This is a genomic window from Streptacidiphilus neutrinimicus, assembly GCF_000787815.1.
Classification (GTDB): Bacteria; Actinomycetota; Actinomycetes; order Streptomycetales; family Streptomycetaceae; genus Streptacidiphilus; species Streptacidiphilus neutrinimicus.
Window position 1 is genome coordinate 36,399 of record NZ_BBPO01000003.1, and the last position, 56,066, is coordinate 92,464.

Here is a 56,066-nt window from a genome sequence, read left to right on the forward strand (position 1 = left end):
GCCGTCGTTCTCGTCGTAGTTGAGGAACAGGACGGTGGAGTTGAACACGTCCGGGTTCGCGGCGAGGGCCTGGATGACCAGGTTGACGAAGTGCGCGCCGTTCTCCGGCGGCCCGTCGGGGTGCTCGGAGAAGAGTTGGTTCGAGACCACCCAGCTGACCTGCGGGAGCGTGTTGTTGAGCGAGTCGGACTTGATCGCGTTGGCGATGTCGTCCGGCGTCGAGCCGGTCGACGGCACCGACCCCATGCCGTTCTGCGCCAGCGGGCTCGAACTCGGCGCGCTGGTGAACTGGTTGAAGTAGGCCAGCGCGTTGTCGCCGAAGTTGTCGCTGGCGTTCTGGTAGACCTTCCAGCTCACGCCGGCGTTCTGCAGCGCCTCGGCGTAGGTCTGCCACTTGAGGCCGGACTCGGAGCCGCCGTCGTAGGCGGCGCCGCCCGCGGTGCCGGAGGGGTCGATCCAACCCGACCAGAGGTAGGTGCGGTTGGGGCCGGTGGCCGACAGGATCGAGCAGTGGTACGCGTCGCAGATGGTGTAGGCGTCGGCCAGCGCGTAGTGGAACGGGATGTCCGAGCGGTTCATGAAGCCCAGGGTCCGCACGGAGTTCTTGGCGGAGACCCAGTTGTCCATCTTGCCGTTGTTCCAGGCGGAGTGCTGCGTCGACCAGGAGTGGTCGAGCGAGCCGTCGCACTGGGCCAGCGTCTCGCCGCTGCTGCCCCACCACCAGGTGCTGGTGGCGCTGAGCTGCCACGGGTACTGGCGACCGCTGCCGTTCGGCTGGTCGAAGACGTTGTAGCCGCCGGGCAGCTGGATCGTCGCGCGGTCGCCGAACCCGCGGACACCCTTGAGCGCGCCGAAGTAGTGGTCGAAGCTGCGGTTCTCCTGCATGAGCACGACGACGTGCTTGACGTCGGTGATGGTGCCTGTGGTGGCTGCGGCCGCGTTGGTCGCGGTGCCGGGCAGCGAGTCCAGGCCCAGCGCCGCGCCGAGGGCGGCGGCGGAGCCGAGGAAGGTACGGCGAGTGACGGGCGCCACGTGAGTCCTCCGGGGCGAGAAGGTTCGACGAGGGGACTGTCCGGCAGTCGGATGACGACTGGCGGGTAACAAAGTGGCAGGGGGGTGAAACAAAGCGAACGGTTGGACCAGACTCGTTATCGAACGGTGATGTTCAGGTCCGGTCCTGCCTCCGTGCTCCGAGGTATCGCAGCCCCTGGAGCAGCGCCGCGCGCGGGCCCGGATGCAGGGAGCCCGCCCATGCGGGCGGGGCCGTCTCGGCGCGCAGACGGCACCGACAGGCGAGGACGAACCCCAGCTCAGTCGCCGTCAGATAGCCGACCGTGCTGCGCTCTTCGCGGGTCGAGGCGCTCAGGGGCTCCGCGAGGTGCTCCACCCGCGCCCGCCTGGGCGCGTCGCTCGGCTGCCCGTTCCACCACGCCCGGAATCCACCTGCCATGTCGTCCCCCCACGACACCTGACGGCCCGTCGCGCACCGACGGGTCACGTGCTTCACCGTCGTTGTGCGACGGACGAGGAAGGCGTCTCCGGGTTCGGCGTCTCGGGGTTCGGCAGGTTGGGACCCGCCGTCTCACGGGGACGGCGTGAGGTGCGCCCCCCGCTCGAACTGTGCGACGGCCAGGGGCATCAGCGACGCGACGGCGGCGCTGTCCGGGCGCGACACCGGAAACGTGGACAGCACGACCAGGAAGTGCCCCACTCGCACGACGCTCGCGTCCGCGAACCGTTCCACGCCCGGCTCGGCCTTGTACGTCTGGCGCGCGTGCACGACCAGGCTGTCGTCGCCGAGGGAGGGGCCGCTCGTGACGGAGAACAGCGTCGTGGTCCCGTCCGCGGACGCCTGCCTCGCACAGCGGCGGGCGAGCGCGCGGATCGTGGAGACGGCCGAGACGGCGTCATGGCCGGCGAAGGCGTAGAGCGTCTCGGTGGCGCTCGCGCCGCGGCTCTGCGCGACCCGAGCCGAGGCGGAGGCGCCCGCGGCGGTCGCGCTGTCGTCGACGACGTCCTCCCCGAGCAGCACTTGGCAGCCCGGCGGCGGCGTCACCCCGGCAGGGCTGCCGGGCGCGGGGTTCACGGCCGCCTGCTGGACGGTCCAGCCGTGCGGGAGTTTCCCGGGCAGCAGTCCGCCGCGCAGGGACGCGGCGGAGAGCGGCGGGGTGGCCCGCGACTTCGCCACCGCCACCGGCCCGGTGGGCCCGCCACCGCATCCGGCGAGCGCGCCGAGCGCCCCCAGCGCCAGCACGGCAGTTCCGGCCGTGATCCCTCTGGCTCCCGTGCCTGCGGCCATCCCGCCTCCCGGTCGAAGAATCCGGGCAGGTTACCAGGCCCGGCCCGCACCCACTCCCTCCGCCGGCGGTCGCACCGGGCGCCGGACCGCGCGGTGCGGGCCCCCGCCTTTGCGGCGCGGCCCGGATTCTCAGGAAGTTCCTGCGGAGCCGGAGGGGAGGCTCGCTGTCCCTTCCCTGGAAGGTTTGCGATACTCCGAAGGATGGACGGTCAAGGGCTGAGGCTCCTGCGCGCGGCGGTGTTCGCCGCGCTGTCCGTCATGCTTCCGATCGGGGCGCGGCTCGTGGTGACCGGTGAGCCGGTGCCCGTGGACGTCGCGCTGCTGGCCTTCGGCGGGTGTCTGCTCGCCGCGCTGGTCGTCTTCAGGGGCGAGCGGCGCTACTGGGCGATCGCCCTGACGCTCGTCCCCCTGCAGGTCGCGATGAATGCCCTGTTCAACGCGGGACAGCAGAGCTGTCCGCCCGGCCCCGGCGCGGCGCCGGGGCTGCCGGGGTGGGGCGTGATCGCCTGTGGCGGCGGCAACATCCGTCCCGGCCTGCTCGGCATCACCGAGCAGGCGCCACGCGCGTTGATCGCGCTCACCGGCGGGCAGGCGCTGCTGCTGCTGGCCCTGCACCTGCTGCTCGCGCTCGCCGCCGCCTGGTGGCTGCGACGCGGCGAGGCCGCGCTGTTCGGCCTGCTCGCCACCGTCGCGCTCACGATCCGCCCGCGCGTCCGCGCGCTCCTGCTCCGCCTCGCCGCTCCGCTGTTCGCGCCGGCCGCGCCCCCGTGCCCACCGGCGGTCAGTCGCCGGCCCAAGGTGCTCGGCCCGCAGGAGTCGCTGCCCCGGACGGCTCCGCGTCGCGGCCCGCCGTCCCTGGCCTGGGCCCGCTGAGCCGCAGCACACCCCACCGAGCCTGAGAGCTCCCGGCCGCTCGACGCGGCCATGCCGTGCTGTCCGCCCCTCCGGGCCCGTTCCCTCACCTCTCTTCTCCCTGCAGCACGACCCGTGTGAGGACGGCCATGAGCACCAGCAAGAACAACACCAGGAACCAGAACCAGAACGCGAGCAGGAACCAGGCCGACGCCCGTGAGCGGATGCGCTCCGCCCGTGCGGCCGAGGAGGAGCGCCGCCAGCGGCTGCGTCGCGTGGGCATCGGCGCGGGCGTCGCGGCGGCGATCGCCGTGATCGCGGTCGGTGCGGTCGTCGTGAGCAACCTCGGCGGCTCGTCCTCCGGCAAGAGCGGGGCCTCCGGCGGCAACGCCGCCGCTGCCGGGCAGAAGCTCGTCGTGCCCGCGCACGTCTCCGGCAGCGACGACACCGTGATCGTCTACGGCAACCCGAGCGCCAAGCACACCCTGGACGTCTACGAGGACTTCCGCTGCCCGATCTGCGACAAGCTGGAGAAGACCGACGGTCCGACCATCCAGCAGCTCGCCGACAACGGCACGTACAAGATCCAGTACCACATGGCGACGTTCCTGGACGACAACCTCCGCGGCACCGGCTCGATGGACGCGCTCCAGGTCGCGGGCGCCGCCCTGAACGACGGCGGTGTGGCCAAGTTCAAGGCGTTCCACGACGTCCTCTACGCCAACCAGCCGGAGGAGACCACGGACGGCTTCGGCAACCTGAACACCCTGCTGGACCTGGCGAAGAAGGTGCCGGGCCTGGTCACCCCGCAGTTCACCAAGGACGTGCAGGACCGCGTCTACGCCCCTTGGGCGCAGAAGGTCTCCGACGCGTTCAACGCCAGCGGCGTCCAGGGCACGCCGACGCTGAAGCTCGACGGCAAGCAGATCAACGTCTTCGACAGCCAGGGCAGCCCGATCAGCCCGAACGCCTACACCGCGCTGATCCAGCAGACCACCGGGGCGAAGTGATGGCCGACAAGGGGGTGTTGGACCCGATGATCCCGCCGGACGCACAGGCGGCCGTGGAGCCGGAGCCGGAGTCGGCCCAGGGCTGGGCGGCGACCCGCGTCGCCGCCTCGCGCGGCTACGCGCTGCTGCTGGTCATCGCCGGAGCGATCGCCCTGGCGGCGGCGACGGTGCTGACCGTCGAGAAGATCAAGCTGCTGGAGAACCCGCACTACAACCCCAGCTGCAACATCAACCCGATCATCAGCTGCGGCTCCGTCATGCGCACCGCCCAGGCCTCGGCCTTCGGCTTCCCCAACTCCCTGATCGGACTGGGCGCCTTCTCGGTCGTGGTCACGATCGGCGTGGTGGCGCTGACCGGCGTCCGCTTGCCCCGCTGGTTCTGGCTCGGCCTGCAGGCGGGCACCGTCTTCGGGATCTGCTTCATCGGCTGGCTGATCGACCAGACGCTCTACTCCATCGGCGCGGTCTGCCCGTACTGCATGGTCGTCTGGACGACGATGATCCTGCTCTTCTGGTACACCACCGTCCACAACCTCCGCACCGGCACCATCCCCCTCCCACCCGGCGGCCGCGACCGCGTCACCGCCCTTTCCGGCTGGTACTGGCTGCTCCCCTTCGCGGGCTACCTCACCATCGCCCTGCTGGTCCTGGACCGCTTCTGGTACTACTGGCACACCCTGCTCTGACAGCAGTTCTGCGCCCGCCTTCCCGGTCCTCTTCTTCGGCGGACCAGGAAGGCGGTCACCGGAAGCGGAGGCAGCCGGTGGAGTGACGAGTTGGAGCCTGAGGACGGGGGACTCATGATCGATAGGTGGGTGATCCGACGGGTGGAAGGCGGCTGAGGGATGGTGCAGGGCGAGGTCCTGGGGGGAGATGTGGGGGAGCATCCCGGGGTCGGGTTTCTGCGGCAGGCGCACGCGGAGGCGGTGGAGCGGGCGCGGGCGGCGAGTGAGCCGGCGTTGCTGCTGTGGCCCACGCATCCGGTGGAGTTCCTGTTGGCCGGGCAGGAGGTGACCACGCCGGAGACGCGGGCCGCCGAGGCGCACATCCGGTTGCACATGCCGGAGGCGGCGCTACGGCGGGTGGAGGCGGAGCGCGCGATCCTCGCGGACCACGCGGACGTCGACGGCCGCTGTGCCGTCTGCGCGGAGCCGGGCGCGGGCGGGCGGCTCGGGTGGCCGTGTCCGACGGTGCTCGGGTTGGCGCGGGCGTGGGGTTGGCCCGGGGCGGACGCGCCGACTGCCTGAGCTCAGCCGGTGGGTGCGTCCAGGAAGTTCAGCACGAGCGGGCCGGCGACCTCGTGGAACTCCTCGAAGTACGCGTGGCGCGCGTCGGGGATCAGGTGCATCCGGGCGTTCGGGATGCGCTCCGCGAGGAGCGGGGCGTTGGCGGTCGGATTGAAGGCGTCCGCCGTGCCGTGGACGACGAGCGTGGGCGCGGTGATGTCCGGCAGTACGTCCCAGGCGTCGTGGCGGCGGCTCGCGGTGAGGTGGCGGCCGCGGGCGTACGCGGGCATCCGAGAATCGCCCGTCGTGCCGTAGGGGCCGGGGTGGGTGGCGAGCCAGGCGGGCGTGTACATCAGGTCGAGCAAGGCGGCGCGGGCCGCGCGGTGGTCGCGCGAGGCGAGCGCCGTGCTGACGGACCGGTCTCGCTCGAAGCCGTGCAGGCCGCCCGGCGAGGTGCAGCCCAGCACGAGTCGGCGCACCCGCTCCGGGTGCCGCGCCGCGAGCCACTGGGCGACCCGGCCGCCCATCGAGGTGCCGTAGACGTCCGCGCGGTCGATCCCGAGCGCGTCCAGGACGGCCACGACGTCCTCGGCGAAGCCCGGCGTGCTGTAGGGCACGTCGGGCTTGTCGCTGTCCCCGGTGCCGCGGTAGTCGAGCGTGACGGTCGTCCGCGCGGCGTCGAAGTCCGCGCGGACGCTGTCCCACCAGTGGTGGCTGTTCGACTGGCCGGAGAGCAGGACGAGCGGGACGCGCTCGCCCGCCTGCTCCGCGCCGTCGCCGTGGACCTGGTAGGCGATGCGGGTCCCGTCGGGCGCGGTCGCGTGCGGCATGGGTGGGGGCTCTCCGGGCTCGGGTCGGACGCGGGGCGGGCTCGGGCTCGGGCTCAGACGGTCTTCGGGGCGGCCTGCTGGACGACCTCGAAGGACCAGAGGGTGGAGCCGGTCGCGGCGGGCCTCGGCGCGCCGCCGCCCTCGCCCTGCGGACGGCCGCCCTGACCGCCCCCGGCGTGCGCGGCCTGCATCGGACCGGACATCCAGTTCTGGTAGTCCTCCTCGCTCCGCCAACGCGTGTACACCAGGTACTGGTCGGTGCCCTCGACGGGGCGCAGCAGCTCGAACCACTCGAAGCCGTCGGAGCTCTCCACCGCGCCCGCGCGGGACGCGAATCGCTGCTCCAGGGTGGCGCGCATCTCCGTCGGGACGGTGAGCGCGTTGATCTTGACGATGCTCATGGCCCCATCTTGCCAGGCCGGTCCGGCCGAACCGCCGAGGCCGACGCCTGGCGGGGCGTCACCCCAGGCCTTGTCAGGCCGGGCGGACGTCCCGCCTGTTGGACGTACGAGAAGCCGGGCCGGTTCCCGTCGCGCGTGACGCGCGTGACGCGCGTCACGCCTTCGCGGCGGAGGCCGCTGCGGCCCCGAGCCGGGCCGCTAGAGTCCTGAGCCGTGGCAACTGGTCTTCCTCAGGACCACGCCGCGCTGCTGGCTCGGTCGACCGCGCGGCCGTGGCGAGGGCCGCGAAGGCGGTGAGGCCGTCGCCGACCTGGTCACGGACGGGCCGCCACCGAGGCTGCCGCCGTGGCCGCAGCCGCCGGTTCCGGGGTGGGGCTGAGCGGGGCCTCCTCCGCCGTCGGCACGCGCAGCGCGAGACGGCCGCGCGGGCCGTGCCGCAGCATCGTCCCCGCCTGAACGAGCGTCAGCACCGTGAGCGCCTGCAACAGGCCGCTCTGCGCCCAGGCGGGCCAGTGCACGGCGGGCAGCGACTCGTGGGCGAGCAGGACCAGCAGCAGTCCGCGTCCCACGATCGCGGCGGCGCTGATGCGCAGCGCTTCCCGACGCGGGTGGTCGTTGCGCGCGATCCCGTGCAGCAGCCACAGCGTCACCGCCAGAAGGGTTGACGTCACGGCGACCAGCGTGCCGGTGCGGTGCGGTGCGCCCGCGAGCAGCAGAGCGGCGCCCGCCGTCCAGCAGGCCGCGCTGAACCGGCAGGTCCAGACGCGTCCGTGCCGCACCAGGAAGGTGCGCTTGCCGAAGAGCGCGTCGCCGCGCACGTCGCGGAAGTCCTTCAGCAGGATCCGGCCGACGAAGCCGACGTAGAGGCCGGCGAGGAGCAGGCCGTCGCCGAAGTGGGCCGTCGGGTGCGCGGCCAGCCGTCCGACGAGGTAGGGCACCGCGACGTAGCAGGCCGGCAGCACCAGGGCGGCGACCGCGCCGCGCGCGGAGAGCCGGACCGGCGGCAGCGAGTACGCGGCGCTGACCGCGAGCCCGGCCGCCACCGCGAGGCCGGGCCCCCACCCGAGCGACGCCGCCGACCCGAGGGCCATGACGCTCGCGACAACGGCCACCGCCGTCAACTCCCGCCGCAGGCCCCGCCCGTCGCCGATGCCTGCTCCGGGTCGCTCGCTGCGGACGAGGCCGTCGGCCAGTGGGCGGCTCGGGTCGCCGGCCAGGTTCACCCGGTCGATGCGCTCGTCGGCCAGGTCGTTGACCGCCACCGAGAAGAGCAGGAACGCCGCGACCGGCACCAGGACCCGGCCGAGCAGCAGCCGGTCCTCGCCGTGCCCGGTCGCGGTCAGGCCGAGCGCGGCGTAGACGGCGAGGAGGACGAAGACGGGCGGACGGCTCAGGGCGAACAGCAGCCGCAGCCGGGCCGTCAGGTCGGCGCGCGTCAACGCCGGGCGCGTCAGATCCCGCCGGGCCCTCATTTGTTCGCCGCCCACTGGTGCATGCCGACGTAGACCAGCACGATCCAGCCGACCACGGCCAGACCGCCGACGACCAACGCCACCGTGAGGAGCACCCCCATCACGATCCCGAAGACCTCCCAGCCCGAGCGCGGGGAGGAGTTCCGGACGGGCTTGCCCGGGTCGGTGTGCCAGCCGGAGACGGGCCGTGGGTCTTGGCTGCCCGGTGGGGGTAGGTGATCGTGCATCAGCGCCTCCCGTGTCGATATCCCGGGCAGCATGGCGTGGATCCTCCAGATGGCGCATGAGTACGGGTACTCACCTTTTCGGAGCGGCACGGCAGCACGGGCAGCCGGGGCAGGCCCGGCACGCCCGCTCAGCCGAGCGCGTCGACGCGGCGGGTCGGGCGGCCTGCGACGACGGTGGGCAGGACCACGCCGGTCGACGGGCGCCCCGCTGCGGGCTCGGGTGGATGGCGGCCTTCTCCCGCCTGGAGTCTCCGCGCGTTGACTGGGCGGTTACTGACTGGACATCAGGAGTTTCGCAGGGCCGCCTTCTAGTCCCCACGGGCTGGTGGTGTCATGTACGCAACTCGCCACCATCACAGCCATCCCACAGGGAAACGGAGTCCCCCATGCCCGCCGCCATCCGCCGCCTGCTCATATCCTCCGCCGCACTCGCCCTCACCGCGGGCGGGTTCGTCTTCGGAACCGGCTCCGCCCACGCCGCGGCCACCTGCTCCCAGGCGTACCTGCCGCTGCCGGACCCGAGCTGCACGCCGGGCGCGACCAACCCGGACGTCACGCAGGCCACCATCGGCTCCACCATCTGCGTCTCCGGCTGGACGGCGACCATCCGTCCGTCGACCTCGTACACCAACGCGCTGAAGAAGCAGCAGATCGCCGAGTACGGCTACAGCGACACCAGCATGGCCGACTACGAGGAGGACCACTTCATCCCGCTGGAGCTCGGCGGCGACCCGCGCGACCCGAACAACCTCTGGCCCGAGCCGCGCTACGCCACCGGAGGCACCAGCGAGACGTCCTTCAGCAAGGACTCGGTGGAGACCAGGCTCAAGACGGCGGTCTGCCACGGGACCGTCAGCCTCGCGGCTGCGCAGGACGCCATCGCCACGGACTGGACCACGGCCCTGCAGAGCCTCGGTCTCGGCTGAACCCGAGGTCTGAACCCGGTTCCACCGGTCGGCCGCGTCAGCAGCCGGGGGCCCTCGTCTGGCCGGGCTGGGGGCTCTGCAGCAGTGGAACTCCGCCCGGCCAGGTGAGCTGGACGGTCGACGTGGTGCCGTCCCCGTTCACGCGGACGACCGGCACCGGCCGGTCGAGGGGGTTGCCGCCGGGGCCGAGGGCGATCCACCCGCTGGCGCCGGGGATCATGTGCGTGCAGTTCATCTGGTCCAGGACGCCGACCTGGGACTCCGGATCGGTCAGCAGCATCGCGTCGTTGCGCGCCGCCGACACGGCCGCGGCCACGGCGTCGTGGGTCAGCATGGCGTGACCGCTGCTCAGGTCGTTCGCGTCGAAGGCGAGCGGCGTCGCGTGGTCGTCCGGGGCGAGCCGCTGATGCGTGCAGCCGTCGGGCTGCCCGGTGAAGGCCGCCCGGAACTGGTCGAAGTTCTGCGTGGCGGCCGCAGAGCAGCCGATCTGCTGCCACTCGTCGGGGCTCGACAGGGCCGTGTAGAAGAGGGAGATCTTCTGGGCGGCGATCGCCTGGTCGACCGTCGGGTCGCCGATCTCCGTCGCGGCGTCGTCGCCGGAGATGACGGCCAGGTTCCTCAGGCCGCACGTCCCCTGCTGCACCCAGGTCTCCACGAAGGCGTCGAGGTCGTCCCCGCGGCCCGCGAAGTAGACGAGCGAGGGCGCGGCCTGGCACAGGTTGGCGTGCATGAGCGTGAACTGCTGGACGAGGTAGTCGTGTCGGCTCACCCCCGATGAGAGGTTCCGGTCGGTCGGGGGCGGCGAGGTGAAGGGCAGCTTCGTGAGGGTCCGGCCCGGGGCCGGAAGGTCCCTCCCGGCGGCCGTCACCAGAGTGGAGACGTAGTCGTCCTGCGAGGCGTTGTCCTCGACGATCGCGATCGAGGCGGGCGAGGGGCGCATCCCGGCCACGAAGGCGGCCGCCGCCTTCACCGACTCGGAGTTGGTGGTGGACACCCGGAAGAAGTCGCGGGTCGGGCCGCCCCCCATGTCCTGCGGCTGGGTGTTCATGTCGTCGCCGGTGACCGTCGCCCCGATGACGGGCAGGTGCGCGTTGTCGGAGAGCCAGGCGGCGGCGGCCCGCGTCTCGTCGGTGCTCTGCCCGAGACCGGTGACCGCGGTGATGTGCTGGGCCTTGGCGTTGGCGGCGATCAGCCGCACCGCGCTCGGCCAGGAGCCGTACTGGCTGCCCATGTTGCCCAGGACGAGCTTGACGGGGAGGTCGCGGCTGCCGAAGGCGGCGGTGTGGTTCGCCCGCCACGCCGCGGTGAGCGCCCCCTCGACGACGGGGTAGAGGGCGTCGTAGGTGACGGTGTCGACCCCCGCCACCGGCGAGAAGTCGAGCAGCAGCACCACGGTCACGTACGACGAGCCGGTCACCTGCGCGTCGGCCTGGTTCACCTGGGCCCGCAGGGCCTGCAGCCGCGCGGGCTCCTGCTTCGCGAACGGGCCGCCGTCCAGGTCGACGCCGACGCACGAGAGCGGCGAGTTCACCAGCTCCATGCCGCGGCCGCAGGCGATCGGGGCCGAGTCCACGGCGTCGGCGATCCGCAGCCCGGCGAAGACCAGGGCGGCCGTCGCCAGCAGCGCGACGACGGCGGACAGGACGGGGTGCTTCCAGATGATCGGTAAGCGGGGCTGCACGGGAGGCATGAGGGGCTCCGTAACGACGGGAGGTTCGGCCGCGCACAGGCGTCGACCGGGGTGACCGGAAAGGGACCGAGCGAGGGCCAAGCGGGGACCGAGCGAGGGCCAAGCGGGGACCGGGCCAGGACCGGGCCAGGACCGGTCAGTGCGAGAACCGGGCGGCCGCCTGCAGCAGCGCGTCCACGTCGGACTGGGTCGACCGGCCGGCGAGACCGCGGAAGGCCTGGGCGATCTGCTCGTCCCAGTAGCCGTCGGCCTCGGTCAGCGGGTCGTTGTAGAGCCAGAGCAGCAGCACCAGCTTCGCCGTCGGCGCCTCGACGTCGCTGCGCCAGCGCGGTTGGTCCACCAGCCGTTCGTAGGACGACCGCAGCGTCTCGTGGAGCGGCAGCGCCGTGGGCGCCGAGGTGACGTACCACAGCCGCTCGACCCAGGCGGAGTGCCGGTCCTGGTCGAAGGTGGCGGCCATGACGCGCGCCACCGCGTCGAACTGATGCAGCGCCAGGTCGTGAAAGAGCTGTCTGTCGGGGGTCGGGTCCTGTGGTCGCAGCCGCTGGAACGCGCGCCGCCAGGTGTCGTTCGGGGCGGACGGCCAAGTGGCGGCGCCCGGAGGGTTCGGGCCTGGCGGGCTGTCGGCGGCGGCGAGCCCGGTCAGCAGGCACGCGCGCAGCCACGGATGGAGGACGGGACGCCGGACGTGGCGCGTGCGCGACTCCGTCGCCGTCGGCGTGACCGCGCTGATCCATAGGTGCTTCCGCAGCGACTGCAGGGTGCCGTTCAGGCCGGGGACCTCGGCCGGCAGCCGGGTGTCCTCCACCGCGCGCGGGTCCGTCAGGTAGACCGCGGCGGCCACTGTGTCCGGCAGGTTGACCCAGTGCCGGTCCGGGACGTCGATCTCGCCGGAGAGGTGCGCCAGCCCGTGCCGCCACAGCGGCGCGACGGCGCCCTCGTGGTCGGTGTTCCGCAGCATCAGCGCCCCGAAAGGGCGTGAGCTGAGCGGGCGGGAGTGCGCTGCAGCGTGCAGCTCGGCGTCCTGGGCCAGCGCGTTCTCGAAGGCGTCCTGTCCGCGCTGGTGGCCCGCGCACAGAAGGTCGGCCGCCTCCTCCGCGGTGCCGCCGGCCCGGCCGGCCCGCTGAGCTCCCGGCGCTCCGGCGTGGTGCGCGCCGTCGAGCCACACCGGCAGCCAGGCGCCGACGCCGGAGCCCGGTCCGGAGCGGCGTCCGTCACCGGCGCCGCTCGCGGCAGGGGATTCCCAGTGGGAGCGGCTGACCTCGGAGAAGGTCGGGATTGCGGCGCGGTGGGCGCCGGGGGAGGCCGCGGTCCACGGCTCGAGCCAGTGGTGCCGCCACTCGTCCTGCCACTGGTTGAAGGCGGCGACCACCAGCAGCGGGTCGTGGCCCGCAGGGGTGGTCGCGTTGTCTGCTGTGGAGGCGGAGGAGGCCTGGGCGCGCCGCTGCCGGGCGGCGCCGAGCGCCGCGAGGAAGGCGCGGCCGGACTCGGTCTGGGCGTTGTCGACGAGCAGGACCCAGGCGTGCTCGTGCCGGATCCGTCCGTGCCGTTCGGACGGCTCGGCCGGGATGCGGCAGTGGCAGCTGACCGGGATGGTGCCCTTGCCCGCGTTGGCCTCCAGATCGGCGAGCAGCGCGTCCATCAGCTCCGCCGCGGCGTCCTTGGGCCTTGCCTGGCTGAGCGCGATCAGCGCGTCGATCGGGTCGGCGGACTCCGCCGAGCGGGTGCGGCCGTGGTAGCCGATCCCCTTGCGCACCCCGAGGAGTGACGCCTTCTGGGAGAGCAGCCTGGTGAGGGCCTTGGCGGTGTCGCGGGCGGGCGGCACGACCTTGGCGAGCCCGGGCAGCGTGGACGAGGTGAGGTCGGCCGCGACGTCCAGCCCCTGCTGGGCGGTCTGGGCGGTGCGGGCGGCGGCCCGCCCGGCCCGGGTGCTGTCCGCGTACTCCTGGATCCGGGTGCTCATCTCCGCCAGGGCCCGCGTGCGGTCCGCGGGCAGCGCCGGCAAGTCGCGTGCGAGATAGGCGAGTCGAAAGCGGTGGAAGCTCGGTGGCTGCTTCAGGTGCTGCCAGGCGCGGGTCATGTCGAAGGCGATCCTGTTGGCCGCCACCGGAATGACGTCGTCGCCCTTCGGCAGCGTGGCGCAGTCGAGGATGCTGTGCACGACGCTGCCGCCGCACTCCCGCGAGAGCGTCCGTAACACGGCGGTCTTGCCGGAGCCGCGCGGGGCGAGCAGGGCGACGAACGGATCCGGCCGTTGTCGCCCCTCCCGCTGCCACATCGTCCGGTTGAGGAACTCCTCCGCAGCGCGCTGCGCGGTGACGCTCACCCTGGCTCTCCCCCTCGTCGGCAGATCGGCCGACGCTGCGATCTCAGCGGTGCATCGCGCGCGAAGTTAGCACGGGCCAAAGGCATCTGACAGGTCATTGGCCAAGATCGAGGGAGCGGCCGATGATCTCCTTCATGATCTCCGTGGTGCCGGCGTAGATCCGGGTGACCCGGCTGTCCTGCCAGGCCCGGGCGATCGGATACTCGAGCATGTAGCCGTAGCCACCGTGGAGTTGGACGCACGCGTCGACGACCCGCCCCTGCAGCTCGGTGCACCACCACTTGGCCTTGGCCGCGTCCACGACGGTCAGCTCACCGTCGCCGAGCGCGAGGACGCAGCGGTCGAGGTAGTGCTGGGCGATCTCGATCTCGGTGGCGATCTCCGCCAGGCGGTGCTTGACCACCTGCTGGGCGCCGATCGGCTTGCCGAAGGCCTTGCGCTCGCGGACGTAGGCAACCGTCCACTCGAACGCCGCGGTCGCCTGGGCCAGGCCGGAGACGGCCACGGAGATCCGCTCCTGCGGCAGGTTGCGGGTGAGACCGAAGAAGCCCTCGCCCTCGCGGCCGATCAGGTTGGCCACGGGCACGCGGGCGCCGGTGAAGACCAGCTCCGCGGTGTCCTGGGCGTGCAGGCCGACCTTCTCCAGTTTCCGGCCGCGCTCGAAGCCGGGGGCGCCGCGCTCGACGACGATCAGGCTGAGGCCCCGGTGCGGGTGCTCGCCGGTGCGGACGGCGACGACGACGAGGTCGGCGTTGACGCCGTTGGTGATGAACGTCTTCGCGCCGTCGATCACGTAGTGGTCGCCGTCGCGGACCGCCTTGGTGCGGATGCCCGCGAGGTCCGACCCGGTGCCTGGCTCGGTCATGGCGACGGCGGTGACGAGCTCGCCGGCGGCGATGCCCGGCAGCCAACGGGCCTTCTGCTCCTCGGTGGTGAGGTCCAGGAAGTAGGGCATGCAGACGTCGGCGTGCAGCGCCGGACCGAGGATCGCGGGGGAGACCCCGAGCCGGGCGGCCTCCTCCTGCAGCACCACGTTGTAGCGGAAGTCGGCGACGCCCGCCCCGCCGAACCGCTCGGGCACCGCGATCCCGAACGCGCCCAGGGCGCCGAGGCCGGTGAACAGTTCGCGCGGCACGATGCCGGCCCGGTCCCACTCGGCGTAACGCGGCACGACCTCCTTGTCCAGGAAGGCGCGCACGCTCTCGCGGTAGGCCTGGTGCTCGTCGTCGAACAGGATGCGCTTCATGCTCTCTCCGGGCGGTCGTCTGTCGTTCGGCGGGGACGGACAGGGTGGTGGGACGCCGGGTCGGTGCGGGCCCCGGCGATACGCAGCGCGAAGCGCGCGTACTGGTCGGCGACCTGTTCGCGCCCGTAGCTCTGGTCCGGGCCGAACCAGTGCGCGACCTGCACGCCGAGGGCGCTGATCGCGGTGGCGGCCAGCGGGAGGTCCTCGACCGCGAACTCGCCTCGCCGAGACCCGCGCTCGAGGACGTCCAGCAGCAGGCGACGACAGTCGGCGCGCAACTGGAGTGACGGTGCGGCCAGTTCGGGCGAGAGCGCGTGCAGCTCGCTGTTGGTGACTACGGCCAGCAGCGGGAAGTCGGTGTGCAGCAGCACGTGGGCGCGCACCAGTGCAGTCAGGCCGGCGGCGGCGTCCTCGTCCCCGGTCCGGACGACGGCCTCGGTCAGGCGGTCGTGCAGCTCCTGGTGCCCGATCCGGACCAGCTCGGCCAGCACGTGCTCCTTGGAGGGGTAGTGCGCGTACAGGGTGGCCGAGTTGATGCCCACGACGCACGCGATCTGCCGGATCGAGGTGCCGGCGAAGCCGGCCTTGGCGAAGAGCTCCAGGCCGGCCCGGAGGACGCGTCCCTTGGTGCCCGGCGGCGTGACGCCGGCCGGCAGCACGGCCGCCACCGCGACCACGCGCCGGTACTCCCAGCCGGGAGAGTCCACGTCGTCTCCGTTCCCACCGATCGATCGGTTGACACGGTAGCGCGGAAGTCGGATGGTAACGGGCGAACAGCAGAACCAATCAATCGATTGGTTGGAACGCGTCCACGGGAACCGCGACGAAGGAGTCCGCGTGCCAAGGAAGCTCCGCTCTCTGCTCCGCCCCTCGCTCCGCCCCTTGCTCCGCCCCGCGCGCCACCCCCGCTTCCGCTCCTTGGGGAGAGGCATGCGGGGGGCGGCCGCCGTCCTCGCGGCGGCGGCCCTCGCCACGCTCGGCCTGGCCGCGCCCGCGCGGGCCGAGGCGCCGCCGTTGCCGCGACTGAACATCACCGCCGACTACGCCACCGGCGTCTCCTCCGGCGGCTTCATGGCCACGCAGCTCCAGGTCGCCTACTCGGGCACCTTCCGCGGCGTCGGCGTGATCGCCGCCGGTCCCTACGACTGCGGCCAGGGCAACGTCATCCGGTTCGCCACCTGCGACCTCGGACTCGGCGTCGGCACGCTCGAACAGCAGGCCGAGACGTGGGCGTCGCAGGGCCTGATCGATCCGCTCGCCAACCTCGACGGGCTGCCCGTCTACACCTACCACGGCGTCCTGGACCCGATCGTCAACCCGCTGGTCTCCGCGGCGGGCGTCGACTTCTACCGGCACTTCGGTGCGGTGACGACCACCCACGACTGGGACCCGGCCGGCCACTCCTGGCCCACCCCCGACGGCGTCGTGCCCTGCCCGCTGACCTCTCCGCCGTTCCTCAACGACTGCGGCGACGACCCGGAGGGCGAGATGCTCACCGCCTGGCTCGGCCAGGTGAACCCGCCCAACACCGGCGCCCCGCGCGGGACGCTCGTGCACTTCGACCAGAACGCCTACGTACCCGGCGGCTACGGTCCCTTCCTGTCCATGGACACGACCGGCCAGCTCTACGTCCCGCCCCCGTGCGCCTCCGGCGCGCCGTGCCGTCTGGTCGTCGCGCTGCACGGCTGCCTCTCCGCGCAGCAACTGCTCGGCACGGCCTTCGCCGACCGCGGGAACCTGGACACCTACGCCGACACCAACGACCTGGTGATCCTCTACCCGCAGGCGATCTCGAGCCTCCTGCCCGTCAACCCGCAGGGCTGCTGGGACTGGTTCGGCTACGACGGCTCGGACTACGCGGTCAAGTCCGCCCCGCAGATGCGCGCCGTCGTTGCGATGGTCCACGCCCTCGGCGGCTGAGGCGCGCCGTCGTCACCTGTCGGAGGGGTGCGGACCGGCGGCGCGCGGTCGGCCGCGGGCAGTTGAACGGTGACCCGTATCAACGCTCCACCGACGATCGCGCCCTCGCCGGCCTCACCTCCCACCTGCGCTCGGTCCAGTCCACCGCCGGCGCCGGCTTCGGCTTCACCTGGCCCGCGGCCCTCCCCATGGTCCGGATCGACCAGATCCTGGTCCGCGGCGTGACACCGTACAGCTCCCGGGTCCTCCCGGCCGACGGCAGCGACCACCTCCCGGTGACGGCGTCCATCGGCCTGTGAACCCGCCGCGGGGCGCCACCGCTAGCGACTCCAGGTGACGACGTCGTCGAGGTCGGCGCGGGAGGTGCGGAAGGAGTTGACGGGGGCGGTGGGGTCGGCGTAGCCGAAGGAGATGCCCAGGACGACGCGGCGGTTGTCCGGGATACCGAAGTGCTCGCGGATGAAGGGGGAGTAGGACGCGAGCGCGGCCTGCGGGGCGGCGGCCAGGCCGAGGCTCTGGGCGCCGAGGAGGAAGGTGTTGACGTAGAGGCCGCAGTCGACCGCGCCGTAGACGCCGAGGTCGGCCTCGGTGGTGACGACGGCGACGTGGGGGGCGTCGAAGAACGTGAAGTTGCGCAGCATCTGCTGCACGCGTCCCTCGGCGTCCTCCTTGGTGATCCCGACGCTGTCGTAGAGCTGGAAACCGCACGCGCGGCGGCGGTCGCGGTAGACGCCCGCGTACTGCGCCGGGAAGGCGAAGTCCGCGGCGGGCTGTTGGGACAGGACGTGCTCGCTCAGGGCCGCTCGGAACCGCTCCGTGCTCCGGCCGCTGGTGACGACGACCTGCCAGGGCTGCGTGTTGCACCACGAGGGGGTGCGCTGGGCCAAGGTCAGCAGGCGTTCGATCCGCTCCTGCGGGACCTCCTCGGCGAGGAACTTCCGACAGGTCCAGCGGTCGTCGAGCAGACGGGACAGAATCGCGAACGCCTCGGTCGTGGACGCCTCCGACATCGACGCGTCGGCGGAGGGGTGGCTCATGTCTTCTCCACGTGGTCTCGGTGCGAGCCCCGGCCTCGGGACGTCCGGTCGCACCGGGACTGTACCGGGACCCGTGAAGGACGGCTCCGACCGCAACGGCCTACGGCTGCACGCTCGATCGGGACCGGCCCGCACGAGCGGCGAGGGTGTCGACGAGGCGTTGGAGCGAGCTGCCGAGGCCCCAGCGGGAGGCGAGGGACTCCAGGGCCATCGGATCGAGCGGCTCGGCGGGGAGGGCCGGGTCGACGTCCGGGAGGGGGAGGTCGGTGGCGACCCGGACGACCTGGGGGGCGACGGCGAGGTAGGCGGTGGCGTCGACGATGCGCTTGCGCTGCGTGGGGGTGAGCTTGGCGGCCGGGTCGACGGCGGCGGCCTGGATGCCGGCGAGGTCGCCGAACTCGGCGAGCAGCTTGGCGGCCGTCTTCTCGCCGACGCCGGGGACGCCGGGGAGGCCGTCGCTCGGGTCGCCGCGCAGCGCGGCGAGATCGGCGTACTGCGCGCCGTTGACCGCGTACTTCTCCATCAGCAGGGTGTCGTCGGTCAGTTGCAGGGTGCCGACGCCCTTGAGCGGATACAGGACGCGCACCTGGCGGGCGTCGTCGACGAGCTGGAAGAGGTCCCGGTCGCCGGTGACGACGTCGACGGGGCCGGTGGCGTGTGCGGCGAAGGAGCCGATGACGTCGTCGGCCTCGTAGCCGGGGACGCCGACCCGGGCGATGCCGAGGGCGTCCAGGACGGCGGAGATGACGGGGATCTGCGGCGAGAGGCTGTCGGGCGTCTCCTCCTCGCCGGCCTCCGCGAGGGCCGGGTCCTCGGCGACGCGGTGGGTCTTGTAGCTGGGGATGAGGTCGACCCGCCACTGGGGGCGCCAGTCGGCGTCCATGCAGGCCACGAGCTGGTCGGGGGCGTGGTCGGCGACCAGCCGGGCGATGAAGTCGAGCAGACCGCGCACCGCGTTGACCGGCTCGCCCTGCGGTGACTGGACCGAGTCCGGCACGCCGAAGTAGGCGCGGTAGTAGAGGCTCGCGGAGTCCAGCAGCATCAGCGTGGGGGCGGTGGTGGCGCCGGGCGCGGTTCGGCTCATGGGCTTCATCTTGCCGCACCCCACCGACAGGACCGTGTCGGACGCGGCCTGAGCCGCTGATGGGCGACCGTCGCGCCGCCGCCGAGCCGCCGCCGAGCCGCCGCTGGCCGCCGCAGAGCCGCTGAGCCGTCGAGTCGTCGAGTCGTCGAGCCGCCGCGCGGCTGTCGCTGAGCTCGCCCGCTTGACACCGTGCGGAGGCCGGAGCACTATCGGGCGCATCGCAGTGTAAACAGTGTTCACTTTGTCGCATCCCGAATCCGGAGGGCCCGCGATGGCCTGGAACGCAGCCGACGTCCCCGACCAGACCGGCAGGGTGGCCGTCGTCACCGGTGCCAACAGCGGCCTGGGGCTGGAGACGGCCAAGGTGCTGGCGGCCCGTGGCGCCACGGTCGTGCTCGCCTGCCGCGACCCGAAGCGCGCCGCCGCCGCGGCCGAGGTCGTCGGCGCGCAGGGCGGCGGCAAGGCGCAGCTGCTCGCACTCGACCTGGCCTCTCTGGCCTCCGTCCGTGACGCGGCCGCCGAGCTGCGCGAGCGCTTCGACCGGATCGACCTGCTCGTCGACAACGCCGGGGTGATGTTCCCGCCCTACGGCAGGACCGCCGACGGCTTCGAGCTCCAGCTCGGCACCAACCACCTGGGCCACTTCGCCTTTACCGGCCTGGTGCTGGACCGGCTGCTGGAGGTGCCCGGCTCGCGCGTCGTCGTCGTGGCGAGCCTCGCGCACCAGTTCGCGCGCGGCGGGGTGAACTTCGACGACCTGCAGTCCGAGCGCGGCTACAACCGCATCACCGCCTACGGCCGGTCCAAGCTGGCCAACCTGCTCTTCGCCTACGAGCTGCAGCGCCGCCTCGACGCCGCGGGCGCACGGACCGTCGCCGTCGCCGCGCACCCCGGCTACTCCAGCACCGAGCTGACCCGCCATCTGCCCGTGTGGATGCAGCCCGCCAACCGGGTCCTGGTTGAGCCGTTCCTCGCACAGCCCGCCGAGCAGGGCGCGCTGCCGCCCCTGCGCGCCGCGACGGACCCGCAGGCGCAGGGCGGGCAGTACTACGGCCCGAGCGGCTTCCAGCAGATGCGCGGCGCGCCGAAGCTGGTGCGCTCCACCCCCGCCTCCTACGACACCGCCGCACAGCGGCGGCTGTGGGCGGTGTCGCAGGAGCTCACCGGGGTCGCCTTACCGGTCTGACCCGCCTCGGGTGGAGGGCCGGGTGGAGCGCCAGGTGGACGGCCGGGTGAACGGCCGTCAGACCAGCTCGGGGCGCTGCCACTCCTCGCCCAGCACGTGGTGGGCGAGGAAGGCCAGCACCGTGCTGTACCAGACCTTGGCGTTGTTGGGCTTGAGCACCCAGTGGCCCTCGTCGGGGAAGTACAGGAACTTCGCCGGGACCTCGAACCGGGTCAGGTCGCTCCAGAGCGCGATCCCCTCGTTGATCGGGACCCGGTAGTCCTTGTCGCCGTGCACCACCAGCATCGGCGTGCGGATCTTCGCGGCGGGGCGGTGCGGCGAGGAGTCCTCGTAGCGCTGACGCCGCGTCAGCGGATCGCCGAAGTGACGCCGCCAGTAGAAGGGCGCGTCGGTGGTGCCGGCGAAGCCGTCCAGGTTCCACAGGCTCGCGTGGGTCACGATGGCCTTGAACCGGTCCGTCTGCGTGGCGATCCAGTTGGCCATGTAGCCGCCGAACGAGCCGCCCATCATCGCCGTGCGGCTCGCGTCCACGTCCTCGCGCGCGAGGGCCGCGTCGGTCAGCGTCATGACGTCCCGGTAGGGGACGCCGCCCCAGTCGCCCCAGCCGCGGGCGTGCATCCGCGGGCCGTAGCCGGTGGACAGGGCCGGGTCCGGCAGCAGCACCGCGTAACCGGCCGCGGCGGCGACCCACGGGTTCCAGCGCCAGGTCCAGGCGTTCCAGCTCATCTGCGGGCCACCGTGGACCCAGAGCAGGAACGGCGCGGGTTCCTCGGCACGGGCCCGCTCCGGCAGGACGAGCCAGGCGCGCAGCGGGTGCCCGTCCTCGGCCGTGGTCTCCACCTCGACCAGGCGTCCCGGCACGGTGCCGACGTCGCCCGGCGCGCGCAGCGTCGTCGGGGTCTGGTCCTGCAGGGCGGCGTCCAGACGCACCGGCGTCGGCGGGGAGTCGATCGCGCTGCGCAGCGCGAACAGGGTCGAACCGTCGGGGGAGACGCGGAGGTTGGTGTAGGCCCCGGACGTGTCCGTGGCGGTCAGCCGGGTGAGCGCGCCGTCGGCGGTGTCGAGCCGGAAGATCGGCGAGCGGCCCAGCTCGTCGGCGACGAAGTACACGACCGTGTCGCCCGGGACGGGCGAGACGGTGACGCCGGCGGGCCAGTTGTCGAAGCCCGGCGCGGCGTCGCGGCCGAGGTCCTGCGCGTCGGTCACGTCCGGGACGAGCCAGAGGGTGCCGTCGCTGCTGACGTCCCAGCCGCCGGGCGTGAAGCGTCGGCACAACAGCGAACGGGAGTCGGCGGTGAAGACCGGGTCGGCGAACTCCACGTCGGGGGAGCCGATCCGGCGCAGCTCCTTGCCGGTGGCCGCGTCGGCGACCACGATCGACTGGCAGAACTCGCCGGCCGGGTAGGGCGTCAGGACGGTGTAGGCGACCAGCGACCCGTCGGGCGAGACGGTCACACTCGGCTCGTAGGGCTCCGTGGGACCGCAGTCGACGACGGGCACGGCGACGGTCCCGGACGCGTCGGCGGCGGCGTCGAGGTCGGCGCCGGAGAGCGCGAAGGCGTGCGGGGTGTCCGGACCGAGGTCGTGGTCCCAGTAGCGCACCTGCGCGGTCTCGTGCAGGACCGCCGAGACCTTCGCCTCCGTGCGCGCCTTGCGCAGCTTCGCGTCGCCCTCGGCGTCCGCGGCGCCCGGCAGCAGACCGGAGACGACGGCGAGCCGGTCGGCCGCGCGGGCGGCGGCGAAGGCGGCGACGCCGCCCGGGCGGGTCAACAGCCGGCGTGCCTCGCCGCCGTCCGAGGGCAGCGCCCACAGCGCCGCCTCGCCGTCCTCCGGCTCGTCCTTGCCGGGATCCGAGACGGGCCGCGCGGAGAGAAAGAGCAGCGCGCCGTCGGCGCGGAAGGCCGGCGCGGACTCGCCCTTCGCCGACCTGGTCAGCCGCCGCGCGGGCCGCTCGCCCTGCGGGTCGACCTCCCACAGCGCGGAGACGGAGCGGGTGCGGTCGGCGGAGAGCTCGGCGACGGAGACGACGAGCCGGCTCCCGTCGGGCGAGAGGTCGAACCCGCCGACGCGGGGGACGGCGAGGAAGGCGTCGAGCGAGTGGAACGGCGTGGCGGGGCCGGTCGGGCTGGACGGTGACTGCGACTGCGTCGTCGCACGGTCGGTGCTGTTGGTCGTCGGCATGCGGACAGTCTCGTCCGCCCGGACCGGCCTGGCGAGGGGGTGGGCGACGATCAGCGTCCGGTGGCCGCGGCTCTGGCCGCGGCCACCAGGGCCTGGGCGAGTCGCGGGTCGTCGTCCTGCTCCGGGTGCCACTGGACGGCGAGGAGGAAGGGCCCGTCGGGGGCGGTGGACTCCAGGGCCTCGACGGTGCCGTCCGGGGCGTGGGCGGAGACCCGCAGGCCCGTGCCGAGCGTCGCGACGCTCTGGTGGTGGTAGGTCGGGACGTCGAGCTTCTCGGTGCCGAGGATCTCGGCGGTCAGGGTGCCGGGAACGGCGGAGACGATGTGGCGGCCGTACACGCCGGGGACGGGCGAGTGGTCCTTGCTGCCGCCCAGCACGTCGGGCAGATGCTGCGTCAGGGTTCCGCCGAGCGCGACGTTGAGCAGCTGCATGCCTCGGCAGATGCCGAGCAGCGGCACGCGCTGGTCGATGGCGGCGTGGATCAGCGCGGACTCCCAGGCGTCACGGGCGAGGGAGTCGGCGTCCGGAGTCTGCGTGTGCGGATCGGCGACGGCGCGGTAGCGCGCGGGCGCGACGTCCGGTCCGCCGGCGATGACGACTCCGTCGAGCCGTGAGACCGCCTCGGCTGCGGCGTCAGGCGCCTCGTCCGGCGGCAGCATCGCCACGAGCCCCCCTCCCGCCCGCACCAGCGCGGCGTACTGCCGCGGCAGCAGCTCCGCGGGGGCGTCGTGCCAGACGCCCCAGGAGGCGTGCGAGACATACGTGGTGACACCGATCAGGGGGCGTGACACGAGAGGACCTCCGAGGTCGGGAGTGTGCGGTCGGGACGTTGCAACCTGTCAGGGGCGCGGGGGTGTGCCCCTGAGGAAGTGCGACTGGCCGCGGGTCATGACAGGAACCCGCGGAGCAGAGCGGCGGTGCCGGCGAGGTGTTCGTGCATGGCGGCGCGGGCGCGGGGTGCGTCGCCGGAGAGGATGGCGTCGACGAGTTCCTCGTGCTGGAGCTGGGAGTGCTGGAGGTTCGGGGGCAGCAGGGGGATGCAGTCCAGCAGGTCGTTGACGGTCGCGCGGACGGCCGCGTACTGCGCGGCGACGGACGGGCTGCCGCTGAGCTCGGCGATGGCGAGGTGGAGGCGGGTGTCCAGGCGGCGGTACTCCTCCAGGGTCGCCGCGCCGGTCTCGGCGAGGAGCTGCCGCAGGCGGTCCGCCTCCGCGCCGCCGGGCGTCCGCTCCGCGCAGAGTTCGGCCGCGCCCAGCTCCAGGACCTGACGGAACAGCAGCGTGTCCTCCAGGCGGTCGCCGAGCTCCTCCACCCGGCGGCGCAGCTCCTCGCCCCCGCTCGCCGCCGCGGGCGAGGGCGCGGGGGCGAGGACGAACGCGCCGCCGTAGCGGCCGCGACGGACCTCCAGGACGCCTGCGTCCTGCAGCACCTTGAGGGCTTCGCGCAGCGTCACCCGGCTGATCTGGAGGCGATCGGCGAGCTCGCGCTCGGGCGGCAGGCGGTCGCCGACCGGCACCAGGCCGAGCCGGATCAGCTGCAGCACCTTCTCGACCGTCTCCTCGAAGGTGTTGCCGGAGCGGACCGGGCGCAGCACCGCGGCGTACGGATCGGCGTGCAGATCCGCCTCGCCGCCCGTCCCGGCGCCAGCCTCGTTCGACGCGCCATTTTCGATCATGGCACCCCCTTCCCTTCCAATGGTACAAGGCCATACCTTTAAAGCGCCCGACCCGGTCCAGATGCACCCGGAGGCACTACTCATGACTTCTCACGCGCCCGCCCGCCGGGGACTGCTGAGCCTCGACGCGCTGCGCGATCTCATCGCGTCAGGAGAGATCCACACCGTAGCCGTGGCCTTCACGGACATGCAGGGCAGGCTGCAGGGCAAGCGGTTCGCGGCCGGCCACTTCCTCGACGAGGTGGTCGCGCACGGCACTGAGGGCTGCGCCTACCTGCTCGCCGTCGACGTGGAGCTCAACACCGTCGACGGCTACGCGATGGCCTCCTGGGAGAGCGGCTACGGCGACTTCGTCCTCCAGCCCGACTTCCGCACGCTGCGCCGCCTGCCCTGGCAGCCGGGCACCGCGCTGGTCACAGCCGATCTGGCCTGGGAGGACGGCACGCCCGTGCCCGCCTCGCCGCGTCAGATCCTGCGGCAGCAGCTGGACCGGCTCGCCGAGCTCGGGCTGACCGCGTGGGCCGGGACGGAGCTCGAGTTCATCGTCTTCCGCGACACCTACGAGGAGGCCTGGGAGCGCGGCTACCGCGGGCTGACCCCGGCCAACCAGTACAACGCCGACTACTCACTGCTCGCCACCGCCCGGATCGAGCCGCTGCTGGCCCGGATCCGCAACGAGATGGGCGCCGCCGGGATGGTCGTCGAGTCGGCGAAGGGGGAGTGCAACCTCGGCCAGCACGAGATCGCCTTCCGCTACGACGACGCGCTGACCACCTGCGACCAGCACAGCGTCTACAAGACCGGCGCCAAGGAGATCGCCTCCCAGGAGGGCGTGGCGCTGACCTTCATGGCGAAGTACAACGAGCGCGAGGGCAACAGCTGCCACGTCCACCTCTCGCTGCGCGACGCCGAGGGCCGTGCCGCCTTCGCCGACGGACAGGGCCACATGAGCGACCTCATGCGGCACTTCCTGGCCGGCCAGCTTGCCGCCATGCGCGAGCTGACGCTGCTGTACGCGCCCAACATCAACTCCTACAAGCGGTTCCGCCCCGGCTCCTTCGCCCCGACCGCGGTGGCCTGGGGCCGCGACAACCGCACCTGTTCGCTCCGCGTCGTCGGCCACGGGCCCTCGCTGCGCTTCGAGAACCGGGCGCCCGGCGGCGACGTCAACCCCTACCTCGCCGTCGCCGCGATGATCGCCGCCGGCCTGCACGGCGTCGAGCAGCGCCTCGAACTGCCCGAGCCCTGCGCCGGCAACGCCTACGAGGCCGACTACGCCCACCTGCCGACCACCCTGCGGGAGGCGGCCGAGCTGTGGGCGGCGAGCGAGCTGGCCAAGGCGGCCTTCGGACCCGAGGTCGTCCAGCACTACGCCAACATGGCGCAGATCGAGCAGGACGCCTACGACACCGCTGTCACCGACTGGGAGCGCTACCGCTCCTTCGAGCGCATGTGAGCCGTGAAAACATGACTGACGTTCTCTCTGATGTTCTGCGGGTATTGAATCCCGCCACTGAGGAGCTTGTCGCCGAAATCCCGGCCACTTCACCCGAACAGGTGGACGCCGCGGTCGAACGCGCCGCGAAGGCCCAGGAAAGCTGGGTCTCCTTCGCCCCCGGCGACCGCGCCCGGCTGCTCCGGCGCTTCGCCGACGGCGTCGACGCCGCCGTGGACGAGCTCGCGGACCTGGAGGTCACCGAGGCCGGGCACACCCTCGGCAATGCCCGCTGGGAGGCGGGCAACGCTCGTGACCTGCTCGAATACGCGGCCGGCGGCATCGAGCGGCTGATGGGCCGGCAGATCCCGGTGGCCGGTGGCCTCGACGTCACCTTCCACGAGCCGATCGGCGTCGTCGGCGTCATCGCGCCGTGGAACTTCCCGATGCCCATCGCCGCCTGGGGCGTCGCCCCGGCGCTCGCGGCCGGGAACGCCGTCCTGCTGAAACCCGCTGAGACGACCCCGCTCACCGCGCTGAAGCTGGAGCGCATCGCGCTGGACGCCGGCCTGCCCGAGGGCCTGTTCCAGGTGCTGCCCGGCCACGGCCGGATCACCGGGCAGGCCATCGTCGACCACCCGGACGTCCGCAAGATCGTCTTCACCGGGTCCACGGGCGTCGGCAAGCAGATCATGGCCCGCTGCGCCGACAAGCTGAAGCGGGTCACCCTCGAACTCGGCGGCAAGAGCCCCAACATCGTCTTCGCCGACGCCGACCTGGCTCGCGCCGCCGCCACCGCGCCCATGTCCTTCCTGGACAACAGCGGCCAGGACTGCTGCGCCCGCACCCGCATCCTGGTCCAGCGCGAGGTCTACGAGGACTTCCTGGCCCTGGTCGCCCCGGCGATCGAGGCCGTCCGCGTCGGCGACCCGCGCGACGCCGCCACCGAGATGGGTCCGCTCATCTCCGCCGTCCAGCGCGAGCGCGTCCGCTCCTACCTGACCGAGGACGTGCCCGTCCTCGCCCAGGGCAGCGCCCCCGAGGGCCCCGGCTTCTGGCAGGCCCCCACGCTGCTCGCGCCGACGGACCCCTCCAGCCGCGCCGCCACCGAGGAGATCTTCGGCCCGGTCGCCGTCGTGCTGCCGTTCACCGACGAGGCCGACGCCCTGCGCCTGGCCAACGCCACCCGCTACGGCCTCTCCGGCTCGCTGTGGACCCGTGACATCGGCCGCGCGCTGCGCATGGCCCGTGGCGTCAACGCGGGCAACCTGTCGGTCAACTCGCACAGCTCCGTGCGCTACTGGACACCCTTCGGCGGCTTCGGCGAGTCGGGGCTCGGCCGCGAGCTCGGCCCGGACGCGCTCGCGCACTTCACCGAGACCAAGAACGTCTTCATCAGCACCGAGGAGTAGGAGAGCCGTGACCACCGAGAACACTGAAGAGGTCGTCTGCCGTCGGCTGGTGGGCCGCACCGCGGTCGTGACCGGCGCCGGGTCCGGCATCGGTCTCGCCACCGCCCGCCGCCTGGCGTCCGAGGGCGCGAACGTGGTCTGCGCCGACGTCGACGAGACGGCGGGCAAGGCCGCGGCCGAGGAGGTCGGCGGGCTCTTCGTCCAGGTCGACGTCACCGACGCGGAGCAGGTCGAGGCGCTGTTCAAGGCCGCCTTCGACACCTACGGCAGCGTGGACATCGCGTTCAACAACGCCGGCATCTCGCCGCCCGACGACGACTCCATCCTCACCACCGGCCTCGACGCCTGGCGCCGGGTCCAGGAGGTCAACCTCACCTCCGTCTACCTCTGCTGCAAGGCAGCGCTGCCGTACATGCAGCGGCAGGGCAAGGGCTCGATCATCAACACCGCCAGCTTCGTGGCCAAGATGGGCGCGGCCACCTCGCAGATCTCCTACACCGCCTCCAAGGGCGGCGTGCTGGCGATGTCCCGTGAGCTGGGCGTGCAGTTCGCCCGCGAGGGCATCCGCGTCAACGCGCTCTGCCCGGGGCCGGTCAACACCCCGCTGCTGCAGGAGCTGTTCGCCAAGGACCCGGAGCGCGCAGCGCGCCGCCTGGTGCACATCCCCGTCGGCCGCTTCGCCCACGCCGAGGAGATCGCGGCCGCGGTCGCCTTCCTGGCCAGCGACGACTCCGCGTTCATCACCGCGGCGGAGTTCCTCGTCGACGGCGGCATCTCCGGCGCGTACGTGACGCCGCTGTAGGCCTGACCTGCCCCTTCGCCCGCCCTGGGACGGTGGTTGGAATCGCCGCCGTCCCAGGCTCGGCAAAAGAGGGGTAAGAGGCCACGGCATGGTGGGGTGGCTTCGGCGGCCACGGCGACGGATGGGGGGCTGAGCGACCGTCATGCAGCGCCACGTGTCGACCCCCGCCCGGACTGGCAGCGGATCGTCGAGGAGCAGGGCCTGGTCTACCCCCTCACGCGCTACCCCGACGACAGCCTGCGCCCGTACTGGGTCGAGTCCGCGTACCACTCCTTTCCTTCTCCCTGGCCGAGGTCGAGGCGATGGAGGAGACGGTCGAGGAACTGCACGAGCTGTGCCTCCAGGCCGCCGAGCACCTCGTCGCGAACGACCGCTTCCGCGAGCTCGGCATCACCGACCCCACCTGGCCGCGCTAGTGCGCCGCTCCCGGTGGGAGCGCGACCGGCAGCCGAGCCTCTACGGCCGGTTCGACCTGCGCTACGACGGCACCGGGCCGGCCAAGCTGCTGGAGTACAACGCCGACACCCCGACCAGTCACCCAAAACCTGCTCCCGGCACGGCTCGACGGCCCCGGCGACATGCTCCGCCACGTCGCGAGGCCGCTGCTGGGCCGCGAGCGCGGGCGTGCTGATCACCGACGGGGCCGGCGCGGCACCGCAGCCGGACGAGGGCGAGCGGTAGTGCTGGCAGGAGTTCGCGCCGCTGCCCGACTTCGACGGCAACCGCACCGTGCTCGGCGCGTGGGTCGTCGACGGCCGGGCTCGGCATCCGCGAGTCCGCGGGGCTGGTCACGGGCGAGTACGCGCGCTTCCTCCCGCCCGTCGTTCTCGACCGGACCGACAGCGCAGGCTGATCGGATGCTTATCGCGTTGCGGGTACGGTGCCGGGTGTGAGTGAGACTGCGCCCCCGCCTGCTGGTTGGTACCCGGACCCCAAGCCCGCCGACCCGGACAATCCGGGCAAACGCTGGTGGAACGGCTCCGAATGGACTGTCAGTACCCGTACCGACGACACCACGGTGTTCATCTCCGGCGAGCCCCCGGCCGCCAAGCGCGTGCGCCGTCCCGGCCCGCTGCTGGTCGGCGCGGTGGCGGCGGTCGTCGGCCTGGGCGTCGGCTCGCTCGTCACCTACTTCGCCATGGACGGCGACGGTCAGAGCGGCACGGCCGCCGGCAGCCGCTCGTTCGCCGGCGGCGGCGGTCAGAACGGCGGCGACGGGCTGAACCCCTTCGGCGGCAGCGGTGGCCACGGTGGCACCGGCGGGTCGAACGGCGGCGGCGGCCAGAACGGCGGCGGCTCCGGCTCCGGGTCCAACCTCGCGGTGGACGTCGCCGACGGCGTCAGCGTCCCGCTCCCGAGCGGCTGGACCGGCGGTACCACCACCGACGGCCACGCCTCCGGCTCCTACGGCAGCTACACCTGCGCCGGCTCCGGCGGCAGCTCGGGTGGCAGTTCGAGCGGCAACACCTGCTCGTACGCGGGTGCGAACACCGAGACCCTGAAGACCCCCGTGAGCACCGGGGTCCAGGCGGCGGCCGAACAGGACATCACCGCGGCCGTCAAGGAGTCCTACGGCGACGTGACCGGCCACCAGGTGCTCCAGGAGAAGGCCGTCACGGTGGCGGGCCGCTCGGGTTACCTGGTCCGCTGGCAGGTCGACGCCAAGGTCGGCAACAACGGCACGGTGGAGACGGTGGTCTTCCCGGACAAGGCCGGCGACAAGCTGATCGCCCTGCACCTCGGCTTCGACATCGCGAACAAGGCGCCGAGCGTCTCCGTCATGGACCAGATCGTCTCCGGCGTCGCCGACTTCTCCGGCGGTTCCCTCCGCGGTGGTCAGGCCCCCGGCACCAGCTGAGCCCCCTTGGACGGTGACCGGTCTTCGACGGTGACCGGTCCACCCGGACAGCCTCGCCGGACTGGCGGTCCTGCGCGGGCCGCCGGAGGCTGGCAGGTGCGCGCGCCATTCGGAGGCTGACGCGTGGCGTGACACCGCCGTCCGTGCTCCGGTGGGGCCGGCCGTGCGCGTCGCGGTACCTCACCGAGGAGGTTCACGATGGCAGCCACATCGAGCGACGCGGGGTCCAGGCCCTCGGGCCGGGGCGGCGGCGCGCCCGCCGTAGCCGCCGTCTTCGCGGGCATCCTGCTTCTGCTCAACGGGATCCTGGGCGTCCTGCAAGGTGCGAGCGCCGTCTCCAAGGACAAGGTCTACCTGGCCACGGCCCGCTACCTGTACCAGTTCGACCTGACCGGCTGGGGCTGGGTGCAGATCGGCCTGGGCATCGTCGCCGTCCTGGTCGGCGCGGGACTGCTCGCCCACCAGGCGTGGGCCCGCTGGGCGGGCGTCGTCATCGCCGCGCTCAGCCTGGTCGGCCAGTTCCTGTGGCTTCCGTACTACCCTTTCTGGGCCGTCGTCGTGATGGCGATCGACATCTTCATCATCTGGGGTCTGACCAGGCCCACCGCGTATCGCGACTTCTGACCGCCCCGACGCCGGGCACCGCCCCGCGGGTCGCGTAGGCTCGCGGGGTGGAGCGCAAGAACATCCCTGACCCGGGGTTCGCGGGTGACGACGGTTCGGCAGACCCTCAGCTGGCGGCGGCGCTCGCGGCGTACGCGTCCGAGCGGACGCCTGAGAACGAGGAGCGGGTGCTCGCGCTGCTCGCGAGCGCCCGGCTGATGGTCCCCATCGTCGCGGTCCTCGGCGAGGTCGAGACGGACGAGCGCGGTCTGAGGCACGAGAAGACCAGTGACATGGCCGTCCCCACGATCCAGGCCCCCGACGGCCGCAAGGGGCTTCCCGCGTTCACCTCGCTGGCGGCGCTGGCCGCGTGGCGCGCGGACGCGCGCCCCGCACCCGTCCCCGCGCCCCAGGCCGTCCAGGCGGCCTGGTCGGAGCAGGCGGACGCGCTGCTGATCGACCTGGCCGGGCCGGTCTTCTTCGAGCTGAGCGGCGCGGCGCTGCGGGCGGTCGCGGAGGGCCGCGCCCATGTCGCCGCGGTGCGCGACCCGGGCGTCGCAGACGAGCTGCGCGCGATCCTCGGCAAGCACGGGGTGGTCCTGCGCGCGCATCTGCTCGCAAGCGAGCAGGCGGACGCCCAACTGGTCCTCATCGTCGCCCCGGACGCCACCCCCGACGCCCTCCAGGCCGTCGCCGCGAGCCTCACCGAGAGCGAGCTGCTCCGCATCCGCCTCGACCGAGGCCTCGACCTGGCGGTCGTCGCCCCGGGCGGCAACGAGCCCGCCGCGCCTTTGTACATGCGGTGACCACCAGGGGCGCGGCGCTCTGCCCACACGCCGCTCCGCCGCGTGGGCGCGGGAACCACCCGGTGCGGATGGTCCCGCACATCCGCACATGGAGGACCATCTGCTCATCGGTGGCTTGTCGCGCAGTTCCGCGCGCCCGAGGTGGCGCAACTCGGTGCGGGAGCGCATCGGACCCGGTCGCGCCCAGGCGGCGGAGCCGCACATCGGCAGAGCCTCGCGCCCCTGGATGGTGCAGTCAGCTGTAGACGGGGCCGGTGAACTTCTCGCCGGGGCCGGCGCCCGGGGCGTCGGGGACGAGGGAGGCCTCGCGGAAGGCCAGCTGGAGGCTCTTGAGGCCGTCCCGCAGGGGCGCCGCGTGGAAGTTGCTGATCTCCGGCGCGCCCGCGGTGACCAGGCCGGCCAGCGCGGTGATGAGCTTGCGGGCCTCGTCGAGGTCCTTGTGCGCCTCGCCGTCCTCCGCGAGTCCCAGGTTGACCGCGGCGGCGCTCATCAGGTGGACGGCGACGGTCGTGATGACCTCGACGGCGGGGACGTCGGCGATGTCGCGCGTGAGGTCGTCGAAGTCGGGGGAGGGGGTCGCGTCGCTCATGGGTCTCATTCCAGAAGAACTGATGTCTCCCCGCAGTCTGCCGGAACCACCCCCGCGAGCGGGAATTCTGCGGTAGCGCGCGACGCTGCTATGCTTGCAAGCTGAGACCGGCCAGGTACCGCTCTGCCGTCCATACGGCTGACGCAGTCCCGGCCCGCAAGTGGAGGCTCCGACTTCCCACCCGCATCGACCTCACGGTCGTCGGGTCAATGGTCCAGACGATGTGGTTCGTCGTGCCGCCCTAGCGGCCGCCGCTCCGCACCGTCGGTTGTGCCATGGAGCTCCGCCTGCGCGTCATGCGGGGCTTTTTTCGTGCCCGCGGTGCACTGTCACAGGTACCGCGGCACGAATGAAGCTCTGTGTGGCGGTACCCAGCCAGCGAACGCGGCTGCCACCCGGCAGGCCGCGGGGTGCAACCGAGGAGGATCCATCAGCACCGAGCCCCGCATCAACGACCGGATTCGCGTCCCCGAGGTGCGACTCGTCGGTCCTAGCGGCGAGCAGGTCGGCATTGTGCCGCTTGCCAAGGCGCTTGAGCTCGCGCAGGAGTACGACCTCGACCTGGTCGAGGTCGCTGCCACCGCACGCCCGCCGGTGTGCAAGCTCATGGACTACGGCAAGTTCAAGTACGAGTCGGCCATGAAGGCCCGTGAGGCGCGCAAGAACCAGGCGCACACGGTGATCAAGGAGATGAAGCTCCGGCCGAAGATCGACCCGCACGACTACGAGACCAAGAAGGGTCACGTCGTTCGGTTCCTCAAGCAGGGCGACAAGGTCAAGATCACGATCATGTTCCGTGGCCGTGAGCAGTCCCGCCCCGAGCTGGGCTTCCGACTGCTGCAGCGTCTGGCGGAGGACGTGCAGGACCTCGGCTTCGTCGAGTCCTCGCCGAAGCAGGACGGCCGCAACATGATCATGGTTCTCGGTCCCCACAAGAAGAAGACCGAGGCCATGGCCGAGGCCCGCGAGGCGCAGGCCGCCCGCAAGGCCGCGGCGCAGGCCGGCGTCACCCCGCGTCGCCAGGGCGGCGGCGACGACGAGGCGACCGACGCGGTCGACGCGGTCGAGACTGCCGACGAGGCCGTCGAGGCCCCGGTGGAGGAGCAGCCCGAGGCTGCGGACGCCACCGAGACGCCGGCTTCGGCCGGCACGGAGGCCGCGGCCGGCTGATCGCCGGACGCGCCTGCACCACCCGGCTCTCCGAGTGCCCACCCGGAGAGTCCCTGTCAGAAACGAAGCGCTCCCGCTCGGGCCGCCGCACGGCGGAACGGGCGGGAGCGGACCGACGAGGAGAGTACGGCGACATGCCGAAGAACAAGACGCACTCCGGTGCCAGCAAGCGCTTCAAGCTCACCGGCTCCGGCAAGGTCCTGCGCCAGCGCGCCGGTCGCCGTCACCTGCTCGAGCACAAGTCGTCGACGCTGACCCGCCGTCTGGCCGGCACCGTCGAGGCTGCCCCCGCCGACGCGAAGAAGATCAAGAAGCTTCTCGGCAAGTGATCGTGGCCCCTCGGGGCTTCCTGATCCTTTTCGACCACATTCGTAACCGGACCGTGTGACATCGACCGCGGTCCCTTTGAAGGAGTAATAACGTGGCACGCGTCAAGCGGGCAGTGAACGCCCACAAGAAGCGCCGGGTCATCCTCGAGCTGGCGAGCGGTTACCGCGGCCAGCGCTCGCGCCTTTACCGCAAGGCGAAGGAGCAGGTCACCCACTCGTTCGTCTACAACTACAACGACCGCAAGAAGCGCAAGGGCGACTTCCGTCAGCTCTGGATCCAGCGCATCAACGCGGCCGCCCGCGCGAACGGCATGACCTACAACCGCCTGATCCAGGGCCTGAAGGCTGCCAACATCGAGATCGACCGCAAGATGCTGGCCGAGCTGGCCGTCAACGACTCCGCCGCGTTCGAGGCGCTGGTCGAGGCCGCCCGCAAGGCGCTTCCCGCCGACGTCAACGCGCCGAAGGCCGACGCCGCCGCCTGAGCTGCGGTAGCGCAGTAGCACCTCCCACCCGCGGGGTGGAAGCAACCGGGCCCGCAGGGGGTGACCCCCTGCGGGCCCGACCCGTTCTATGGCTGAACCCCTCAGGCCCCGGAGTGATGATCACCGCGATGTCCCTGCCGCACCCGTCGTCCCAGCCCGAGCTCACCTCCCTGCGCTCGCCCCGGGTCAACGCCGCCCGGCGGCTCTCCCGCCGGGCCCAGCGCGGCAAGGAGCGGCGCTTCCTCGCCGAGGGGCCGCAGGCCGTGCGCGAGGCCGTGGACTTCGGCACCCTGCCGGACGGCAGCCACTCCGTCGTGGAGATCTACGCCACCCTGGAGGCGGCCGAGCGCCACGCCGACCTGCTGAGCCGGGCCCGCGCCGAGCGGGTGCCCGTGCTGACCGCGACCGACGAGGTCATCGCCGCGGTGTGCGACACGGTGACGCCGCAGGGCATCGTCGCCATCTGCCGCTTCGTCGACACCTCCTTCGAGGACGTCCTCGCCGCCAAGCCCCGGCTGGTCGCCCTGCTCGCCAACGTCCGCGACCCCGGCAACGCGGGCACGGTGCTGCGGACCGCGGACGCGGCGGGCGCGGACGCCGTCGTGCTGACCGACGCCTCCGTGGACCTCTACAACCCCAAGGCCGTGCGCGCCTCCGTCGGCAGCCTCTACCACCTGCCGGTGGCCGTCGGCGTGCCCGTCGAGCAGGCCGTCGCCGGGCTGCGCGAGGCGGGCATCCGGGTCCTGGCCGCCGACGGCGCGGGGGAGCGCGACCTCGACGCGGAGCTGGACGAGGGCACCCTCGGCGCCCCGACCGCGTGGCTCTTCGGCAACGAGGCCTGGGGCCTGCCGGAGACCACCCGCGAGCTGGCGGACGAGGTGGTGCGGGTCCCGATCCACGGCCACGCCGAGTCGCTGAACCTCGCCACGGCCGCTGCCGTCTGTCTCTACGCCTCCGCGCGCGCCCAGCGTGCGCCCGGAGGGTGTCGCGCCTGACTGCCGCGGGCAGTGCCGTTTTCGCTAGGGTCTGTATTCGAGCCCCCGCCAGGCCCGGGCCGCCTGGCACGGCCATCCGCTGCGTTGTCGAATCGCCCGAGTACATCCGGTACGAGGCCGATCCTCCGCCTTGCGGTTGACCGCGCCATACGGCCCGGACTGATCTGGCGCGGGCTCGAGGACAGACCCTAGGGTGACCATTCCGGGGGTCGGGGGAGGAGGCGAGACGATGAAGAGTCAGTTCCCGCGGCAGCGTGTCGCGTCCGAGAGCGGCTCCCCCGTCTCGCTCGACCCGGACGAGCTGCCCGACGGACTGGTGATCGCCGACGAGACCGGCTGCGTGGTCGTCTTCAACGCCGCCGCGGCGCGGGTCACCGGCCTGTCCGCGGAGAGCGTCCTCGGCCGGCCGTTGGACGAGGCCCTGCCGTTGGAGGATCTGGAGGGCCGCCGCTGGTGGCAGCTCACCGACCCCTACGGCGGACTCGACATCCGGACCCGCCAGCCCGAGCGCAACCTGCTGCTGCCCGGCCCCGGCGGCCGGGAGGTGCTCGTCTCCGTGCGCTACGTCCGGGAGGGGCGCGGGCCGGTGCAGCGCGTCGTCGTCGCGCTGCGGGGCACCGAGGCCCGGCGGCGGACCGAGCGCAGCCACGCGGAGCTGATCGCCACCGTCGCCCACGAGCTGCGCTCGCCGCTGACGAGCGTCAAGGGCTTCACCGCGACCCTGCTGCAGAAGTGGGAGCGGTTCACCGAGGACCAGAAGAAGCTGATGCTCGAGACGGTCGACGCGGACGCGAACCGCGTCACCCGTCTGATCGCGGAACTGCTGGACATCTCGCGCATCGACTCCGGCCGCCTGGAGGTGCGCCGCCAGCCCGTCCGGCTGGACGCCGCGGTCCGGCGCCATGTCGACGGGCTCGTCGCCGCAGGCGTTCCGGAGGAACGTTTCGCAGTGCGGGTCGGCGAGCCGCTGCCGCTGCTGTGGGCGGACGCGGACAAGATCGACCAGGTGCTGGGGAACCTGCTGGAAAATGCCGTGCGGCACGGCGAGGGCACTGTCACCATCGAGGTCGACCCCGCCAAGTCCGAGGAGGCGACCGGCCGGGTGCGCGAAGGGACGGCGGTGACGGTGAGCGACCAGGGGCCAGGCATCCCCGAGGAGTCGATCCCGCGCGTCTTCACCCGCTTCTGGCGCGGCAGCAAGCGCGGCGGCACGGGCCTTGGCCTCTACATCGTCAAGGGCATCGTCGAGGCGCACGGCGGAACGATCCGCGTCGACCGCGGGCCCGAGGGTGGGGCGAGTTTCCGATTTATTCTGCCGCCCGGGATTCCTGAGGTTCTGGCGTAATCCACCGGCGCGCGCACGGCCCTGCACGGACGGCGAACCGTCCGACTTCGGCAACCCATTAGACTCAAGTTTTGGCCGCGCGTCGCCGCAAATGGGAAGAGAGAGATGTCCGCACCCAACAAGTCGTACGACCCCGTGGAGGTCGAGGCTCTGAAGCCGGAGGAGATCGAGCGTCTGCGCGACGAGGCGCTTGCCGCCTTCGCCGCAGCCACGGACCTCGACGCTCTGCACGAGGCCAAGGTCGCGCACATGGGGGACCGCTCCCCGCTCGCGCTCGCCAACCGTGAGATCGGCGCGCTGCCGCCGGCCGCGAAGGCCGAGGCCGGCAAGCGCGTCGGCGCCGCCCGTGGCGCGGTCAACAAGGCGTTCGCCGCGCGCAAGGTCGAGCTCGAGGCCGAGCGCGACGCGCGCGTGCTGGTCGAGGAGGCCGTGGACGTCACGCTGCCCTACGACCGCGCCCCGCGCGGCGGTCGGCACCCGCTGACGACCTTCGCCGAGCGGCTGATGGACGTCTTCACGGCCATGGGCTACTCCGTCGCCGAGGGCCCCGAGGTCGAGGCCGAGTGGCTGAACTTCGACGCGCTCAACATGGGTCCGGACCACCCGGCACGCTCCACCCAGGACACCTTCTTCCTCAAGGACGCCGACTCCGTCGTCCTGCGCACGCACACCTCCGGCGTGCAGATCCGCTCGCTGCTGGCCGCGTCCGAGCCGCCGGTCTACGTGATCTGCCCGGGCCGCGTCTTCCGCAGCGACGAGCTGGACGCCACGCACACCCCCGTCTTCAACCAGGTCGAGCTGCTCGCCGTGGACGAGGGTCTGACCATGGCGGACCTCAAGGGCACCCTCGACCACATGGTCGAGTCCCTCTTCGGCGAGGGCATCTCCACCCGCCTGCGCCCGAACTACTTCCCGTTCACCGAGCCGTCCGCCGAGATGGACATGGTCTGCTTCGTGTGCCGCGGCGAGTCCGTCGGCAACCCGGACCGTCCCTGCCGGACCTGCTCCTCCGAGGGCTGGATCGAGCTCGGCGGCTGCGGCATGGTGAACCCGCGCGTGCTGGTCGCCTGCGGCATCGACCCCAACAAGTACAGCGGCTTCGCGTTCGGCTTCGGCATCGAGCGCATGCTCATGTTCCGGCACAACGTCGAGGACATGCGAGACATCGTCGAGGGTGACGTGCGCTTCACCCTCCCGTTCGGGATGGAGATCTGATGCGCGTCCCGCTTTCCTGGCTGCGGGAGTACGTCGACCTCCCCGCGGGTGAGACCGGCCGAGACATCCAGGCCAAGCTGATCCGCGCCGGCCTCGAGGTCGAGGGCGTCGAGGCCCTCGGCGCCGACCTCAAGGGCCCGCTGGTGGTCGGTCAGGTCCTCGCGATCGAGGAGCTGACCGAGTTCAAGAAGCCGATCCGCTACTGCCAGGTGGACGTCGGGGACGCCAACGGCACCGGCGAGCCGCAGAACATCGTCTGCGGCGCCCGCAACTTCGCCGTCGGCGACAAGGTCGTCGTGGTGCTGCCGGGCGCGGTGCTGCCCGGACCTTTCCCGATCGCCGCGCGCCAGACGTACGGCAAGACCTCCGAGGGCATGATCTGCTCGGCCCGTGAGCTGGGCATGGGCGACGACCACGACGGCATCATCGTGCTGCCGCCGGAGTACGAGCCCGGCACCGACGCGATCGAGCTGCTGGAGCTGGTCGACGAGGTGCTGGACATCGCCGTCACCGCCGACCGCGGCTACTGCCTCTCGCTGCGCGGCGTCGCCCGGGAGACGGCGATCGCCTACGGCCTGCCGCTGCGCGACCCGGCCCTGATCGACGTGCCGCCGGCCAACTCCTACGGCCCGGCGGTCAAGGTCGAGGACCAAGCCGGCTGCGACCGCTTCGTCGCGCGCAGCGTGGTGGGCGTCGACCCGGCGGCGAAGTCGCCGATCTGGATGCAGCGCCGGATCCAGAAGGCGGGCATGCGCCCGATCTCGCTGGCCGTCGACATCACCAACTACGTGATGCTCGAGATGGGCCAGCCGCTGCACGCCTACGACCGCCACCGCATCGACGGTGCGATCACGGTCCGCCGTGCCGCGCAGGGCGAGAAGCTGCGCACGCTGGACGGCGTGGAGCGCACCCTCGACGCCGAGGACCTGCTGATCTGCGACGACTCCGGCCCGATCGGCATCGCCGGCGTCATGGGCGGCGCGGGCACCGAGATCGCGGACGCGGTCGTCGACCCGGAGACGGGCGAGGTCACCGGCACCACCGAGATCGTCATCGAGGCCGCGCACTTCGCGCCGGTCTCCATCGCGCGCACCGCGCGCCGCCACAAGCTGCCCTCCGAGGCGGCCAAGCGCTTCGAGCGCGGCGTCGACCCGGAGGCCGCCAAGGCCGCCGCGCAGCGCGCGGTGGACCTGCTGGTCCTGGTCGCCGGCGGCACCGCCGAGGCCGGTGTGACGGACATCGTCGCGCCGCACCCGGTGCACGCGATCTCCATCGCCGCCGACCTCCCGGACCGCGTCGCGGGCCAGGAGTACGGGCGGGAGACCGTCGTGCGCCGTCTCCAGGAGGTCGGCTGCACGGTCGTCGGCACGGACGTGCTGGTCGTCACCCCGCCGACCTGGCGCCCGGACCTGACCGACCCGAACGACCTCTGCGAGGAGGTCATCCGGCTCGAGGGCTACGAGAACCTGCCCTCCACGCTGCCGAACGTCCCCGCGGGCCGCGGTCTGACGGAGGCCCAGCGCCTGCGCCGCCGCATCGGCATCGCACTGGCCTCGGCCGGCCACGTCGAGGTGCAGAACTACCCGTTCATCGGTGAGGCGGTCCTCGACGCGCTCGGCATCGAGGCGGGCGACCCGCGCCGCGACACCGTGAAGATCGCCAACCCGATCTCGCACGAGGAGCCGTCGCTCCGCACCACGCTGCTGCCGGGCCTGCTGGGCGCGCTGCACCGCAACGTCGGGCGCGGTATGATGGACGTGGCGCTGTTCGAGCTCGGCCGCGTCTTCCGCGTCGACGGCACGGCGGAGACGCTGTACCACGCGCCGCGTCTGCCGGTTGACCGCCGTCCCACCGAGGACGAGATCGCGCAGCTGGACGCGGCCCTGCCGCGTCAGCCGTACCGGGTCGGCGCGGTGTTCGCGGGCAACCGCGAACCGCAGGGCTGGTGGGGCAAGCCGCAGGCGTGGACCTGGGCCGACGCCGTCGAGGCGGCGCGCACTGTCGCGGACGCGGCACGCGTGTCGCTGACGGTCCGCCAGGACCAGCACACCCCGTGGCACCCGGGCCGCTGCGCCGCGCTGTACGTCGGCGAGCAGCTCGTCGGCCACGCGGGCGAGCTGCACCCGCGCGCCGTCAAGGCCCTGAACCTGCCGGAGCGCACCTGCGCGATGGAGCTGGACCTGGACCTGCTGACGGCGGGTGGCGCGGTGAGGGCCGAGGCTCCGAAGATCTCCACCTTCCCGGTGGCGACGCAGGACGTGGCGCTGGTCGTCGACGACGCCGTCAAGGCCGCCGACGTCGAGGCCGCGCTCCGCGCGGGCGCGGGACCGCTGCTCGAGTCGCTGCGGCTGTTCGACGTCTACCGGGGCGAGAGCATCGGCGCGGGCAGGAAGTCCCTGGCCTACGCCCTCCGCTTCCGCGCGGCGGACCGCACCCTTACGGCAGACGAGGCCTCCGCGGCCCGCGAGTCGGCCGTCGCCGAGGCCGCCACCCGCGTCGGCGCGACCCTCCGCGGCTGACACCCGGGAACACCGGGCCCGCTCTTTCCCTCCGGGGGAGGAGCGGGCCCTTTTTCGCGCCTTGGGCACCCCCTCAGGCGAGTGCAACTTCATCGGTACTTGAGTTGTCAAGCATCTGCTAGCGTTCCCCCATGCACGACCCACTCGACACCGCACTGCGCCTCACCCGCGCGCACGGCGCACTGGTGAGGCAGCTCGACTCCGTCCTCTCCAACCGGCACGGCATCAGCTACGCCGACCTGCAGATCCTGCTGCATCTCGGTGCGGCCGAACGCGGCCGCATGCGGAGGGTGGATCTCGCCGCCGCGCTCGGCCTGACCGCGTCGGGGGTGACCCGGGCGCTGGGGCCGCTGGAACGGATCGGCCTGGTGGAGCGGGAGAAGGACCCCCGTGACGCGCGGGTCGCGTACGCCGCGCTGACGGCGACGGGCCGGGGGTTGCTGGAGCAGATGACCGCCAGCGCGGAGGAGGTGGCCGAGGACTGGTTCACCGCCGGCTGCACCGGGGCCGAGGTGGACAGTCTGGGACGGCTGCTCACGGGCCTCGGCGGGCGGGGCCGACCGCGCGCGACGAGGGCGACCGATGCTTGACTGGGTGGATCTGCTGGTGGGGACCGGTTCGTGGCTCTGCGGACGGAGGGAGGCGGAAGGGATGAGCGCCGACGGCGAGCTCGCCGAGGTGACCGCGCTGGACTACGTCGAGCCGCTGCGCACGGGAGGGTCGCTGCCCGCCGTCGTGGAGACGGACGACTACGGGACGTACGTGGTGAAGTTCCACGCCGCCGCGCAGGGCCGCAAGGCGCTGGTCGCGGAGGTGGTCGTCGGGGAGCTGGCGCGTCGGCTGGGGCTGCGCGTGCCGGAGCTGGTGCTGATCCGGTTCGACCCGGCCGTCGCCGCGCACGAGCCAGACCAGGAGGTGCAGGACCTGCACCGGGCCAGTGCGGGCCTCAACCTCGGCATGGACTACCTGCCCGGGGCCACCGACTTCACCCCCGGCCAGGACGGCGTCGACCTCAGTCCCGAGGAGGCGGGCCGCGTGGTCTGGTTCGACGCGCTCGTGGGCAACGTGGACCGGACGGTCCGCAACCCGAACCTGATGGTCTGGCATCGCCGTCTCTGGCTGATCGACCACGGCGCCGCGCTGATCTTCCACCACCGCTGGGAGGGCGCTGACGAGGCCGTGGGCAAGGCGTACGACATGTCCGCGCACGCTCTCGGCGGCTACGCGCCGGACGTGCTCGCCGCGGACGACGCGCTCGCGCCGCTGGTCACCGAGGCGCTGCTGCGCGAGGTCGCCGCCGAGATCCCGGACGAGTGGCTGGCGCCCGAGCCCGGCTTCCCGAGCCCGGACGCCTTGCGGGACGCCTACGCGCGGCATTTGGCCGCGCGCGTCGCCCGCTCCCAGGACTGGATCCCGCGCTGCTTCGCCACCGCGGACGAGCTCGCCGCCGCCGACGCGGCGAAGCGCGCCCGCACCCTGGCCGGTCGCCCGGCCTGGCTGCAGCACGTACGCGGGTGACGGCGCCAGGGCCGGCCGGTGAGGGTCAGCCGCGGGTGGAGTGGTGGTAGCAGGCGACGTCGTGCTGCGCGTTGGGGCTGTAGTGCTGGCCGCCCGTGCCGCCGTTGACGCTGTTGATGCCCGGTTCGTCGAACGGCGAGCCGGGGGAGTCGGCCGCGTGGCCCGGCGTGGTACCGCCTGCGGCCTCGATCATCTGGCAGTTCTGGCTCGGCGGACCGGTCCCGCTGGGGCTGCCCGCGCCCGCCCACGCCGGGGCTGTGCCGGTCCTGTGTGACGTGTTGTGGCTCCAGCGGGGAGTACGCGTCGAGCAGAGGGTCTTCAACGGGTAGGTTCACGACATGCGGATCACAGTGATAGGCGCGGGAGCGATCGGCGGGTTCATCGGCACGCGGCTGGCGGCGGCGAGCGTGGGGACGGCTGTGAGCGCGGTGGCGCGCGGCGCGACGCACGCGGCGCTGGCGGAGCACGGGTGGCGGGTGCGCGAGGCGGACGGCACGCTGCTGACCGCGCCGGTCGCCGCGCTCGCCGACTCCGCCCAGCCGGGGTCCGTCGCCGCGCTCGGGCCGCAGGACCTGGTCCTGCTCGCGGTCAAGGCGCAGGCGCTGCCGGCCGTCCTGTCCGCGGTCGAGCCGCTGCTGGGGCCGGAGACGATCGTGGTCCCCGCACTCAACGGTGTGCCGTGGTGGTTCTTCGAGGGCTTCGGCGGACCGTGCGAGGGCCGCTCGCTCGACTCCGTCGACCCGGGCGGCCGCGCCGCCGCCGCGATCCCCGTGCGGCACGTCGTCGGCAGCGTCGTGCACATGAGCTGCGCCACGCCCGAGCCCGGACTGGTCCGGCACGTCGCCGGGACCGGACTCATCCTCGGCGAGCCGGACCGCACGAGCTCGACGCGGCTGGCCGCGCTGGTGGAGCTGATGAGCGGCGCCGGCCTGGACGCGACGGCTTCCCCGTCCATCCAGGCGGACATCTGGTACAAGCTCTGGGGCAACATGACCACCAACCCGATCTCCGCGCTGACGCGCGCCACTGCCGACCGGATCATCGACGACGAGCTGGTGCTGGCGTTCTGCCACGCGGCGATGCGCGAGGCGGCCGAGATCGGCGCCCGGATCGGCTGCCCGATCGGCGAGACCCCGGACGACCGCACGGTGGTGACCCGCAAGCTGGGCGCGTTCCGCACCTCGATGCTCCAGGACATGGAGGCCGGGCGGGAGCTGGAGCTGGACGCGCTGGTCGGCGCCGTCCGCGAGATCGGCCGGGCGGTCGAGGTCCCGACGCCCACCGTCGACGCGATCCTGGGGCTCACCCGGTTGGCCGCGGCCTGCCGGTGACACCTGTCGCGCCACTTCGCCCCGACAGGTCGGAGTTGCGTCAAGATGCCCTCCGTCCCGGCGGCCGGATTGCTACGGTTCTACGGTTGGACCGCCGGTACCGAGGGTTCGGGTTGGGGACGCCATGAGCGATTACCTGTTGGCTGGTCAGGCTGGTCAGGCCTCGGAGCTGGAGCTGGACCGCCTGCTGCTCCAGTCGGAGGTCTGGGAGCCGGCCGGCCGGAGGCTGCTTGAGCAGATCGGTGCCGACGGCCACGGCCGCCGGGCGCTCGACGTCGGATGCGGGGCCCTCGGCTGGCTGCGGCTGCTGAGCTCCTGGACCGGCGACACCGGCTCGGTGCTGGGCTCGGACATCGACAAGGCGCTGCTGGAGCGCGCCGCGGGCGTCGCCGAGCGCGACAAGCTGCTCAACGTGCGGCTGCTGGTGGACGACCTGTTCGTCTCCAAGCTGGAGCGGCACGGCTTCGACCTCGTCCACGCCCGGTTGATGCTCGCGCCCCTGGGCCGGGCGGAGAAGCAGCTCAGCAGCCACCTCGCGCTGCTGGCCCCCGGCGGGGTGCTCGCCCTGGAGGAGCCGGACTGCCGCAGCTGGCGCTTCGAGGCCCCGGCGCCGGCCGCGGAGCGGGTGATCGAGCTGCTGGCACAGGCGTTCCGCGCGTCCGGCGGCGACATGGACGCCGGCCGCGCCCTCCCCGAGCTGCTGCACGCACGCGGCCTCAACCCGCGCGTCCGCACCGAGGTGCTGCAACTCGCCCCCGGGCATCCCTACCTGCGCATGCCGCTGGACCTGGCCCAGGCGCTCCGGGAACGACTGGTGGCTGTAACCGACGCGGGCGAGCTGGACGCGCTGCTGGCGGAGGCGGAGGCGGAGCTGGCCGCGCCCGGCCGGCGCGGCACGACCTTCACCATGGTCCAGTGCTGGGCCAGGGTCTGAGCAGGCGTCAGCGCGACAGCGCATAAGTGAGACCCGGGAGCATATCCGGCTCCCGGGCCTCGTGGTGCCACCTCTGGAGGCGTCGGCACGTTTAAGAGTGCGGGTCATCCTCAGGTCGCCGTGTTCTCCCTTTGAACTACCTCCGCATGCTGGAGCGGAGAGCAGGAGTTGAACCTGCATCCGGCAAGTGCTGCCCGTACTCGGTCGATCCGACGCCGGGTGGCGGATGCTGAGTCTGGAGCGAGAGTCTGAGATTGATCGCGGCTGCCTCTACCGTCGTTGGGCTACCCCGGCGCGAAGTGCCGGGAGGAGGACTCGAACCTCCGCTGGACCGCGTTCGTCACGACAAGCTTCAGCTTCAGCTTGCGCTCCTGGCGCACCCCGCCCACCGGGGGCGGGGAGTCTGTGTCTGCTAGGCGAAGAGGAACCCGAAGACCGCGTCACCGATCCGCTGGTCCTGCACCTCGGTGCCGTTGGCCTCCTCGCGGGCGAACTTGACCGCCTGCTGGAGTCGCTCGACGCGCTCCAGCAGCTCGTTGACGCGCCGCGCCGGCAGGGCGCCGGAGAACTTCACCGTGGTCCAGTAACCGATCGTCACATCCTCGGTGTAGACCTCGACCTGGGCCGGGTGCTTCTCGGTGGCCTCGGCCTTCACGTGGTTGCGGTAGACCTTCTTGGTGCGGTTGGTCTTGACCGGCTCGGTGCGCCAGCTGTCCGTGGACTCGTCGCGGTTCCAGGTCTCGGCGGCGTCCAGCACCGGCAGCTTCTTGACGAAGGTGTGCAGGTCCACCAACTGCTTCTCCAGGAACAGCAGGTAGCTCACCGGCACCGCCGTCAGCAGCACCCGGCCGTCGACCGTCACGTCCGCCCGCGCCTCGCAGTTCGCCCAGTCCTTCGTCGCGGTGACGTCGAACAGCCGCGTCAGCGAGGCCGCGGTGGTGCGCAGCACGTCCTCGGCGTGGACCTGCACCCGCGTCGACTCCGGCGGGAACATCTCGCCTTCCTCGTCGCGCGGCTGGTAGGTCCGCGCGATGCCGGTCAGCAGCGTGGCCTTCTGCACGTCGTGGTGCGCCTGGGTGAGATCGGCGAAGGCCTTGGCCTTGACGCCCTTCTCGACGGCGATGATCTGGTTCAGCTTGGTGCCCATGCGTGGTTCCCCCGTGGGTGGTTCTTCATCGGTGCGCCGCCGGGGAATCGAACCCCGCGAGCCATCCGGCCAGAGCCAGGAGGGTCCGGCAGGACGGGGCTGGCGTCGCGCCCCCGTCCTGTCGGGCCCTCCCGCAGGCTCCGTTGTGTCCCGGCACTCGACGCTCGGCGCGGGCGTCCTTCTGTCCTTACGACGTCCGCTGGGACGAGGTTAGGGACGCCGCAGCTGACGTCGCCAGCGAATTTCCGGTGGCGGCGTAGCGGGGGAGGCGGTCTGCCGCGAGGAGGTCGGCGAGGGTCGGGGCGGCGGCGTCGCGGTCGGAGAGGAGCGGCGAGGCGACGGGCCAGACGATGGCGAGGTCGGGGTCGAGCGGGTGCACGGTGTGCTCGCGCTGCGGCGCGTACGTCTCGGAGCAGAAGTAGACCACCGTGGTGCCGTCCGCGAGGGAGCAGAAGGCGTGGCCGAGGCCCTCGGCCAGGTGCACCGCACGGCGGTCGACCGTGTCGAGCAGCACCGCATCCCACCGCCCGAACGTCGGCGAGCCGACGCGCAGGTCCACCACCACGTCCCACGCCGCGCCCGCCACGCAGGTGACGTACTTGGCCTGGCCCGGCGGCACGTCGGCGAAGTGCACGCCGCGGACCACGTCCGCGGCGGAGACGGACAGGTTGGCCTGCGCGGTCGGGAACGGGCTGATCCCGGCCTCGGCCAGACGGTCGGGCCGGTACCACTCCAGGAAGCTGCCGCGCGGGTCGGCGTGCTGCTGCGGGATGATCTCCCAGGCGCCTTCGACGGCGAGTGGGCGGATCTTCATCACGAGCCTCCGGTGGCCAGCAGGTCCATCAGGTAGGTGCCGTAGCCGCTGCGCGTCAGCGGCTGGGCGAGTTGCTCCAGGCGCGCGTCGTCGATGTAGCCCATGCGCCACGCGATCTCCTCGACGCAGCCGACCTTCAGGCCCTGCCGCTGCTCGATGACCCGCACGTACTCGGCGGCCTGGACCAGCGACTCGAAGGTCCCGGTGTCGAGCCAGACGGTGCCGCGGTCCAGACGGCTCACCCGGAGCCGGCGCTCGTCCAGGTAGGCCCGGTTGATATCGGTGATCTCCAGCTCGCCGCGGGCGCTGGGCCGCAGCTGCCGGGCCAGGTCGACCACGTCGTTGTCGTAGAAGTACAGCCCCGGCACCGCGTAGCGGGAGCGCGGACGGGCGGGCTTCTCCTCGATCGAGAGCACCGTCCCGGTCTCGTCGAACTCGACGACGCCGAACGCGGACGGGTCGGCGACCGGATAGGCGAAGATGTGGCCGCCGTCCAGCCCCTTGTTCTCCGCGAGCCGGGTGCCGAGCCCGCTGCCGTGGAAGATGTTGTCGCCGAGGATCAGCGCCACGGCCTCGCCGCCGATGAAGTCCGCGCCGAGGACGAAGGCCTGCGCGATGCCTTCGGGGCGCTGCTGCACCTGGTACTCCAGCCGGACGCCCCACTGGGAGCCGTCGCCGAGGAGCCGACGGAACTGCTCCTGGTCGTCGGGCGCGGTGAGCACCAGGATCTCCTGGACGCCCGCCATCAGCAGGGTGGCCAACGGGTAGTAGACCATCGGCTTGTCGTAGACGGGCATGAGCTGCTTGGACACGGACCGGGTCAGCGGCCACAACCTGCTGCCGGTGCCGCCCGCGAGAAGGATTCCGCGCATATCGCACACGCTAGCGGCAGTTGATGACCAATCAGGGGTGTTCGGCGGATGCGGACGGATGTTCATCCGCGGCGCCGGACGTTCATCCACTCCGCGCGGGCGTTCCGCCCCGGCCGCGAGGGCGTTCTGCCTATGCTGGCGGCACTATGCGGATTCTGGTCACCGGCGGCGCCGGTTTCATCGGTTCGGAGTTCGTCCGGCAGACACTCACCGCGACCGGGGCCCCGCTCCACGGCGCGCGCGTCACCGTCCTGGACAAGCTCACCTACTCGGGCGTGCGCGCCAATCTGGCCCCGGTCGAGGGCCATCCGGGGTTCACCTTCGTCGAGGGCGACATCTGCGACCCGCACGTGGTCGACGAGGTGACCGCCGGGCAGGACGCGGTGGTGCACTTCGCCGCGGAGTCCCACGTGGACCGGTCGATCACCGGCGCGGTGCCCTTCGTCACCACCAACGTGCTGGGCACGCAGGTCCTGCTGGACGCGGCCCGCCGCCACCGGGTGGGCCGGTTCCTGCACGTCTCCACCGACGAGGTCTACGGCTCCATCGCCGAGGGCTCCTGGACGGAGGACTGGCCGCTCGCGCCGAACTCCCCGTACGCGGCCTCGAAGGCGTCGTCCGACCTGATGGCGCTGGCCCACCACCGTACCCACGGCGCGGACGTCGTGGTCACCCGCTGCTCCAACAACTACGGGCCGTACCAGTTCCCGGAGAAGGTCATCCCGCTGTTCACCACGAACCTCCTGGACGGCGGCACGGTGCCGCTGTACGGGACGGGCGCCAACGTGCGCGACTGGCTGCACGTCTCCGACCACTGTCGCGGGATCGCGCTGGCGCTGCTCAAAGGCCGCGCCGGGGAGGTCTACCACATCGGTGGCGGGCGTGAACTGACAAACCGTGAGCTGACTCGCCTGCTGCTGGAGGCGACCGGCGCGGACTGGGACCGGGTCGTCCCCGTGGAGGACCGCAAGGGCCACGATCTGCGCTACTCCCTCGACATCGGCAAGGCCAGGCACGAGTTGGGCTACGAGCCGCAGGTCGGCTTCGAGCAGGGCCTCGCCGGGACCGTCGCCTGGTACCGCGAGAACCGCGCCTGGTGGGAGCCGCTCAGGCGCCGGGTGGCGGAACGGTGACGGCGTCGGAGGGCGGCGCGCGCTGGCTGGTCACCGGCGCGGGAGGCATGCTCGGGCGGGACCTGTGCGCGGCGCTGGCGCAGGCGGGGGAGGACCGGGTCACCGCGGCGGACCGCGCGGCCCTGGACATCACCGACGCGTCCGCCGTGCGGGCTGCCGTCGCCGGGCACGACGTGGTCGTCAACTGCGCCGCCTACACGAACGTCGACGGCGCCGAGAGCGAGGCGTCGCGGGCCGACGCCGTGAACGGCCACGCGGTGGGCCTGCTGGCCGACGCGTGCGCGCGCGGCGGCGCGCGGCTGCTCCAGCTCTCGACGGACTACGTGCTGCCGGGCGCGTCCCCGGAGCCGCAGCCGGAGGACGCGCCGACGGGTCCGCCGAACGCGTACGGCCGCAGCAAGCTGCTCGGCGAGCGGCTGCTCGCGGAGCGCCTGCCGGAGGCGGGTTACGTCGTCCGCACGGCCTGGCTCTACGGGGAGCACGGCGGGAACTTCGTCGCCACGATGCTGCGGCTGGCCGCGGAGCGGCCGCGCGTCGACGTCGTCGACGACCAGCACGGCCAGCCGACGTGGACCGTCCCGCTCGCCCGTCAGCTCGTCGCCCTCGGCCGCGCCGCGGTGGCGGGCGAGGCCCCGCCCGGCGTCTACCACGGCACGTCCGGCGGCCGCACCACCTGGCACGGCCTCGCCCGCGCGGTCTTCACCCACGCGGGCCTCGACCCGGCCCGCGTCCACCCGACCACCACCTCCGCCTTCCCCCGCCCCGCGGTCCGCCCCACCTACAGCGTCCTGGCCCACCACCGCTGGCCCGCCACCGGCGTCCCGGCCCAGCCCCACTGGGAGGACTCCCTCGTCCTCGCCCTCCAGCAGCCGGCCTTCCAGGAACTGGCCGCCAAAGCCCGAGGCTGAGGCCGCCCGGCCCGGGCAGCGGGCCGACGCCACCGTTGCGGGCCCGCTGCCGGCACCCCGCCACGTCGAGGGCCGACGTGGCGGGTAGGCGATGGCCCTCGGCGTGGCGCCGGGGTGGCGCCCGGGGTGGGCCGGTCTGGGCGGCTCAGAGCTCGGTGAGCAGGCCGTCGTGCTCCTCGTAGCGGGCCCCCGTTGCCGGGCAGGTCCAGAGGCCTGGGTGGGCCGGGGATTCGGTGAGGCGGGAGCCCTCGCGGCCGACCCAGGCGATCCGACGGGCGGGGACGCCGGCCATGAGGGCGAAGGGTGGGACGTCGCGGGTGACCACCGCGCCCGCGGCGATCAGGGACCAGCGGCCGATGCGGACGGGGGCCACGCAGACCGAGCGGGCGCCTACGGACGCGCCCTCCTCGACCACGACGGCCACGGCCTCCCAGTCCTCGCCGCGCTTCAGCCTGCCGTCCGGGGTGACCGAGCGGGGGAAGTGGTCGTTGGTGAACACCGCCGCGGGACCGACGAAGACGCCGTCGCCCAGCACGGCCGGCTCGTAGACCAGGGCGTGGTTCTGCAGCTTGACGCGGTCGCCGAGCCGGACGCCGGGGCCGACGTACGCGCCGCGGCCGATGATGCACTCCCGGCCGAGCACGGCCTTCTCCCGGATCTGCGCGAGATCCCAGACCGTCGTGCCGTCGCCGACCTCGGCGGAGGGGTCGACCTGGGCGGTGGCGCGGATGCTGACGGATTCGCTCATGTGCGGTCTCTCCCAAGAAGGACAAGAAGGAACGGTGCGCGCCGGGTGGTCAGGAACGGCTGCTCTCGTCCCGCAGCCAGGTGGCGAAGTCGCCCGCGCGGATCGCGCGGCGCGCGGCGCGTCGGGCCAGGACGGCGGTGGCGGCGAAGACGACGACGGAGGGCAGCAGGCGCGGTTCGGCGCGCACCAGCGTGCGCAGGTCGCCCAGGCTCGTACGAGCGCTCGCGGCGCTGTCCCCGTGCGCCGGTGTGCCGCTCCTGCGCTGGTGGTGCTCCAGTTGCACGGTGGAGGTCATCGCACGAATGCGACGACGCATCAGATCCGGCCAGTTGCGCGGGGGCTGGACGACCACGCGTGCCTCGGGCACGACCTGTCGCTCCTCGGGGCGGAATGCGAGGGAGAAGGCCAGGTCATCGGCCATCAGCTCGGGCAGCGCGACCAGGCGCGCGTGGCCCTCCTCGGAGACCGCCACCACGCCGCGCCCGAACAGTCCTTGGCGGACCGTCGGCAGTCGCAGCCAGACCCGGTAGAAGGCCCGCACGCGCCAGTCGCTGGCGTCCAGCGGCAGCTCCCGCTCCGGTGCGGCGGCGAGGACGCCGGGGGTCCGCAGGGCTGCCGCAACTCGGCGTGCGTCCGTGCCGGAGAGGACCACGTCGGCGTCGACGTAGAGCCGGGGGAATCCCTTCGCGTGTTCGTCGCCCGCCCTCAACGCGCGGTGCTTGGACGGCTGTTCGAGCTCGACCACGCGCACGGCCGGACCCCGCGAGCGGGCGGTCTCCGCCGTGGCGTCCGTGCAGCCGTTGCAGACCACGACGATGTCGAGCCCGTCCGGGCCGCCGGCCAGCAGCGCGTCGAGGAGGCGGCCGACGACCCGCTCCTCGTTATGGGCGGGGATGACCAGGCTGATGTCTTCACGAGTCTCGTACATCACATACGCAGTATGGCCAGAACTTGCGGCACGAGAATCACGAAGTATCCGATTCTTTCCCGTTGTTGTGCCTGCATGCTCTAGATTGCTGCGCGAGCGCCGGTAAGGCGGGGGTTTACCAGCCCTTGACCTATTCCGTACCCAGGGGGGTTGGGGGCCGACGCGCACGGCCCTTGGGCTTCGGCACCACTCTTGCACGACATCTTGTACGGCGACAGATCCAGCTGTTCGACCAGTTCGGATGCGACAACGCGAGCTGAGGCACGAGCCGGAATCCCGGGGGGGTGCATGATCGTCGGACCGATTACACACGGCCATCATCAGACCAATCGCACGCAGGGCAACGCACGACGCCGCCAGTGGCTGCGCACCTATCGGCGCACACTGCTGGCCGCTGACGGTCTGGCCGCCCTGGTGGCGGGCCTGTTGATCCATAGCGAGCACCGGCACTGGGCCCTGGTCCTGGGCCTGCCGCCGGCCTGGCTCTTCGCCATGGGCGCATACCGGGCCTACGACGCCGACACGCTCGGCGCGGGGCCCGAGGAGTTCCGCCGGGTGCTGCGCGGCGCCGTCGCGCTGCCCGCCGTCGCGGTCAGCTGCTACTGGCTGCTGCTGCGCGACGACGACTTCCTGCACTCCATGATGGTGGCGGCCGTCCCGGTCGCCCTGGTGGCGGTCGCCGTGCGGCTCGTCCTGCGACGACGGCTGCTGCAGCGGTTCGCCGCCGAGCGGCGGCACCGGGCCGCCGTCGTGATCGGCTCGGCCGAGGGGCTGCTCGAACTGCTGCCCCGGCTGGGCGGCGCGCCCACCAGCGCGCTGCGCGTCGCCGGGCTCTGCCTGACCGACCCGGAGCAGGCCGGAGTGCTCGGCCCCTGGGCCGAGCACGTGTGGGGCGGGCTGCACGAGCTGCCGAACGCCCTGCACGACACCGACTGCGGGGCCGTCGTCGTGGTCCCCACGCCGCAGATCGGCGCGGCGGACATGAGGCGCCTCTCCTGGAGTGCCGCGGCGGCCGGGGCCGACTTCCTGGTCGCGCCGCTGCTCACGGACGTCGCCGCGTCCCGGCTGTCGGTGCGGGTGGCCGACGGCATGGCGCTGATCAGCGTCCGCGCACCGGAGTTGGGCCGTGGCGCCCGCTTCCCCAAGGAGTTGCTGGAGCGGTCGCTGGCCGCCGCGATGCTGCTCGCACTCGCGCCGCTGATGCTGGCCGTCTCGCTGGTCGTCCGGATGGACAGCGCCGGTCCGGCCCTGTTCCGCCAGCGCCGCGTGGGCCAGTACGGCAACCACTTCACCATGTTCAAGTTCCGCACCATGCACACGGACGCGGAGCAGCGCAGAGCCAAGCTCGAACAGCTCAACCAGAACAGCGACGGACTGCTTTTCAAGATCAAGGCGGACCCGCGGATCACCCGGGTCGGCGCGGCCCTGCGCCGCTACTCGATCGACGAACTCCCGCAGCTGATCAACGTGGTGGCCGGACACATGTCGCTGGTCGGCCCGCGTCCCTCGCTGCCGGCCGAGGCGGACGGCTACACCAACGAGATCCGACGCCGGCTGTTGGTCAAGCCCGGACTCACCGGCCTGTGGCAGGTGAGCGGCCGGTCGGATCTCCCCTGGGAGGAAGCCGTCCGGCTGGACCTGGCCTACGTCGACAACTGGTCCCTCGCCCTGGACGCGGACATCCTGCGGCGCACCGGCCCGGCCGTGGTGCGCGGGACGGGGGCCTACTGATGCGGCCCACCGAGCACTCACCAGGACAAGGCACGGCGGCACAAGGCACGGCGACACAAGGCACGGCGGCACGAGACACGGCAGCGCACGGCACGGCATCCGGACCGACGAGGGGGACCGCCCAGGTGAAGCAGAGCGAAGCGCAGCGCGGCAGCACGGCGAAGAAGGGCGAGCGCAAGCCGCTCGGGGTCGCCGTCGTCGGGGCCGGCTACTGGGGCCCCAACCTGGTGCGCAACTTCCAGGGCAGCGAGCGGTTCCGGCTGCGCGCGCTGTGCGACCTGGACGTCGAGAGGGCCCGCCGGGTCCTCGGCGGTTACTCCACCGTCCAGGCCACCGCCGACCTCGGCGAGGTGCTCGCGGACCCGGAGGTCGACGCGGTCGCCGTGGCCACCCCGGCCGGCACCCACCTCGACGTCGCGCTCGCCGCGCTCAGGGCGGGCAAGCACGTCCTGGTGGAGAAGCCGCTCGCGGCCACCTACGCCGACGGCCTGCGGCTGGTCGAGGAGGCCGAGCAGCGCGGGCTCACCCTGATGTGCGATCACACCTACTGCTACACCCCGGCCGTGGCCCGGATCCGCGAGCTGGTCCTCGGCGGCGAGCTGGGCGAGCTGCACTACGTGGACTCGGTGCGGATCAACCTGGGCCTGGTGCAGAAGGACATCGACGTCCTGTGGGACCTGGCCCCGCACGACCTGTCCATCCTCGACTTCATCCTGCCCGAGCACGTCCAGCCGGTCGCCGTGGCCGCCCACGGCGCCGACCCGATCGGCGCCGGCCAGGCCTGCATCGGCTATCTGACACTTCAGCTCAGCACCGGCGCCATCGCCCACGTGCACGTCAACTGGCTCTCACCGACCAAGGTGCGCACCACCATGGTCGGCGGCGCCAAGCGCACGCTGGTCTGGGACGACCTCAACCCGGCGCAGCGCATCGCCGTCTTCGACCGCGGGGTCGACCTCGCCGCGCCGCAGGAGATCGGCGCGGAGGAGCGGCGGGACATGCTCGTCTCGTACCGCTCCGGCGACATGGTCGCGCCCGCGCTCGCCGAGCGGGAGGCGCTGCGCTCGATGGTCGAGGAGTTCGCCGACGCCATCACCACCGGCCGCGCACCGCTCACCGACGGCCGGGCCGGGCTGCGTGTGCTGGACATCCTCGAGGCCGCCTCGCGCAGCCTCGCCTTCCACGGCGCGGTCGTCGGCCTGCGCACCGGCCACTGAACGGCTCTATCAGAAACCAGAACCGGCAACACCTCATGAAGGAAAGCGACTTGGGCAGCGTACGCGGCAAGCGGATCCTGGTGACGGGCGGAGCGGGCACCATCGGCTCGAACGTGGTCGACCTGCTGGTGCAACAGGGGGCGGAAAGGGTCACCGTCCTCGACAACTTCGTGCGCGGGCGGATGGCCAACCTGGCCACCGCGCTGCCGAGCGGCGTCGTGGAGGTGATCGACGGCGACATCCGTGACGCGGACACCGTCCGCAAGGCCACCGAGGGCGCCGAGCTGGTCTTCCACCTCGCCGCGATCCGGATCACCCAGTGCGCGGAGGAACCGCGGCTGGCCAACGAGGTGATGGTCGACGGCACGTTCAACGTCCTGGAGGCGGCCGTCCAGGCGGGCGTGAGCAAGCTCGTCGCGTCCTCCTCGGCCTCGGTCTACGGGCTTGCCGAGAGCTTCCCGACCACCGAGCGCCACCACCCCTACAACAACGACACCTTCTACGGCGCGGCCAAGGCCTTCAACGAGGGCATGCTGCGCAGCTTCCACGCCATGTACGGGCTGGACTACGTGGCGCTGCGCTACTTCAACGTCTACGGGCCGCGGATGGACATCCACGGCCTCTACACCGAGGTGCTGATCCGCTGGATGGAGCGGATCGAGGCCGGCGAGCCGCCGCTGATCCTCGGCGACGGCACCCAGACCATGGACTTCGTCGACGTCCGCGACATCGCCCGCGCCAACCTGCTGGCGGCGGAGTCGGAGCTGACCGACGAGGTCTTCAACGTCGCCAGCGGCACCGAGACCAGCCTGCTCGGGCTGGCTCGGGGCCTGCTGGAGGCGATGGGATCCGACCTCGCCCCGGTCCACGGGCCGGCCCGCGCGGTCAACGGCGTGACGCGGCGGCTCGCGGAGATCGAGAACGCCGCCCAGCGGCTCGGCTTCCGGGCCGAGATCGACCTGCGCGCCGGGCTCGCCGATCTGGTCGCCTGGTGGCGCGCCGAGCGTCTGCGCGACGCGCAGGCCGCACAGGAGGCCGGCGCGTGAGCGCGGCGGAGGACCGGATCCCGGTCATGATCCCCTGGCTCGGCGAGGAGGAGGCGCAGGCCGCCGCCGAAGCGGTCAGATCCGGCTGGGTCGCTCAGGGGCCCCGCGTCGCCGCCTTCGAGCAAGCCTTCGCGGAGCGCGTCGGCGCCGGGCACGGCGTCGCCGTCAGCTCCTGCACGACCGCGCTGCACCTGAGCCTGGTCGCGCTCGGGCTCGGGCCCGGCGACGAGGTGGTCGTGCCCTCGCTCTCCTTCATCGCCACGGCCAACGCGGTCCGCTACGTCGGCGCGGAGCCCGTCTTCGCGGACGTGGACCTGGCGACCGGCAACCTGACGGCGGAGACGATCGCCGCCGTGCGCACCGAGCGCACCCGCGCCGTCGTCGTGGTCCACCAGGGCGGCGTGCCGGCGGACGTCGAGGGCGTGCGCAAGGCCTGCGCCCCGTGGGACGTCGCGATCGTGGAGGACGCGGCCTGCGCCATCGGCGCCACCGTCGCCGGCGGCCCCGTGGGCGCGGGCGCGCTGCTCGCCGCCTGGTCCTTCCACCCGCGCAAGGTGATCACCACCGGCGAGGGCGGCATGGTCACCACCGACGACGCCGAGGTCGCCGCCCGGCTGCGGCGGCTGCGCGAGCACGGCATGAGCGCGTCCGCCGCCGAGCGTCACGCCAGCCGCATGCCGGTCCTGGAGCAGTACCTGGAGGTCGGCTTCAACTACCGGATGACGGACATCCAGGCCGCGGTCGGCCTGGTCCAGCTCGGCAGGCTCGACGAGGTCGTGGCGCGTCGGCGGGCCCTCGCGGCCCGCTACGACGCGCTGCTCACCGAACGGCTTCCGTGTCTGCGACCGGTGCGCGACCCCGCGCACGGCACCACCACCTTCCAGTCCTACTGGGTGCTCCCGGAGGACGGCTGGCCCAAGGGCCGCGATGCGGTGCTGACCGGCCTGGCCGAGGCCGGGATCTCGGCGCGGCGCGGCATCATGGCCGCCCACCTGGAGCCCGCCTACGCGGACCACCCGCACGCCGACCTGCCGGTCACCGAGCGGATCACCCGCAACTCGCTGATCCTGCCGCTCTTCCACACCATGACGGAGCAGCAGCAGGACCGCGTGGTCGCGGCGCTGGTCCGGGAGGTTCCCGGATGAAGGGCCTGCTGATCGTGGGGGCGGGCGGCTTCGCGCGGGAGACCGCGCAGGCCGCGCGCGCCGCGCACGGCCCCGACGCGGTATTCGGCCACCTGGACGACGACCCCGCGCGGCACGGCACGGAGGTCGACGGGGCCTGGGTCCTCGGCGGCAGCGAGCTCGTGCACGCCCACCCGGACGCTCCCGTCGTGGTCTGCGTCGGCAACCCGCGGGACTGGGCCGGGCGCGCCCGACTGGTCCGCCGCCTCGCGCTGCCTGAGCAGCGCTACGGCACTGTGGTCCACCCCACGGCGGCGGTCGCCGACACCGCGTCCCTCGGCCACGGCACGGTGCTGCTGGCGCACTGCGCGCTGACGGCGGCGGTGCGCGTGGGCGCGCACGTGGCGGTCATGCCGCAGGTCGTGCTGACGCACGACGACACCGTGGGGGACTTCGCCACGATCGCCTCCGGCGTGCGCCTGGGCGGCGGCGTCGCCGTGGGCAGCGGCGCGTACGTGGGCGCGGGCGCGCTGGTCCGGGAGGGGCTGCGCCTGGGCGCGTGGTCCCAACTGGGGCTCGGAGCGCTGCTGCTGCAGGATCTCCCGGCGGGCGAGGTCTGGATCGGCAGCCCGGCGCGGAAGCTGCGCGCGGTTCCGGAACCGGTTCTCAGTGAGTTGCACGCCTCAGGGGCGCGAGGCTCTGCCGATCCGCGGCTCCGCCGTGTGGGCGCGACAAGCCACCCACCCACGTAGCGCACCGAACGAGCAGGGCCGTCCGCACAGGGTGGTTGATCGCGCAGTTCCCCGCGCCCCTGGATAGCGCAACTCCCCAATACGACAGGAGTACCGACCGATGGACCAGATCCACCTCGTCGACCTGGCCGCGGCGCATGCCGAGATCGCGGACGAGGTCCGTGCCGGGTTCGATCGCGTGCTCGCGCGCACCGCGTTCGTCGGTGGGGAGGAAGTCGCCGCGTTCGAGCGGGAGTACGCCGCGTTCGGCGGCGTGGCGCACTGCGTGGGCGTGGCCAACGGCACCGACGCGGTCGAGCTCGCGCTGCGCGCCGCAGGCGTCACCGCCGGGGACGAGGTCGTGCTGCCCGCGAACACCTTCATCGCGACCGCCGGCGCGACCGCGCGCCTCGGCGCGGTGCCGGTGCTGGTGGACTGTCTGCCGGACAGCTACCTCATCGACCCGGACGCGGCGCTCGACGCCGTCGGCCAGGCCACGCGCGCCGTCGTGCCCGTGCACCTGTACGGCCAGCTGGCCGCCGCCGCCGAGCTCGCCGCCGCGCTGCCCGCGCACGTCCGCGTGGTCGAGGACGCGGCGCAGAGCCAGGGCGCGAGCCGGAACGGGCGCACGCCCGGCTGTGGCGGGATCGCCGCGACCAGCTTCTACCCGGGCAAGAACCTGGGCGCCTACGGCGACGCGGGGGCGGTGCTCACCGACGACGCGGAACTCGCC

54 protein-coding genes and 2 pseudogenes (1 of these 56 only partly in view) are annotated in these 56,066 nt (G+C 72.7%); 34 read left to right on the top strand and 22 right to left on the bottom strand.

The features are described 5' to 3' along the window. Together TR48_RS03155 and TR48_RS03165 are read right to left on the bottom strand one after the other, a co-directional pair. The coding region (locus TR48_RS03155; RefSeq protein ID WP_042364290.1) for an alkaline phosphatase family protein at positions 1-1,032 on the bottom strand (1,032 nt) is incomplete at its 3' end. 550 nt (positions 1,033-1,582) lie between these two features. Continuing rightward, positions 1,583-2,299 carry a hypothetical protein gene (locus TR48_RS03165; protein ID WP_152627770.1) on the bottom strand — a complete coding sequence of 239 codons (717 nt, stop codon included), beginning with the start codon at positions 2,297-2,299 and terminating at the stop codon, positions 1,583-1,585. Positions 2,300-2,500: 201 nt separating this feature from the next. On the opposite strand from TR48_RS03165, the gene TR48_RS03170 reads away from it, so the two are divergent. The 4 genes from TR48_RS03170 to TR48_RS03185 all read left to right on the top strand — a co-directional run bounded on the left by TR48_RS03170 (position 2,501) and on the right by TR48_RS03185 (position 5,408). Then, positions 2,501-3,172, top strand: a complete 672-nt coding sequence (locus TR48_RS03170; RefSeq protein ID WP_152627771.1) for a hypothetical protein — start codon at positions 2,501-2,503, stop codon at positions 3,170-3,172. 128 nt (positions 3,173-3,300) lie between these two features. Next, positions 3,301-4,161, top strand: coding sequence for a DsbA family protein (locus TR48_RS03175; RefSeq protein WP_042364293.1), 861 nt, complete (start codon positions 3,301-3,303; stop codon positions 4,159-4,161). Then, positions 4,161-4,847, top strand: coding sequence for a vitamin K epoxide reductase family protein (locus TR48_RS03180; RefSeq protein ID WP_236651988.1), 687 nt, complete (start codon positions 4,161-4,163; stop codon positions 4,845-4,847). Before TR48_RS03175 ends, TR48_RS03180 begins: the two co-directional genes overlap by 1 nt. 159 nt (positions 4,848-5,006) lie before the next feature. Further along, positions 5,007-5,408 carry a DUF6221 family protein gene (locus tag TR48_RS03185; RefSeq protein WP_042364294.1) on the top strand — a complete coding sequence of 134 codons (402 nt, stop codon included), beginning with the start codon at positions 5,007-5,009 and terminating at the stop codon, positions 5,406-5,408. 2 nt (positions 5,409-5,410) lie between these two features. Here TR48_RS03185 and TR48_RS03190 read toward each other — a convergent pair whose 3' ends face one another. The 4 genes from TR48_RS03190 to TR48_RS42920 all read right to left on the bottom strand — a co-directional run bounded on the left by TR48_RS03190 (position 5,411) and on the right by TR48_RS42920 (position 8,317). After that, entirely contained in the window at positions 5,411-6,217 is an 807-nt protein-coding gene (locus tag TR48_RS03190; protein ID WP_042364295.1) for an alpha/beta fold hydrolase, read from the bottom strand. 53 nt (positions 6,218-6,270) lie between these two features. Then, positions 6,271-6,618 carry an antibiotic biosynthesis monooxygenase family protein gene (locus TR48_RS03195; protein ID WP_042364296.1) on the bottom strand — a complete coding sequence of 116 codons (348 nt, stop codon included), beginning with the start codon at positions 6,616-6,618 and terminating at the stop codon, positions 6,271-6,273. 314 nt (positions 6,619-6,932) lie between these two features. Then, positions 6,933-8,057: a UbiA family prenyltransferase gene (locus tag TR48_RS03200; RefSeq protein ID WP_042364297.1), complete on the bottom strand. Its 1,125-nt coding sequence runs from the start codon at positions 8,055-8,057 to the stop codon at positions 6,933-6,935. 29 nt (positions 8,058-8,086) lie between these two features. Beyond that, a complete protein-coding gene (locus tag TR48_RS42920) occupies positions 8,087-8,317 on the bottom strand; it encodes a hypothetical protein (protein WP_161789768.1) in 231 nt (76 codons plus the stop codon). A 386-nt stretch (positions 8,318-8,703) separates the two neighbouring features. Here TR48_RS42920 and TR48_RS03210 point away from each other — a divergent pair, with 386 nt between their 5' ends. Further along, positions 8,704-9,243 (top strand): hypothetical protein, encoded by a 540-nt coding sequence (locus tag TR48_RS03210; protein ID WP_042364299.1) that lies wholly within the window; start codon positions 8,704-8,706, stop codon positions 9,241-9,243. 37 nt (positions 9,244-9,280) lie between these two features. Here the strand turns inward: TR48_RS03210 and TR48_RS03215 are convergent, their stop codons facing one another. The 4 genes from TR48_RS03215 to TR48_RS03230 form a co-directional block, all read right to left on the bottom strand. Beyond that, positions 9,281-10,933, bottom strand: a complete 1,653-nt coding sequence (locus tag TR48_RS03215) for an ABC transporter substrate-binding protein (RefSeq protein ID WP_042364300.1) — start codon at positions 10,931-10,933, stop codon at positions 9,281-9,283. Positions 10,934-11,069: 136 nt separating this feature from the next. Then, positions 11,070-13,259 carry a hypothetical protein gene (locus TR48_RS03220; protein WP_042364301.1) on the bottom strand — a complete coding sequence of 730 codons (2,190 nt, stop codon included), beginning with the start codon at positions 13,257-13,259 and terminating at the stop codon, positions 11,070-11,072. 94 nt (positions 13,260-13,353) lie between these two features. Beyond that, positions 13,354-14,505 carry an acyl-CoA dehydrogenase family protein gene (locus tag TR48_RS03225; RefSeq protein WP_042364302.1) on the bottom strand — a complete coding sequence of 384 codons (1,152 nt, stop codon included), beginning with the start codon at positions 14,503-14,505 and terminating at the stop codon, positions 13,354-13,356. After that, a complete protein-coding gene (locus TR48_RS03230; protein ID WP_063770894.1) occupies positions 14,502-15,212 on the bottom strand; it encodes a TetR/AcrR family transcriptional regulator in 711 nt (236 codons plus the stop codon). The genes TR48_RS03225 and TR48_RS03230 overlap by 4 nt, the downstream gene beginning before the upstream one ends. Positions 15,213-15,435: 223 nt before the next feature. Between TR48_RS03230 and TR48_RS03235 the strand changes: the two genes are divergently transcribed. Beyond that, a complete protein-coding gene (locus TR48_RS03235) occupies positions 15,436-16,425 on the top strand; it encodes an extracellular catalytic domain type 2 short-chain-length polyhydroxyalkanoate depolymerase (RefSeq protein ID WP_042364303.1) in 990 nt (329 codons plus the stop codon). Positions 16,426-16,454: 29 nt separating this feature from the next. Next, a pseudogene (locus TR48_RS03240) lies at positions 16,455-16,724 on the top strand (hypothetical protein); the annotation flags it as partial. Positions 16,725-16,745: 21 nt separating this feature from the next. Here TR48_RS03240 and TR48_RS03245 read toward each other — a convergent pair. Together TR48_RS03245 and TR48_RS03250 are read right to left on the bottom strand one after the other, a co-directional pair. Further along, positions 16,746-17,462: a nitroreductase gene (locus tag TR48_RS03245; RefSeq protein WP_084728732.1), complete on the bottom strand. Its 717-nt coding sequence runs from the start codon at positions 17,460-17,462 to the stop codon at positions 16,746-16,748. A gap of 100 nt (positions 17,463-17,562) precedes the next feature. Continuing rightward, on the bottom strand, positions 17,563-18,546 hold the full coding sequence (locus tag TR48_RS03250; protein WP_084728733.1) for a 5'-3' exonuclease: 984 nt from the start codon (positions 18,544-18,546) through the stop codon (positions 17,563-17,565). Between the two features lie 271 nt (positions 18,547-18,817). Here TR48_RS03250 and TR48_RS03255 point away from each other — a divergent pair, with 271 nt between their 5' ends. Then, a complete protein-coding gene (locus TR48_RS03255; RefSeq protein WP_042364306.1) occupies positions 18,818-19,732 on the top strand; it encodes an oxidoreductase in 915 nt (304 codons plus the stop codon). Positions 19,733-19,789: 57 nt separating this feature from the next. On the opposite strand, the gene TR48_RS03260 is transcribed toward TR48_RS03255, so the two are convergent. The 3 genes from TR48_RS03260 to TR48_RS03270 all read right to left on the bottom strand — a co-directional run bounded on the left by TR48_RS03260 (position 19,790) and on the right by TR48_RS03270 (position 23,588). Then, on the bottom strand, positions 19,790-21,913 hold the full coding sequence (locus tag TR48_RS03260) for a S9 family peptidase (protein ID WP_042364307.1): 2,124 nt from the start codon (positions 21,911-21,913) through the stop codon (positions 19,790-19,792). 50 nt (positions 21,914-21,963) lie between these two features. Further along, a complete protein-coding gene (locus TR48_RS03265) occupies positions 21,964-22,704 on the bottom strand; it encodes a gamma-glutamyl-gamma-aminobutyrate hydrolase family protein (RefSeq protein WP_042364308.1) in 741 nt (246 codons plus the stop codon). 95 nt (positions 22,705-22,799) lie between these two features. Next, complete coding sequence (locus TR48_RS03270) at positions 22,800-23,588, bottom strand: FadR/GntR family transcriptional regulator (RefSeq protein ID WP_084728734.1); 789 nt, start codon at positions 23,586-23,588, stop codon at positions 22,800-22,802. 82 nt (positions 23,589-23,670) lie between these two features. Between TR48_RS03270 and TR48_RS03275 the strand changes: the two genes are divergently transcribed. The 7 genes and pseudogenes from TR48_RS03275 to TR48_RS03300 all read left to right on the top strand — a co-directional run bounded on the left by TR48_RS03275 (position 23,671) and on the right by TR48_RS03300 (position 30,504). Next, on the top strand, positions 23,671-25,044 hold the full coding sequence (locus TR48_RS03275; RefSeq protein WP_042364309.1) for a glutamine synthetase family protein: 1,374 nt from the start codon (positions 23,671-23,673) through the stop codon (positions 25,042-25,044). Positions 25,045-25,055: 11 nt separating this feature from the next. Continuing rightward, positions 25,056-26,435: an aldehyde dehydrogenase family protein gene (locus TR48_RS03280; protein ID WP_042364310.1), complete on the top strand. Its 1,380-nt coding sequence runs from the start codon at positions 25,056-25,058 to the stop codon at positions 26,433-26,435. 7 nt (positions 26,436-26,442) lie between these two features. Beyond that, positions 26,443-27,237 (top strand): 3-oxoacyl-ACP reductase, encoded by a 795-nt coding sequence (locus tag TR48_RS03285; RefSeq protein WP_042364311.1) that lies wholly within the window; start codon positions 26,443-26,445, stop codon positions 27,235-27,237. 142 nt (positions 27,238-27,379) lie between these two features. Beyond that, positions 27,380-28,090: pseudogene (locus TR48_RS39990) on the top strand (glutathionylspermidine synthase family protein). Between the two features lie 36 nt (positions 28,091-28,126). After that, a complete protein-coding gene (locus TR48_RS03290) occupies positions 28,127-29,095 on the top strand; it encodes a DUF2510 domain-containing protein (RefSeq protein ID WP_161789769.1) in 969 nt (322 codons plus the stop codon). Between the two features lie 198 nt (positions 29,096-29,293). Further along, positions 29,294-29,719, top strand: a complete 426-nt coding sequence (locus tag TR48_RS03295) for a DUF7144 family membrane protein (RefSeq protein WP_042364312.1) — start codon at positions 29,294-29,296, stop codon at positions 29,717-29,719. 47 nt (positions 29,720-29,766) lie between these two features. Then, on the top strand, positions 29,767-30,504 hold the full coding sequence (locus TR48_RS03300; protein WP_042364313.1) for an SseB family protein: 738 nt from the start codon (positions 29,767-29,769) through the stop codon (positions 30,502-30,504). A gap of 235 nt (positions 30,505-30,739) precedes the next feature. Here the strand turns inward: TR48_RS03300 and TR48_RS03305 are convergent, their stop codons facing one another. After that, complete coding sequence (locus tag TR48_RS03305; protein ID WP_042364314.1) at positions 30,740-31,093, bottom strand: DUF1844 domain-containing protein; 354 nt, start codon at positions 31,091-31,093, stop codon at positions 30,740-30,742. A 357-nt stretch (positions 31,094-31,450) separates the two neighbouring features. On the opposite strand from TR48_RS03305, the gene infC reads away from it, so the two are divergent. The 9 genes from infC (at position 31,451) to TR48_RS03350 (ending at position 40,669) form a co-directional block, all read left to right on the top strand. Continuing rightward, positions 31,451-32,263, top strand: coding sequence for a translation initiation factor IF-3 (gene infC / locus TR48_RS03310; protein WP_084728758.1), 813 nt, complete (start codon positions 31,451-31,453; stop codon positions 32,261-32,263). A gap of 134 nt (positions 32,264-32,397) precedes the next feature. Further along, entirely contained in the window at positions 32,398-32,592 is a 195-nt protein-coding gene (rpmI, locus tag TR48_RS03315) for a 50S ribosomal protein L35 (RefSeq protein ID WP_042364316.1), read from the top strand. 92 nt (positions 32,593-32,684) lie between these two features. Beyond that, complete coding sequence (rplT, locus tag TR48_RS03320; protein ID WP_042364317.1) at positions 32,685-33,077, top strand: 50S ribosomal protein L20; 393 nt, start codon at positions 32,685-32,687, stop codon at positions 33,075-33,077. A 128-nt stretch (positions 33,078-33,205) separates the two neighbouring features. Then, positions 33,206-34,072, top strand: coding sequence for a TrmH family RNA methyltransferase (locus TR48_RS03325; protein ID WP_042364447.1), 867 nt, complete (start codon positions 33,206-33,208; stop codon positions 34,070-34,072). A 229-nt stretch (positions 34,073-34,301) separates the two neighbouring features. After that, on the top strand, positions 34,302-35,417 hold the full coding sequence (locus TR48_RS03330) for a sensor histidine kinase (protein ID WP_042364318.1): 1,116 nt from the start codon (positions 34,302-34,304) through the stop codon (positions 35,415-35,417). A gap of 105 nt (positions 35,418-35,522) precedes the next feature. Next, positions 35,523-36,632, top strand: a complete 1,110-nt coding sequence (pheS, locus tag TR48_RS03335; RefSeq protein WP_042364319.1) for a phenylalanine--tRNA ligase subunit alpha — start codon at positions 35,523-35,525, stop codon at positions 36,630-36,632. After that, entirely contained in the window at positions 36,632-39,151 is a 2,520-nt protein-coding gene (gene pheT / locus TR48_RS03340) for a phenylalanine--tRNA ligase subunit beta (protein ID WP_042364320.1), read from the top strand. Before pheS ends, pheT begins: the two co-directional genes overlap by 1 nt. A gap of 131 nt (positions 39,152-39,282) precedes the next feature. Next, on the top strand, positions 39,283-39,741 hold the full coding sequence (locus TR48_RS03345; RefSeq protein WP_042364321.1) for a MarR family winged helix-turn-helix transcriptional regulator: 459 nt from the start codon (positions 39,283-39,285) through the stop codon (positions 39,739-39,741). A 61-nt stretch (positions 39,742-39,802) separates the two neighbouring features. Beyond that, the gene (locus TR48_RS03350; RefSeq protein ID WP_042364322.1) at positions 39,803-40,669 is read left to right on the top strand and encodes a HipA family kinase; all 867 of its coding nucleotides are present in this window, start codon (positions 39,803-39,805) and stop codon (positions 40,667-40,669) included. 25 nt (positions 40,670-40,694) lie between these two features. Here TR48_RS03350 and TR48_RS42925 read toward each other — a convergent pair whose 3' ends face one another. Beyond that, positions 40,695-40,862, bottom strand: a complete 168-nt coding sequence (locus tag TR48_RS42925; RefSeq protein WP_161789770.1) for a hypothetical protein — start codon at positions 40,860-40,862, stop codon at positions 40,695-40,697. Positions 40,863-41,007: 145 nt separating this feature from the next. Here TR48_RS42925 and TR48_RS03355 point away from each other — a divergent pair, with 145 nt between their 5' ends. Both TR48_RS03355 and TR48_RS03360 read left to right on the top strand, forming a co-directional pair. Then, complete coding sequence (locus TR48_RS03355; RefSeq protein ID WP_042364323.1) at positions 41,008-42,000, top strand: 2-dehydropantoate 2-reductase; 993 nt, start codon at positions 41,008-41,010, stop codon at positions 41,998-42,000. Positions 42,001-42,124: 124 nt separating this feature from the next. Continuing rightward, positions 42,125-42,934 (top strand): class I SAM-dependent methyltransferase, encoded by an 810-nt coding sequence (locus TR48_RS03360; RefSeq protein WP_084728735.1) that lies wholly within the window; start codon positions 42,125-42,127, stop codon positions 42,932-42,934. Positions 42,935-43,346: 412 nt separating this feature from the next. Here TR48_RS03360 and TR48_RS03365 read toward each other — a convergent pair whose 3' ends face one another. From TR48_RS03365 to rfbA, 3 genes are all read right to left on the bottom strand, one after another. Continuing rightward, positions 43,347-44,081, bottom strand: coding sequence for a DUF7873 family protein (locus tag TR48_RS03365; RefSeq protein ID WP_042364325.1), 735 nt, complete (start codon positions 44,079-44,081; stop codon positions 43,347-43,349). 187 nt (positions 44,082-44,268) lie between these two features. After that, on the bottom strand, positions 44,269-44,889 hold the full coding sequence (locus tag TR48_RS03370; protein ID WP_439654435.1) for a dTDP-4-dehydrorhamnose 3,5-epimerase family protein: 621 nt from the start codon (positions 44,887-44,889) through the stop codon (positions 44,269-44,271). A 5-nt stretch (positions 44,890-44,894) separates the two neighbouring features. Next, complete coding sequence (gene rfbA / locus TR48_RS03375; RefSeq protein WP_042364327.1) at positions 44,895-45,767, bottom strand: glucose-1-phosphate thymidylyltransferase RfbA; 873 nt, start codon at positions 45,765-45,767, stop codon at positions 44,895-44,897. Positions 45,768-45,913: 146 nt separating this feature from the next. Here rfbA and rfbB point away from each other — a divergent pair, with 146 nt between their 5' ends. Both rfbB and rfbD read left to right on the top strand, forming a co-directional pair. Beyond that, on the top strand, positions 45,914-46,900 hold the full coding sequence (gene rfbB, locus TR48_RS03380; RefSeq protein WP_042364328.1) for a dTDP-glucose 4,6-dehydratase: 987 nt from the start codon (positions 45,914-45,916) through the stop codon (positions 46,898-46,900). Positions 46,901-46,947: 47 nt separating this feature from the next. Continuing rightward, on the top strand, positions 46,948-47,808 hold the full coding sequence (gene rfbD / locus TR48_RS03385; protein WP_042364448.1) for a dTDP-4-dehydrorhamnose reductase: 861 nt from the start codon (positions 46,948-46,950) through the stop codon (positions 47,806-47,808). A gap of 145 nt (positions 47,809-47,953) precedes the next feature. On the opposite strand, the gene TR48_RS03390 is transcribed toward rfbD, so the two are convergent. Next, on the bottom strand, positions 47,954-48,556 hold the full coding sequence (locus TR48_RS03390; RefSeq protein WP_042364329.1) for an acyltransferase: 603 nt from the start codon (positions 48,554-48,556) through the stop codon (positions 47,954-47,956). A 49-nt stretch (positions 48,557-48,605) separates the two neighbouring features. After that, complete coding sequence (locus TR48_RS03395; protein WP_042364330.1) at positions 48,606-49,484, bottom strand: glycosyltransferase family 2 protein; 879 nt, start codon at positions 49,482-49,484, stop codon at positions 48,606-48,608. Between the two features lie 288 nt (positions 49,485-49,772). Here TR48_RS03395 and TR48_RS03400 point away from each other — a divergent pair, with 288 nt between their 5' ends. The 6 genes from TR48_RS03400 to TR48_RS03425 form a co-directional block, all read left to right on the top strand. After that, positions 49,773-51,215: an exopolysaccharide biosynthesis polyprenyl glycosylphosphotransferase gene (locus TR48_RS03400; RefSeq protein ID WP_084728736.1), complete on the top strand. Its 1,443-nt coding sequence runs from the start codon at positions 49,773-49,775 to the stop codon at positions 51,213-51,215. A gap of 125 nt (positions 51,216-51,340) precedes the next feature. Further along, entirely contained in the window at positions 51,341-52,432 is a 1,092-nt protein-coding gene (locus TR48_RS03405; protein ID WP_042364331.1) for a Gfo/Idh/MocA family protein, read from the top strand. Between the two features lie 50 nt (positions 52,433-52,482). After that, positions 52,483-53,478 carry an NAD-dependent epimerase/dehydratase family protein gene (locus TR48_RS03410; protein WP_236651989.1) on the top strand — a complete coding sequence of 332 codons (996 nt, stop codon included), beginning with the start codon at positions 52,483-52,485 and terminating at the stop codon, positions 53,476-53,478. Continuing rightward, positions 53,475-54,623: a DegT/DnrJ/EryC1/StrS family aminotransferase gene (locus tag TR48_RS03415; protein WP_236651990.1), complete on the top strand. Its 1,149-nt coding sequence runs from the start codon at positions 53,475-53,477 to the stop codon at positions 54,621-54,623. The genes TR48_RS03410 and TR48_RS03415 overlap by 4 nt, the downstream gene beginning before the upstream one ends. Then, positions 54,620-55,354 (top strand): NeuD/PglB/VioB family sugar acetyltransferase, encoded by a 735-nt coding sequence (locus tag TR48_RS03420; RefSeq protein ID WP_042364333.1) that lies wholly within the window; start codon positions 54,620-54,622, stop codon positions 55,352-55,354. Before TR48_RS03415 ends, TR48_RS03420 begins: the two co-directional genes overlap by 4 nt. Positions 55,355-55,454: 100 nt before the next feature. Then, positions 55,455-56,066 carry the 5' portion of a DegT/DnrJ/EryC1/StrS family aminotransferase gene (locus TR48_RS03425; protein ID WP_042364334.1) on the top strand. Its footprint extends 504 nt past the window's final position, so only the first 612 of its 1,116 coding nucleotides appear in the window; it begins with the start codon at positions 55,455-55,457; its stop codon lies beyond the right edge, outside the window.

Coding starts and splice junctions, on each gene's coding strand:
- TR48_RS03165 (WP_152627770.1), bottom strand. CDS start 2,299: ATGGCCGCAGGCACGGGAGCCAGAGGGATCACGGCCGGAACTGCCGTG.
- TR48_RS03170 (WP_152627771.1), top strand. CDS start 2,501: ATGGACGGTCAAGGGCTGAGGCTCCTGCGCGCGGCGGTGTTCGCCGCG.
- TR48_RS03175 (WP_042364293.1), top strand. CDS start 3,301: ATGAGCACCAGCAAGAACAACACCAGGAACCAGAACCAGAACGCGAGC.
- TR48_RS03180 (WP_236651988.1), top strand. CDS start 4,161: ATGGCCGACAAGGGGGTGTTGGACCCGATGATCCCGCCGGACGCACAG.
- TR48_RS03185 (WP_042364294.1), top strand. CDS start 5,007: ATGGTGCAGGGCGAGGTCCTGGGGGGAGATGTGGGGGAGCATCCCGGG.
- TR48_RS03190 (WP_042364295.1), bottom strand. CDS start 6,217: ATGCCGCACGCGACCGCGCCCGACGGGACCCGCATCGCCTACCAGGTC.
- TR48_RS03195 (WP_042364296.1), bottom strand. CDS start 6,618: ATGAGCATCGTCAAGATCAACGCGCTCACCGTCCCGACGGAGATGCGC.
- TR48_RS42920 (WP_161789768.1), bottom strand. CDS start 8,317: ATGCACGATCACCTACCCCCACCGGGCAGCCAAGACCCACGGCCCGTC.
- TR48_RS03210 (WP_042364299.1), top strand. CDS start 8,704: ATGCCCGCCGCCATCCGCCGCCTGCTCATATCCTCCGCCGCACTCGCC.
- TR48_RS03215 (WP_042364300.1), bottom strand. CDS start 10,933: ATGCCTCCCGTGCAGCCCCGCTTACCGATCATCTGGAAGCACCCCGTC.
- TR48_RS03225 (WP_042364302.1), bottom strand. CDS start 14,505: ATGAAGCGCATCCTGTTCGACGACGAGCACCAGGCCTACCGCGAGAGC.
- TR48_RS03235 (WP_042364303.1), top strand. CDS start 15,436: ATGCGGGGGGCGGCCGCCGTCCTCGCGGCGGCGGCCCTCGCCACGCTC.
- TR48_RS03245 (WP_084728732.1), bottom strand. CDS start 17,462: ATGAGCCACCCCTCCGCCGACGCGTCGATGTCGGAGGCGTCCACGACC.
- TR48_RS03250 (WP_084728733.1), bottom strand. CDS start 18,546: ATGAGCCGAACCGCGCCCGGCGCCACCACCGCCCCCACGCTGATGCTG.
- TR48_RS03255 (WP_042364306.1), top strand. CDS start 18,818: ATGGCCTGGAACGCAGCCGACGTCCCCGACCAGACCGGCAGGGTGGCC.
- TR48_RS03260 (WP_042364307.1), bottom strand. CDS start 21,913: ATGCCGACGACCAACAGCACCGACCGTGCGACGACGCAGTCGCAGTCA.
- TR48_RS03270 (WP_084728734.1), bottom strand. CDS start 23,588: ATGATCGAAAATGGCGCGTCGAACGAGGCTGGCGCCGGGACGGGCGGC.
- TR48_RS03275 (WP_042364309.1), top strand. CDS start 23,671: ATGACTTCTCACGCGCCCGCCCGCCGGGGACTGCTGAGCCTCGACGCG.
- TR48_RS03280 (WP_042364310.1), top strand. CDS start 25,056: ATGACTGACGTTCTCTCTGATGTTCTGCGGGTATTGAATCCCGCCACT.
- TR48_RS03295 (WP_042364312.1), top strand. CDS start 29,294: ATGGCAGCCACATCGAGCGACGCGGGGTCCAGGCCCTCGGGCCGGGGC.
- TR48_RS03305 (WP_042364314.1), bottom strand. CDS start 31,093: ATGAGCGACGCGACCCCCTCCCCCGACTTCGACGACCTCACGCGCGAC.
- rpmI (WP_042364316.1), top strand. CDS start 32,398: ATGCCGAAGAACAAGACGCACTCCGGTGCCAGCAAGCGCTTCAAGCTC.
- TR48_RS03325 (WP_042364447.1), top strand. CDS start 33,206: ATGTCCCTGCCGCACCCGTCGTCCCAGCCCGAGCTCACCTCCCTGCGC.
- TR48_RS03330 (WP_042364318.1), top strand. CDS start 34,302: ATGAAGAGTCAGTTCCCGCGGCAGCGTGTCGCGTCCGAGAGCGGCTCC.
- pheS (WP_042364319.1), top strand. CDS start 35,523: ATGTCCGCACCCAACAAGTCGTACGACCCCGTGGAGGTCGAGGCTCTG.
- pheT (WP_042364320.1), top strand. CDS start 36,632: ATGCGCGTCCCGCTTTCCTGGCTGCGGGAGTACGTCGACCTCCCCGCG.
- TR48_RS03345 (WP_042364321.1), top strand. CDS start 39,283: ATGCACGACCCACTCGACACCGCACTGCGCCTCACCCGCGCGCACGGC.
- TR48_RS03350 (WP_042364322.1), top strand. CDS start 39,803: ATGAGCGCCGACGGCGAGCTCGCCGAGGTGACCGCGCTGGACTACGTC.
- TR48_RS42925 (WP_161789770.1), bottom strand. CDS start 40,862: ATGATCGAGGCCGCAGGCGGTACCACGCCGGGCCACGCGGCCGACTCC.
- TR48_RS03355 (WP_042364323.1), top strand. CDS start 41,008: ATGCGGATCACAGTGATAGGCGCGGGAGCGATCGGCGGGTTCATCGGC.
- TR48_RS03360 (WP_084728735.1), top strand. CDS start 42,125: ATGAGCGATTACCTGTTGGCTGGTCAGGCTGGTCAGGCCTCGGAGCTG.
- TR48_RS03365 (WP_042364325.1), bottom strand. CDS start 44,081: ATGGGCACCAAGCTGAACCAGATCATCGCCGTCGAGAAGGGCGTCAAG.
- rfbA (WP_042364327.1), bottom strand. CDS start 45,767: ATGCGCGGAATCCTTCTCGCGGGCGGCACCGGCAGCAGGTTGTGGCCG.
- rfbB (WP_042364328.1), top strand. CDS start 45,914: ATGCGGATTCTGGTCACCGGCGGCGCCGGTTTCATCGGTTCGGAGTTC.
- rfbD (WP_042364448.1), top strand. CDS start 46,948: ATGCTCGGGCGGGACCTGTGCGCGGCGCTGGCGCAGGCGGGGGAGGAC.
- TR48_RS03390 (WP_042364329.1), bottom strand. CDS start 48,556: ATGAGCGAATCCGTCAGCATCCGCGCCACCGCCCAGGTCGACCCCTCC.
- TR48_RS03395 (WP_042364330.1), bottom strand. CDS start 49,484: ATGTACGAGACTCGTGAAGACATCAGCCTGGTCATCCCCGCCCATAAC.
- TR48_RS03400 (WP_084728736.1), top strand. CDS start 49,773: ATGATCGTCGGACCGATTACACACGGCCATCATCAGACCAATCGCACG.
- TR48_RS03420 (WP_042364333.1), top strand. CDS start 54,620: ATGAAGGGCCTGCTGATCGTGGGGGCGGGCGGCTTCGCGCGGGAGACC.